The sequence below is a fragment of the Nocardia transvalensis NBRC 15921 genome, from assembly GCF_000308875.1.
In the GTDB taxonomy this organism is placed as follows: domain Bacteria; phylum Actinomycetota; class Actinomycetes; order Mycobacteriales; family Mycobacteriaceae; genus Nocardia; species Nocardia transvalensis.
On record NZ_BAGL01000052.1, the window covers coordinates 1 to 56,013 of the forward strand.

The 56,013-nt window shown below is 69.2% G+C and carries 58 protein-coding genes, 2 tRNA genes and 2 pseudogenes (1 of these 62 only partly in view); 17 read left to right on the forward strand and 45 right to left on the reverse strand.

The window, feature by feature from the left end; genetic code table 11:
- The 23 genes from ON41_RS15210 to ON41_RS15320 form a co-directional block, all read right to left on the reverse strand.
- Positions 1 to 685: hypothetical protein (locus ON41_RS15210; RefSeq protein WP_157185474.1), on the reverse strand; the 685-nt coding region annotated here is incomplete at its 3' end.
- The gene (locus ON41_RS15215) at positions 682 to 1,785 is read right to left on the reverse strand and encodes a hypothetical protein (protein ID WP_040748292.1); all 1,104 of its coding nucleotides are present in this window, start codon (positions 1,783 to 1,785) and stop codon (positions 682 to 684) included. The genes ON41_RS15215 and ON41_RS15210, both read right to left, overlap by 4 nt.
- Positions 1,782 to 2,324: a hypothetical protein gene (locus ON41_RS15220; protein ID WP_040748293.1), complete on the reverse strand. Its 543-nt coding sequence runs from the start codon at positions 2,322 to 2,324 to the stop codon at positions 1,782 to 1,784. The genes ON41_RS15215 and ON41_RS15220 overlap by 4 nt, the downstream gene beginning before the upstream one ends.
- Positions 2,321 to 2,866 carry a hypothetical protein gene (locus tag ON41_RS41600; protein ID WP_157185475.1) on the reverse strand — a complete coding sequence of 182 codons (546 nt, stop codon included), beginning with the start codon at positions 2,864 to 2,866 and terminating at the stop codon, positions 2,321 to 2,323. Before ON41_RS41600 ends, ON41_RS15220 begins: the two co-directional genes overlap by 4 nt.
- 110 nt (positions 2,867 to 2,976) lie before the next feature.
- Complete coding sequence (locus ON41_RS15230; protein ID WP_157185476.1) at positions 2,977 to 3,852, reverse strand: hypothetical protein; 876 nt, start codon at positions 3,850 to 3,852, stop codon at positions 2,977 to 2,979.
- A gap of 79 nt (positions 3,853 to 3,931) precedes the next feature.
- The gene (locus ON41_RS15235; protein ID WP_246829534.1) at positions 3,932 to 5,020 is read right to left on the reverse strand and encodes a C40 family peptidase; all 1,089 of its coding nucleotides are present in this window, start codon (positions 5,018 to 5,020) and stop codon (positions 3,932 to 3,934) included.
- Between the two features lie 66 nt (positions 5,021 to 5,086).
- Complete coding sequence (locus ON41_RS15240) at positions 5,087 to 5,407, reverse strand: hypothetical protein (RefSeq protein WP_040748297.1); 321 nt, start codon at positions 5,405 to 5,407, stop codon at positions 5,087 to 5,089.
- Positions 5,408 to 5,457: 50 nt separating this feature from the next.
- Positions 5,458 to 6,135 (reverse strand): hypothetical protein, encoded by a 678-nt coding sequence (locus tag ON41_RS15245; RefSeq protein WP_051161542.1) that lies wholly within the window; start codon positions 6,133 to 6,135, stop codon positions 5,458 to 5,460.
- A gap of 199 nt (positions 6,136 to 6,334) precedes the next feature.
- Positions 6,335 to 7,438, reverse strand: a complete 1,104-nt coding sequence (locus ON41_RS15250) for a hypothetical protein (RefSeq protein WP_040748298.1) — start codon at positions 7,436 to 7,438, stop codon at positions 6,335 to 6,337.
- Between the two features lie 214 nt (positions 7,439 to 7,652).
- A complete protein-coding gene (locus tag ON41_RS15255; RefSeq protein WP_051161544.1) occupies positions 7,653 to 9,389 on the reverse strand; it encodes a putative type IV secretion/conjugal transfer ATPase in 1,737 nt (578 codons plus the stop codon).
- A complete protein-coding gene (locus ON41_RS15260; protein ID WP_040748299.1) occupies positions 9,386 to 10,861 on the reverse strand; it encodes an SCO6880 family protein in 1,476 nt (491 codons plus the stop codon). The genes ON41_RS15255 and ON41_RS15260 overlap by 4 nt, the downstream gene beginning before the upstream one ends.
- Positions 10,858 to 12,306, reverse strand: coding sequence for a TrbL/VirB6 family protein (locus ON41_RS39015; RefSeq protein WP_157185477.1), 1,449 nt, complete (start codon positions 12,304 to 12,306; stop codon positions 10,858 to 10,860). Before ON41_RS39015 ends, ON41_RS15260 begins: the two co-directional genes overlap by 4 nt.
- The gene (locus tag ON41_RS39020) at positions 12,303 to 13,097 is read right to left on the reverse strand and encodes a DUF8175 domain-containg protein (protein ID WP_157185478.1); all 795 of its coding nucleotides are present in this window, start codon (positions 13,095 to 13,097) and stop codon (positions 12,303 to 12,305) included. The genes ON41_RS39015 and ON41_RS39020 overlap by 4 nt, the downstream gene beginning before the upstream one ends.
- 17 nt (positions 13,098 to 13,114) lie before the next feature.
- Positions 13,115 to 13,747, reverse strand: a complete 633-nt coding sequence (locus ON41_RS15275) for a DUF8175 domain-containg protein (RefSeq protein WP_051161550.1) — start codon at positions 13,745 to 13,747, stop codon at positions 13,115 to 13,117.
- 27 nt (positions 13,748 to 13,774) lie between these two features.
- Positions 13,775 to 14,008 (reverse strand): hypothetical protein, encoded by a 234-nt coding sequence (locus tag ON41_RS15280; protein WP_040748300.1) that lies wholly within the window; start codon positions 14,006 to 14,008, stop codon positions 13,775 to 13,777.
- Entirely contained in the window at positions 14,005 to 14,934 is a 930-nt protein-coding gene (locus ON41_RS15285; protein WP_040748301.1) for an alpha/beta fold hydrolase, read from the reverse strand. The genes ON41_RS15280 and ON41_RS15285 overlap by 4 nt, the downstream gene beginning before the upstream one ends.
- Before the next feature lie 142 nt (positions 14,935 to 15,076).
- Positions 15,077 to 15,361, reverse strand: a complete 285-nt coding sequence (locus tag ON41_RS15290; RefSeq protein WP_040748302.1) for a hypothetical protein — start codon at positions 15,359 to 15,361, stop codon at positions 15,077 to 15,079.
- The gene (locus ON41_RS39025) at positions 15,358 to 16,020 is read right to left on the reverse strand and encodes a hypothetical protein (protein WP_051161551.1); all 663 of its coding nucleotides are present in this window, start codon (positions 16,018 to 16,020) and stop codon (positions 15,358 to 15,360) included. Before ON41_RS39025 ends, ON41_RS15290 begins: the two co-directional genes overlap by 4 nt.
- A 5-nt stretch (positions 16,021 to 16,025) precedes the next feature.
- Positions 16,026 to 16,751 carry a DUF8176 domain-containing protein gene (locus tag ON41_RS39030; RefSeq protein ID WP_051161553.1) on the reverse strand — a complete coding sequence of 242 codons (726 nt, stop codon included), beginning with the start codon at positions 16,749 to 16,751 and terminating at the stop codon, positions 16,026 to 16,028.
- Between the two features lie 118 nt (positions 16,752 to 16,869).
- On the reverse strand, positions 16,870 to 18,399 hold the full coding sequence (locus tag ON41_RS41065) for a cutinase family protein (RefSeq protein WP_157185479.1): 1,530 nt from the start codon (positions 18,397 to 18,399) through the stop codon (positions 16,870 to 16,872).
- Between the two features lie 6 nt (positions 18,400 to 18,405).
- Complete coding sequence (locus ON41_RS39035) at positions 18,406 to 19,545, reverse strand: lipase family protein (protein ID WP_051161557.1); 1,140 nt, start codon at positions 19,543 to 19,545, stop codon at positions 18,406 to 18,408.
- Complete coding sequence (locus ON41_RS15315; RefSeq protein WP_246461649.1) at positions 19,542 to 20,798, reverse strand: cutinase family protein; 1,257 nt, start codon at positions 20,796 to 20,798, stop codon at positions 19,542 to 19,544. Before ON41_RS15315 ends, ON41_RS39035 begins: the two co-directional genes overlap by 4 nt.
- Positions 20,795 to 21,364, reverse strand: coding sequence for a hypothetical protein (locus ON41_RS15320; RefSeq protein WP_040748304.1), 570 nt, complete (start codon positions 21,362 to 21,364; stop codon positions 20,795 to 20,797). Before ON41_RS15320 ends, ON41_RS15315 begins: the two co-directional genes overlap by 4 nt.
- Before the next feature lie 760 nt (positions 21,365 to 22,124).
- Here ON41_RS15320 and ON41_RS15325 point away from each other — a divergent pair.
- The 4 genes from ON41_RS15325 (at position 22,125) to ON41_RS15340 (ending at position 26,115) form a co-directional block, all read left to right on the forward strand.
- Positions 22,125 to 22,970 (forward strand): MmyB family transcriptional regulator, encoded by an 846-nt coding sequence (locus ON41_RS15325; protein WP_157185480.1) that lies wholly within the window; start codon positions 22,125 to 22,127, stop codon positions 22,968 to 22,970.
- Positions 22,971 to 23,350: 380 nt separating this feature from the next.
- Positions 23,351 to 23,827 (forward strand): hypothetical protein, encoded by a 477-nt coding sequence (locus tag ON41_RS15330; RefSeq protein ID WP_040748306.1) that lies wholly within the window; start codon positions 23,351 to 23,353, stop codon positions 23,825 to 23,827.
- Between the two features lie 408 nt (positions 23,828 to 24,235).
- Positions 24,236 to 24,778: a tyrosine-type recombinase/integrase gene (locus ON41_RS43780; RefSeq protein ID WP_218003465.1), complete on the forward strand. Its 543-nt coding sequence runs from the start codon at positions 24,236 to 24,238 to the stop codon at positions 24,776 to 24,778.
- 563 nt (positions 24,779 to 25,341) lie between these two features.
- Positions 25,342 to 26,115 (forward strand): hypothetical protein, encoded by a 774-nt coding sequence (locus ON41_RS15340; RefSeq protein WP_040748307.1) that lies wholly within the window; start codon positions 25,342 to 25,344, stop codon positions 26,113 to 26,115.
- A 44-nt stretch (positions 26,116 to 26,159) separates the two neighbouring features.
- On the opposite strand, the gene ON41_RS15345 is transcribed toward ON41_RS15340, so the two are convergent.
- Complete coding sequence (locus ON41_RS15345) at positions 26,160 to 27,629, reverse strand: ISL3 family transposase (protein WP_246829535.1); 1,470 nt, start codon at positions 27,627 to 27,629, stop codon at positions 26,160 to 26,162.
- 277 nt (positions 27,630 to 27,906) lie between these two features.
- Between ON41_RS15345 and ON41_RS40270 the strand changes: the two genes are divergently transcribed.
- A complete protein-coding gene (locus ON41_RS40270) occupies positions 27,907 to 28,113 on the forward strand; it encodes a hypothetical protein (RefSeq protein WP_083905374.1) in 207 nt (68 codons plus the stop codon).
- A 366-nt stretch (positions 28,114 to 28,479) separates the two neighbouring features.
- On the opposite strand, the gene ON41_RS15350 is transcribed toward ON41_RS40270, so the two are convergent.
- Together ON41_RS15350 and ON41_RS15355 are read right to left on the reverse strand one after the other, a co-directional pair.
- Positions 28,480 to 29,645, reverse strand: a protein-coding gene (locus ON41_RS15350) for an IS3 family transposase (RefSeq protein ID WP_085995690.1) whose coding sequence is annotated in 2 segments (ribosomal slippage) — positions 28,480 to 29,358 and positions 29,361 to 29,645 — 1,164 coding nt in all. Because the reading frame shifts where the segments join, the coding sequence is not laid out codon by codon here.
- Between the two features lie 201 nt (positions 29,646 to 29,846).
- Positions 29,847 to 30,713, reverse strand: a complete 867-nt coding sequence (locus ON41_RS15355) for a hypothetical protein (protein ID WP_157185481.1) — start codon at positions 30,711 to 30,713, stop codon at positions 29,847 to 29,849.
- A gap of 2,422 nt (positions 30,714 to 33,135) precedes the next feature.
- Between ON41_RS15355 and ON41_RS43065 the strand changes: the two are divergent.
- A pseudogene (locus tag ON41_RS43065) lies at positions 33,136 to 34,038 on the forward strand (recombinase family protein); the annotation flags it as partial.
- Here the strand turns inward: ON41_RS43065 and ON41_RS43070 are convergent.
- From ON41_RS43070 to ON41_RS43790, 4 genes and pseudogenes are all read right to left on the reverse strand, one after another.
- Positions 33,946 to 34,656: a hypothetical protein gene (locus ON41_RS43070; protein WP_246461652.1), complete on the reverse strand. Its 711-nt coding sequence runs from the start codon at positions 34,654 to 34,656 to the stop codon at positions 33,946 to 33,948. The pseudogene ON41_RS43065 and the gene ON41_RS43070 overlap by 93 nt on opposite strands.
- A gap of 121 nt (positions 34,657 to 34,777) precedes the next feature.
- Positions 34,778 to 34,861, reverse strand: a tRNA-Leu gene (locus tag ON41_RS15370).
- 83 nt (positions 34,862 to 34,944) lie between these two features.
- The gene (locus ON41_RS43785) at positions 34,945 to 35,124 is read right to left on the reverse strand and encodes an SbtR family transcriptional regulator (RefSeq protein WP_373281347.1); all 180 of its coding nucleotides are present in this window, start codon (positions 35,122 to 35,124) and stop codon (positions 34,945 to 34,947) included.
- A gap of 203 nt (positions 35,125 to 35,327) precedes the next feature.
- Positions 35,328 to 35,516 (reverse strand): annotated as a pseudogene (locus tag ON41_RS43790) (helix-turn-helix domain-containing protein); the annotation flags it as partial.
- Here ON41_RS43790 and ON41_RS41605 point away from each other — a divergent pair.
- On the forward strand, positions 35,491 to 35,745 hold the full coding sequence (locus ON41_RS41605) for a nuclear transport factor 2 family protein (protein WP_157185482.1): 255 nt from the start codon (positions 35,491 to 35,493) through the stop codon (positions 35,743 to 35,745). The pseudogene ON41_RS43790 and the gene ON41_RS41605 overlap by 26 nt on opposite strands.
- Before the next feature lie 118 nt (positions 35,746 to 35,863).
- Here the strand turns inward: ON41_RS41605 and ON41_RS15385 are convergent, their stop codons facing one another.
- Positions 35,864 to 36,223 (reverse strand): ArsR/SmtB family transcription factor, encoded by a 360-nt coding sequence (locus ON41_RS15385; RefSeq protein WP_040748312.1) that lies wholly within the window; start codon positions 36,221 to 36,223, stop codon positions 35,864 to 35,866.
- A gap of 75 nt (positions 36,224 to 36,298) precedes the next feature.
- Between ON41_RS15385 and ON41_RS15390 the strand changes: the two genes are divergently transcribed.
- Positions 36,299 to 38,446, forward strand: a complete 2,148-nt coding sequence (locus ON41_RS15390; RefSeq protein ID WP_083905375.1) for a heavy metal translocating P-type ATPase — start codon at positions 36,299 to 36,301, stop codon at positions 38,444 to 38,446.
- Positions 38,447 to 38,461: 15 nt separating this feature from the next.
- Here the strand turns inward: ON41_RS15390 and ON41_RS15395 are convergent, their stop codons facing one another.
- Complete coding sequence (locus ON41_RS15395) at positions 38,462 to 39,898, reverse strand: MFS transporter (protein WP_051161562.1); 1,437 nt, start codon at positions 39,896 to 39,898, stop codon at positions 38,462 to 38,464.
- 56 nt (positions 39,899 to 39,954) lie between these two features.
- Here ON41_RS15395 and ON41_RS15400 point away from each other — a divergent pair, with 56 nt between their 5' ends.
- Positions 39,955 to 40,611 carry a TetR/AcrR family transcriptional regulator gene (locus ON41_RS15400; protein WP_040748469.1) on the forward strand — a complete coding sequence of 219 codons (657 nt, stop codon included), beginning with the start codon at positions 39,955 to 39,957 and terminating at the stop codon, positions 40,609 to 40,611.
- An 85-nt stretch (positions 40,612 to 40,696) separates the two neighbouring features.
- Here ON41_RS15400 and ON41_RS15405 read toward each other — a convergent pair whose 3' ends face one another.
- Entirely contained in the window at positions 40,697 to 41,083 is a 387-nt protein-coding gene (locus ON41_RS15405; protein WP_040748313.1) for an avidin/streptavidin family protein, read from the reverse strand.
- A 74-nt stretch (positions 41,084 to 41,157) separates the two neighbouring features.
- Here ON41_RS15405 and ON41_RS15410 point away from each other — a divergent pair, with 74 nt between their 5' ends.
- Complete coding sequence (locus ON41_RS15410; RefSeq protein WP_040748314.1) at positions 41,158 to 42,132, forward strand: GlxA family transcriptional regulator; 975 nt, start codon at positions 41,158 to 41,160, stop codon at positions 42,130 to 42,132.
- Here ON41_RS15410 and ON41_RS41610 read toward each other — a convergent pair whose 3' ends face one another.
- The 4 genes from ON41_RS41610 to ON41_RS15425 all read right to left on the reverse strand — a co-directional run bounded on the left by ON41_RS41610 (position 42,133) and on the right by ON41_RS15425 (position 44,901).
- Complete coding sequence (locus ON41_RS41610) at positions 42,133 to 42,285, reverse strand: hypothetical protein (RefSeq protein WP_157185483.1); 153 nt, start codon at positions 42,283 to 42,285, stop codon at positions 42,133 to 42,135. It abuts the gene before it with no gap.
- A gap of 107 nt (positions 42,286 to 42,392) precedes the next feature.
- Entirely contained in the window at positions 42,393 to 43,019 is a 627-nt protein-coding gene (locus ON41_RS15415) for an HNH endonuclease family protein (RefSeq protein WP_246461653.1), read from the reverse strand.
- 119 nt (positions 43,020 to 43,138) lie between these two features.
- A complete protein-coding gene (locus ON41_RS15420) occupies positions 43,139 to 44,008 on the reverse strand; it encodes an SGNH/GDSL hydrolase family protein (protein ID WP_051161565.1) in 870 nt (289 codons plus the stop codon).
- A gap of 236 nt (positions 44,009 to 44,244) precedes the next feature.
- On the reverse strand, positions 44,245 to 44,901 hold the full coding sequence (locus tag ON41_RS15425; protein WP_051161567.1) for a maleylpyruvate isomerase family mycothiol-dependent enzyme: 657 nt from the start codon (positions 44,899 to 44,901) through the stop codon (positions 44,245 to 44,247).
- 68 nt (positions 44,902 to 44,969) lie between these two features.
- Here ON41_RS15425 and ON41_RS15430 point away from each other — a divergent pair, with 68 nt between their 5' ends.
- From ON41_RS15430 to ON41_RS15440, 3 genes are all read left to right on the forward strand, one after another.
- Complete coding sequence (locus tag ON41_RS15430; RefSeq protein WP_040748471.1) at positions 44,970 to 45,896, forward strand: MerR family transcriptional regulator; 927 nt, start codon at positions 44,970 to 44,972, stop codon at positions 45,894 to 45,896.
- A gap of 121 nt (positions 45,897 to 46,017) precedes the next feature.
- Positions 46,018 to 46,200 (forward strand): YegP family protein, encoded by a 183-nt coding sequence (locus tag ON41_RS15435; RefSeq protein ID WP_040748472.1) that lies wholly within the window; start codon positions 46,018 to 46,020, stop codon positions 46,198 to 46,200.
- Between the two features lie 134 nt (positions 46,201 to 46,334).
- Positions 46,335 to 46,598, forward strand: coding sequence for a hypothetical protein (locus ON41_RS15440; RefSeq protein WP_157185484.1), 264 nt, complete (start codon positions 46,335 to 46,337; stop codon positions 46,596 to 46,598).
- Between the two features lie 62 nt (positions 46,599 to 46,660).
- Here the strand turns inward: ON41_RS15440 and ON41_RS15445 are convergent, their stop codons facing one another.
- From ON41_RS15445 to mihF, 4 genes are all read right to left on the reverse strand, one after another.
- On the reverse strand, positions 46,661 to 47,299 hold the full coding sequence (locus tag ON41_RS15445; RefSeq protein ID WP_040748318.1) for a nuclease-related domain-containing protein: 639 nt from the start codon (positions 47,297 to 47,299) through the stop codon (positions 46,661 to 46,663).
- Positions 47,300 to 47,396: 97 nt separating this feature from the next.
- Positions 47,397 to 48,197, reverse strand: coding sequence for an SAM-dependent methyltransferase (locus ON41_RS15450; RefSeq protein WP_085995691.1), 801 nt, complete (start codon positions 48,195 to 48,197; stop codon positions 47,397 to 47,399).
- Positions 48,198 to 48,376: 179 nt separating this feature from the next.
- Positions 48,377 to 48,462: transfer RNA gene (locus ON41_RS15455), tRNA-Leu, on the reverse strand.
- 103 nt (positions 48,463 to 48,565) lie between these two features.
- Positions 48,566 to 48,880: an integration host factor, actinobacterial type gene (gene mihF, locus ON41_RS15460; RefSeq protein ID WP_040748319.1), complete on the reverse strand. Its 315-nt coding sequence runs from the start codon at positions 48,878 to 48,880 to the stop codon at positions 48,566 to 48,568.
- Between the two features lie 258 nt (positions 48,881 to 49,138).
- On the opposite strand from mihF, the gene ON41_RS15465 reads away from it, so the two are divergent.
- Both ON41_RS15465 and ON41_RS15470 read left to right on the forward strand, forming a co-directional pair.
- Positions 49,139 to 50,131, forward strand: a complete 993-nt coding sequence (locus ON41_RS15465; protein ID WP_040748474.1) for an LLM class F420-dependent oxidoreductase — start codon at positions 49,139 to 49,141, stop codon at positions 50,129 to 50,131.
- 18 nt (positions 50,132 to 50,149) lie between these two features.
- Complete coding sequence (locus tag ON41_RS15470) at positions 50,150 to 50,344, forward strand: hypothetical protein (RefSeq protein WP_040748320.1); 195 nt, start codon at positions 50,150 to 50,152, stop codon at positions 50,342 to 50,344.
- 24 nt (positions 50,345 to 50,368) lie between these two features.
- Here the strand turns inward: ON41_RS15470 and ON41_RS15475 are convergent, their stop codons facing one another.
- A complete protein-coding gene (locus ON41_RS15475) occupies positions 50,369 to 51,868 on the reverse strand; it encodes an FAD-dependent monooxygenase (RefSeq protein ID WP_085995686.1) in 1,500 nt (499 codons plus the stop codon).
- A 234-nt stretch (positions 51,869 to 52,102) separates the two neighbouring features.
- Between ON41_RS15475 and ON41_RS15480 the strand changes: the two genes are divergently transcribed.
- The gene (locus ON41_RS15480) at positions 52,103 to 52,924 is read left to right on the forward strand and encodes a tetratricopeptide repeat protein (RefSeq protein WP_157185485.1); all 822 of its coding nucleotides are present in this window, start codon (positions 52,103 to 52,105) and stop codon (positions 52,922 to 52,924) included.
- On the opposite strand, the gene ON41_RS15485 is transcribed toward ON41_RS15480, so the two are convergent.
- The gene (locus ON41_RS15485; protein ID WP_306307782.1) at positions 52,925 to 53,665 is read right to left on the reverse strand and encodes a M50 family metallopeptidase; all 741 of its coding nucleotides are present in this window, start codon (positions 53,663 to 53,665) and stop codon (positions 52,925 to 52,927) included.
- 147 nt (positions 53,666 to 53,812) lie between these two features.
- A complete protein-coding gene (locus tag ON41_RS15490) occupies positions 53,813 to 54,844 on the reverse strand; it encodes an aldo/keto reductase (RefSeq protein WP_040748323.1) in 1,032 nt (343 codons plus the stop codon).
- Positions 54,845 to 55,048: 204 nt separating this feature from the next.
- Between ON41_RS15490 and ON41_RS15495 the strand changes: the two genes are divergently transcribed.
- Positions 55,049 to 55,369 carry a hypothetical protein gene (locus ON41_RS15495; RefSeq protein WP_040748324.1) on the forward strand — a complete coding sequence of 107 codons (321 nt, stop codon included), beginning with the start codon at positions 55,049 to 55,051 and terminating at the stop codon, positions 55,367 to 55,369.
- 7 nt (positions 55,370 to 55,376) lie between these two features.
- Here ON41_RS15495 and ON41_RS15500 read toward each other — a convergent pair whose 3' ends face one another.
- Positions 55,377 to 56,013: the 3' portion of a TIGR03621 family F420-dependent LLM class oxidoreductase gene (locus tag ON41_RS15500; protein ID WP_040748325.1), read on the reverse strand. It continues 239 nt past the right edge of the window; 637 of the gene's 876 nt are visible here — the last part of the coding sequence; its start codon lies beyond the right edge, outside the window; its stop codon occupies positions 55,377 to 55,379.

The window sequence follows — 56,013 nt, forward strand, 5'->3', positions numbered from 1 at the left end:
GCGCGGCGGCTTGGCGGGCGTAGCCTTTGGTGTCCAGGCGCGCCGCCTGCCGCCACCGCGACTCGAGAGTCGCCTCCCGGGCCGCGCTGTCGGCGGCGGCGCGGATCCAGGAATCGGTGGTGCCCCAGAGCTTGTCGGTTTCCGCGTCGGTCAGGTCCAGCAGGTGCGAGACGGCGGCGCTGCGGCGCCACAACGCCTTCAGGTTGCGGGTGAACAGCGACGCGGTCCCCGGCTCCGCGGTCGCGCCCCAGTCGCCATATGTAGCAGCGACGGCGGTCATCTCGCGGGTGCGCAGCACGTCGGCGCGGACCGCCGCGAGCAGCCGCCCCCGGCCCACGGGCTCCGGTTCCCGCAGGTACAGATCACGCCGCCAGCGCACCCCGCGCCGTCCGCGTTCGGTGACGTGATCGACCCACGCTCGGGGGACACCGCCGGCGACGGCCGCGGCGGTGAGGGCGTCGCGGTGTTGCAGGCGGATGTCGAGGCGGGTGTGCCAGTCCACCGTCAGCATCCGGCCACCGGCTTCCTCCTGCCGCCCGTATTGCTGGAGCTGTTCGGCGACGACGGTCTGGTTCTGGATCGCGCGCAGCACCCGAACGTGGTTGCGCGCCACCACGACCGGCTCCCGCTGGGCGTCGTCGACGGCCAGCTCCACCCCTCCGCGTCCCGGCCGTGGCCGGGTCACGGCCCGACCTCCCGATCAGCGGCCGCGGCCGGCGTCACCGGCGTCGGCTGAACGTCGAGGTCGACCTCGCCAGGTCCGTTGATCGGGAGGTCGAGGGCGTCGATCGCGTCGGCGAGGCTGCTTCCCTCGGTGAGGTCGAGACCGGGGTCGTCGGTGGCGGCCAGGTGCTCGAGGTAGGTCTCGGCGGTGAGTTCCTCGGCCAGCCCCCGCACCGCGTCGACGCTCACCGCCGACGGTGCGCCACCGCTGTCCAGGTCCGGGCCGAGGTCGACGTCCGGGGCGAGGTCGACGAGTTCGGCGTCGAGGATCGTGTCCGGGTCGGTGCCGGTGTCCTCGGTGTATCGCTCGGCGTAGGCGGCGTCGGCCGCGGCGTGGGCGTCGGACAGCCCCGCGGTGCTGTGGGCGGCGGCGTACTCGGCGGCGGCCCGCATCGTGGCCGCCTCCTGCGGCGACGCGGTTGTGGTGAGGGTGTCGGTGAATCCGGCGGCGCGGCGGCGGATCTCGATCAGCAGTTGTTTGAACTCCACATCCAGGTCGTGGCGTTGCTTCTCCTGCTCGGCGCGCTCGGCCAGGCTCTGGATCCGCCGCCGGTGAAACTCCCGGTTGTCGCTGCGGGCGGCGGCGGCATCGTCGGTGCGGCGTTGCAGGTCGGTGTCGCCGCGCTCGATCTGCCGCTGTTTGACGTTCTTCTCCAGCTCGTGCAGTTCCTCGGTGCGCTCGTCGCGTCGCTCGTGCCAGCCTTTCTGCAGGCCGTGGAGTTCGGCCTTGTTGGCGCGCTCGAACGCGCTGTCGGCGTCGCGGCGCGCGAGATCGGCGTCGCCGCGCTCGATCTGGCGTTGCTTGACCTGCATCTCGAGCAGATGCTGCTGGCGTTCGTGGCGCTGGCGGTCCTCGTAGCCGGTGACTTTCAGGTCGTGGATCTCGGTGTCCTGGTGGCGTTGCCGTTCGGCGTCGGCTTCGCGGCGCGCGAACTCCGCGACCGAGCGGGACTCCGATGCGCGGCGTTGCAGGACGTTCATCGTCATCGCCGCGCTCTGCATGCCCTGGAAGAAGCCCTGCCGGAGGGCCTGGCCGCTCTCCTCGACCGGATCGCCGTTCATGCGCTCACCTCCAGCGCCGACAGCCGCCACCCCGCACCGGGGGTCGCGCGGACGGCGCGGGCACGGACGACGAGCCGGATCGGCGCACCGAGATCACCCGGCTCCAGGGTCACGGTGAGCACGCGGGCGGCGTGGGTGCCGGTATCGGGCGGGTGGTCCTCGTCGGTGACCTCGACAGCCGTGGCGACGGTGACCCCGGCGGCGGCCCACTGCTGCCACACCTCAGCGGTGACCGGCGCGAGCACCGTCGCGGCGGGTTCCCCCAGGCGCGCGTAGTCCGGGTCCAGCAGCGGTGTTGCGCGCCGGAACGCGGCCCGTTGGTCGGGATCATCGACGGGCCGGTATCCGAAGATCGTTGCCGTGGCCGCGGCCAGCACCGCGTCGGGTGAGCATCCGTCCACGTGGTCGAAGGGGGCCGCGAAACCGCCTGTGGCGCAACCGGGGACCGCGGCGTGGTCCGGGTCCGGTGTGTGCGCACACCCGGACGCGGCGGCCGCGATCAGGAGCGTCAGCGCCAGTGTTGCTGTGGCCGGTCTCATCTCGGGCTCCTCGGGCGGATCACTGGGAGGGGGCGGCTGGCGGGCAGGCCGATGAGCGGGCCGGCGCGGTGGCAGTCGGCGGCGGGGTTGAACACCGCGTCCACGCCGAGGTCCAGCAGCACCGACGACGCGGTCGCCGCGAGGTACAGGTGGTCGACGTTCACCGCGTCGAGGTGGGTGACGACCAGCCGCAGCACGGCGGTGTGCGCGTGCAGCAGCGTGCGGGCCTGCCCGGCGAGCGCGATCGCATGCTGGGCCGCGGTCTGCGACGCGATCGCCTCCGACGCGAACTCCACGCCGCGACCGAGGACGGTCCGCCAGACCGGTACGCCGTCACCGCGGCACACGACGAAACCCCGTCGAGTCGCCGCAGTCCACATCAGCAGGGACACACTGGCTTTCCCACCCCTCGGCCGCGCCGCCCAGTGCGGACGTGCTGCTCGCGGCCGCCTGGTTGCGGTCGCGGTGTGGTCCGGGGGTGCGGTGAGCCCGGCGAGCAGTGCGGCGCCGTCGCCGAGGACATGTGCGGTAGCTGGCGTCATGGTGGAAGTCCTTTCGAGGGGTGTGCGGCCGGTGCGACGAGAAGCAGTGCAGGCGAGGCGGTCTCGAACGTCCGGCAGGGAGTGCGCCTGGCTGGGGCGCGTCGTGGCGGTCATGGTTCGGGCCCGCGGTCAACTGCACGCCCTGGTGCCGCGGCGGGGGTGGCTGTGGGTGTGGTGGTGTCGAATTCGGTACCGGTGGTGAGCGCGGCCGCGTCGACCGCGGTCGTGATCCGGTGACCGGTATCCAGCGAAGCCGGGGTGGGTTCGCGGGCGAGCAGGTCGCGGATCCGATCCACCATCTGGCCTGATGCCGGTGTCGGGTCCGTGCTGAGGTCGCCGCTGAGCCCGGCCGCGGCGAGGGCGACGGTTTGGTGTGTGCGCTCGCTGGTGTCGGCGCGGACGTGCGCGCGCCAGCGTTCGGCGAGCGTGGCAGGGTCGGCGTCGCGGACGCTGTCTGCTGCGGCGGTCCAGGTGTGTTCGCCCCACAGCTGCTCGGCTTCGGTGTCGGAAGGTTCGAAGATCGCGGTCAGCGCGGCGACGCGGTCACTGGAGCGCCGCAGTTCGCGGTCGAACAGGCTCGCGGTGCCCGGTTCGGCCTGCGCGCCGCGCTCGCCGTAGGCGGCGGCGACCGCGGCCAGGTCCTGCACTCGCGCGATCTCCGCGCGCAGCCGCCGGGCCAGCACTTCGCGGTCGACCGGTGCCGGTGTGCGCCAATGCAGTTTGGCGCGCCACGCCATTCGCAGCTCGCCGCGTTCGCGGACCTGATCGACCCACTCCTGCGGCACGCCCGCCGCCACCGCCGCGGTTTCGAGCGCCTGCTGCACTCGCACCCGCTTCTCCAGCTCCCGATACCAGTCCGGAGAGGGTCGCGCAGAGGTGCGAGCGGACTCGCGCTCGGCGCGATCCACGATGCCGTTGATCTCCGCAGCTTGGTGATGAATCGCCTTGAGTACCTTGGCCTGCACTCGCGTCGGACGGCCCGTCATCGCCGCCACCCCACTGCCGCGACCGCCGGTGCCAAGTCGTGCGGTGCCGCGAGGCCCCTACGGTCGCCACCGTCGGTGGTCAGGCTCGGCCGGCAGCCTCGTACGCGGGGTCGTAACGCCGGATGTCCATCCGTTCGCCCTGCCACGCCGACAGGGGTGTGATGGTGACGGTCTGGCCGGTTTGCGGGGCCTGGAGCACGAGGTCCTCGCCGCGGTCGGTGCGGCCGTAGAGGATGCCGACGTGATGGGACGCCCGGTCGCCCGGTTCGGTGAAGAAGATCAGATCCCCCGGCGCGCGGTCGGCGAACGGCACCACCCGCGCCGAGGGGTGGTCCTGTTGGGCTTGGGTGTAGTGCGGCAGCTTGATTCGGCCGCCGGAGGCTTGATAGACCGCGTACAAGGTCAGTCCGGAGCAGTCGAACCCACCCATGGTCGGGCCGCCGATATCGCCGCCGCCCCACACGTAGTCGGTGCCGATCCATCCCTCGGCGGCGCGGATCACCGCCGCACCGAACTCCCCCGCCGGCGCAGGCGGTGGTGTCTGTGTCCCGTCCGGTCCGCATCCCGCGGGGGGCTGTCCGGCCCCGGGGGCGGGCATCGAGGCCACGTCGATGCCGGCGAACTCGGCGTACAGTCGCCGCGCCAGTTCCAGCTGCCCCGCGTAGGCTGCGGGGGCGGATCGTTCGATCTCCTGTGCCAGGGCTGCCGGGGACATCGCCTGCGCCCCAGGTAGTTTCATCGCCTTGTCGTAGAACCAGTTGATCTGCTCGAGCGGGGTCATCAGTTCGGCGATCGAGTACCGCGGTCCGGAGCCGGGCGCGTCCGGGCCGTAGACGCTGGCGCGCATCTGGTGCACGCCGAGCGAGTCGTGATCGTGGCCCTCGCCGTCGTTGCTGTAGCGCAGCGACTCCGGGATCGCCGGGTTCGCCAGATTCCGGAACGTGGACTCGGTCGCCTGCGCCGCCAGCTCGGCCACGATCACCGATTCGGGCTGGCGGCGCTGCTTGCCGATCGCCACCCCTTGGCGAGCCAGCAGTAGTTGCCGCTCGGACAGTCCCGCTACCGATGCTCCGGTCGGGCCGTCCACCGCTCCACTCGAGGGCAGCGCAGCCGCGCAGGTCTGGGCCGGGTCGGCGCCGAGGATCACCACCAACAGCAACACGGTCACTGGTAGCGAGAGGGTGAGCGCTGCAATCGATTTCGCGCCGTTCATCGCCTACCTGCCTGGAGCTGTTCATCGGACCGGCCCGCCGCTGCGACCCAGCCCGTGCCGGTGGCCGATCCGGTCGGCGCCGAGGGCTGTGGCGACCTCGTCCAACAGCGACGCCACCGCAGCGGCCTCTTCGGGGTCGTGGCCGTCGCCGGTGACCACCGTCGCCACCGCGTGGTCGTCGAGGCACAGCAGCAGGCGCGTCCGTGGTGCGGCAGCGATCGCGCGGTGGCGCGCGGCGGTGAGCAGGGCGGTGGCAGCCGTAGCCGCTGTTCCGGCGGAACCGCGTTGCACGTGTAGGGCATCGCGGGTGGGCCCGACGGTGAGTTTCCAGGTGACCGTCATCGGAGTTCTCCTTTCTCGCAGGCGTTTTGGGGTTGTCGGGCACCCGCTGGTCAGTCGGGGCCGACTCCTGCGCCCGGGTCTCCGGGATCCGTGGCGGAGGCAGCGGGGGCGCTGCCGTCCCACTGCATGGCGGTGTGCGGGAGGTAGTTCTCGGCGGCGAGGTGGTTGCGGTAGTCGTCGAGGATCGGGTCGGGGGCGTGGTAGTTGTCGGCGGTGGGGTCGTGGCGGTACCAGTGGCCGTCCGGGCAGACCTCGACCGCGGTGCGGTGGGTTCGGGTGAGGATGTCGATCGCGCTGTCGTAGCCCTGCCGGTCGAGGATCTGCCAGGTCACCGGTCCCATGTGCAGGTCGACCCAGTGCAGGTCGCGGCGTTGACTGTCGCTGTAGGCGTGCCGGTGGACCGCGGCGTAGGGGGTGCGGCGCGCCCAGGTGAGCTGGAGGCCGGCCAGGGCGTAGTCACCGGTGCCGGCCGGGGCCGGTGGCGCGATCCGGTCGACGCCGAGCAGGTGGCCGCGGGCGGCGGCGAATCCTTCCAGCACTCCCTGGGCGGCGTTGGCCGAGGTGAAGCGCAACAGGATCCCGCCCCAGGTCAGGGTGACCGTCGCGTCCGGGGTGTGGGCCCATCGCACATCGATGCGGGAATCCGCGACGCCCTGGACGCGGGCGCTGGTGCGGGTGACGATCGCGCTCAATCGTGTCGCGGGATGCGGGTGCTGGTCGGGGCTCATCGGGCACTCCGTCCTCGGCCCGCCGCTGCGGTAGGTTCTCTCGTGTCGTTCGCGGCTTCTCCGCATGCCGTGCTCGAATCACCGCTGGTCCCAACGGTTGTGCGTCGGTGGCGGCTCCTCGGCAGGTCGCGTGGTGCAGGCTTCGGCCGATCGTGCGGGCAGGATCGATGCGTGCCTGGATCCGAGACATTCCCGCCGGTCACAGTTCGGCCCCCGGATCGCTGGCCTGTACGGGTGGTGCAGCCGAGTGCGGTGGGGTGCCGGCTGTGCCGGATTCCCAGGCCATGCCGGGGTCGGCGGGTAACGCCGCATCAGCGGCGCCCGCAGCGGACCGTGGGGGATCGAATCCGCTGTCGCCGGCTGCCGAGTGTCTTTCGCTGCCGTTCTCGGGGATTTCCGGCGAGATCTCCGCGGGCGTAGTCCGGTGGTGGTCGATGTCGGCGGGCCGCACACCATCGGGTGAGGTGGCCTGGTCAGGGCGTGTGGCGGTGGCGTGGATGTGTTCGGTGGCCAGTGCGAGCAGCGTGTGGGGTGTCGGGAATCCGTGGCCGAGGGGTTGGCCGGGGTCGTTGGCCGGGTCGGGTTCGAGTGCGTCGAACAGTTCCGTGCTGACCGCGGCGAACGGCGGCGAGGCATATGCCCGCCACCGCTTGTCGAGCACACGCTGAGGTTGTGCATGGATGAGTGCGGTGCGACGCGGCCGGTCGGCGGTGACCGTCGCCCACAGCTGTTCGCGTTCGGCGTCGGTCGCGGTGATCGCGTCGGCATAGACGGAGGCCAGCAGCCAGCGCAGCGCGATGTTGCGGCGGAACGTTCGATCCAGATAGGAGTCGGGGTCACCGGGATAGGGATCGGTCGCCGTGGCCGGGTCGTGGGCGTGGCGGTAGCGTCGCTCGGCGTCGATAACGGCCATGTCCTCGACCACGACCACCTGCCGGTACAGGGCCCGCAGTTGCTCGTCGCGTCCCTGGCCGGCATCGGGTAGCCGGGTGTCGGCGGTCCACTCGTTCCCTTGTTCGCCCCGCTCGAACGCGGTGATAATCCACCGGGCGGGCACTTCCAGCGTCTTCGCCCGGTCGATGAGGGCGCTCACCTTGCGGTTGAGGACGTGGAGGTTGGATTCCCAGACGCCGCTGTCGCCCCAGCGGCCGGGTCCTTCGTCGGCGACGGCGGAGTGCGCGGCGGCGGCGTTCTGGATGTCGGCCAGTAATCGTCGCTGCCACAACGGTATCCGGGTCGCCGGGATCCCGGTGGCACCGACAGGGGGCTCCTCATTCCACACGTACGACCAGGGGTCGGTCATGGTGTCCTCCCGACGTGGTCGGGCCGGGACATGGGGGCTCGGGCTCGCACTCGGCGCCGCGGCGCGGCGTGCATCGGCAACCGCCGCACCGTCGTGTCGAGGAACTCGCCGGCCGCGCCGCGGCACACGGCCGGACCGCCGCCACATCGCCCCCGAGATCTCGCCGATACTTCGCAGACGAGCGCTGGGCGAATGCACTCTGCGACAGGTGAGCTCAGTCATCGGGGCCTCCTGCGATCGTTGTGGCGGTGTGGCGGGTGAGGTGATCGAAACGTTTGTTGGTGTTGTGGATGTCGGCGTCGCGTTCTGCGGGGGTGAAGGTCATGCGCACGGGGATGCCGGGTTCACCGGCTTCCCCGGTCTTGATCAAGAAGCAGCCGGTCCCGGGCGGTAGCTCGCGTTCACCGGTGTCGTCGTCGCTGTCGTCGGTGGGTGGCCGGGGTGCGGCCCAGGAAGTGAGCAACAGCTTCTCGGTCTCGGTAATCGACACCGCGCCGCGGATGCGGTCGACTTCGTCCGGCCCGACAGGGCCGAGGATCTTCGCGCGGGCGCGTTCGAAGAACCCGAGCGCCTTCGCCTGGCTGGCCGCGCTGTCGAAAGCGGCCAGGTCTTTGATGGTGTGGCTGCACATGATCAGCTCGGTCGCCAGGCCACGTTGCAGCCGGGTCAGAGCATCGGTGCGGTCGACCATGAACGCGCCCGCGCCAAGAACGCGCCAGATCTCGTCCATCACGACCTGGAAGGTGCGTTTCGGGCCCAGCCCGGCGTCGGACAGCGCGTGGGCGGCGGCGACGGCGCCGAATCCTTCGCTCCAGCACACCATCAGCGCCGCTGCCAGCAGTTTCGTGTCGCCTTCGGGGATGCGGGACACGTCGATGCACACCGCAGGGCTGTCGACGTCGAGCGGTGTGCTGGTGGGGCGGTCGAAGATCGCGCCCCACGGGCCCTCGACCAGCGCCCGCAGCGAGCGGCGCAGGTTCTTGGTGCTCGCCCGATAGGAGACCTCGTCGTCTTCCTCGGCGAACTGCCGCAGCCGGGCCCCGCCGGTGGAGATCACCGCGAGCAGATCCGACAACAGCGGTGGCCGCTCGGCAGCGAATCCGCCTGTCGGGCTGTAGAGTTCGCGCAGTCCGGCGGTGATGAGGGTTTCCTCGTAGTCCGCGACACGCGACCCGCGGACGAGTTCGATGAGCCCGGCGGTGATGTTGACCTGCCCGGCTTCCACACGGGCGGCGACCTGGCGGCGCTGGTCGGGGTCGGTGAACCGGTCGAGCACCGAACCGAGCGCGCCGACGGCGAGGGGGTTGATGGTGCCGTGCCCGTAGCCCAGGTCGACGACTTGCCCGCCGAGGGTGAGCACGAGGTCGCGGTAGTCGGGCTTGGTGTCGCCCATGCACAGCACGGTCTGGCCCTTGGCGACCGCGCCGATCGCCAGCCGCCGGATCAGCGAGCTTTTGCCGAATCCGTTGAGCGCCAGCACGAACGCGATCGGCGCGGGCAGGTATCCGCGCAGAAACCACGACATCGGGTCGAAATGCACCGGGACGCCGGTGACGTAGTGGGTACCGATCGGCGTGCCGGCCGTGGGCGCGGTCGCGCCGACCGCGAACGGCCACAGCCCGGCGACCTGGACCGTGGTGGCGCGCCATTCCGGCATCGACGCCACCACCGCGGCCCGGCCGCCACCTGCACCGGCGTAGCCGCGGTCGGTCAGCCGCGCCCGGGGCCGGTCGAACCCGTCGCGGCGCTGGTCTTCGAGGCGTCGTGCGGCGGTGACGTGGCGGTGGTCGTCGGCCGACAGCCGCGACCGGGCCCGCACGCCGCGCCAGCCCTTGGCGGCGGCCGCGGCTTCGAGTTCGGCGCGGGCGTGGGGAGTCAGCAGCCGGATGCCCGCGACCTGCCGGGTTTTGCGGGTCGTGGCGCGCGCGGCGCGCTGCCGGTCGGTACTCATGGTGTCCCCCAGCGAGGGAGGGAGGAGTGTTCGGGCAGGATCACGCCGATACCGAGGGAGGCGGCGAAGGTTGCGGCCTGGGTGCCGTAGCAGCGGCGCAGGCTCAACCGCGACGCCGCGGCCATCGTCTTGGCCGAGTTGTCGATGCCCGGCAGGTCGGCGTCGAGGGTGTCGGTGATGGTGACCAGGGCACCGACGCGGGTCAGGCCCGCCCCGCTGGCTTGCTCGTGCCGCGAGGCGCGAGTGTTGTCGGTGCGGATCGACGCCGCCGCGGAAGCCATGCCGCGTTCGGTCTGCTCGGCGGCCAGGGCGTCGCGATAGTCGGCGTCGACGATATCGGCGGCCTCGGCCGCCGAATGCAGCCGGTACACGATCGCGACCCGTTTACGGGGCACGTCCGCGCGGGGCCGCAGCAGTTCTTCGAGGACGGTCTCGATCACCGCCCCGCGCGGGGCGGCGTCCATTTCCCAGGTGATCGACCGGCCACCGTCGTGCAGGTAGTGGTCCCAACGGTCGTCGTGGGCGACCGGGCCGACGCTGTCCCAGGTCTGGGTGTCGGTGAGCTTGCGGCCCGCGGCCTCGATGTCGCGTTGCGCGGCCAGGTCGTAGCGAGACCGCACCAGCCCCAGCACTTCCCAGCCTTCCAGCGGTGTCGCCGGCAGCCCGGCCCGCGCCAGCTGCGACAACACCGCCTGCAACCGCTGCCCGATCTCCCGCGCCTGCTCCGCGGCATCGCGCCGGACCCGGCCCTTGCCGATCGCGCGGTAGGTGATCGCGATCCGAGCCTCCAGCCGCACCCCCACCCCGCCGATATCGGCGGCGGCCTGGTTCATCACCGTCCGGGCAAATTCCGGTGCGTCCGCACGGACCAGCCGGGCGACCTCGCGATGCTGTTTGAGATGCGTTTCGACGACCGACTCGGTGACCGCGGTCACCGCCGCCACCTCTCCGCCGCGGGACTGCGCGGCGAGGAACTGCCCGAATTCGGCGACCCAGGAGTCGATCTGGGTCTGGTCGACCAGTTCCTTCCCGCGTGGCAGCACCCGCACGATCACCGTGAAGTGGTCGGTCCGCCGCACATGCACCAGCGCGAACCGCCGCCCGCCCGGGGTCTCGTACTCCGACAGCCGCGAATCCGCCAGCAGCCCCGGCAATCTCGCCGCGCCCGGGATCCGCGCGAACCGGCCCGCCCGATACAACGGCTCACCCCGGCCACGCGCCCATACATACTGGCCCCGCAACGCCAGGTACTCCCAGCCGGTGCGGCCCCCGATCGGCACCGCCAGCGGCACGAACACCACCGCCGCCGCCGCGAGCACCGTGCCGGTCGAGGTCAGCGAACGAGTCGCCATGAACGTGACCATCACCGCGATCACCAGCGCCAGCCCCAGCATCGAGGTGGCCCAGGTCAACCCGAAGAACCCGGCACTGCGAGGGCGCTCCCAGCGCCCGTACATCCGTGGCGCGGTCATCGCCGCACCTCCCGCGGCCCCAGCGCGTCCGGATCCCAGCCCGCCTCGGTGGCTTCGCGGGTCTGCGACTCGACCACCGACCCGGTCTGCTGGACTGCGTGTTTCGCGGCCACAGCGCCACCGATCAGAGCGCCACCAGCACCTCCCGCGCCTACCTTCCCCGCCTGCTTCGCCCCGGCCGAACCGCCGCCCGACGGCGTGCGCGCGGCCTGACCACCAGTCGAGCCACTGGTCCCGGAAGCACCACCACCGCCGGGAGCGCTACCACCGCCGGATGCGCCACCGGAGGTCGCGCGGCCACCGCCACCACCACCGGACGGACCGGGGGGCGCCGCGCCTGCGGGTGGTGCCGAGCCGCCGCCGGGAGCACCGTCGCCTTCGGTGACCTTGCGCGCCTCGGAGCGATCACCGCCGGCCCGGCCCATCGCGACACCGATCGCGCCGCCGGCCAGGGTCGCCGCCGCACCGCCACCACCGCCCAGGGTCGCCACGGCGGGCGCGATCAGGCGCATCAACCCGGGCAGTACCACCGCGACCATCAGCAGCAACAGCAGCCCGAGCAGCACCAGCTGCGGATCCTGCTGCCCCGCTGCGCTGTTAGTTCCCGCGGCGGTGAACGCGATCGCGTAGCACAACGCGCCCACCGGTTTCCACAGCACGAACGCCAGCGCCCACCCCAGCATCCGTTTGTAGGCTTGTGACCCCGGGCCGGTGCCCGAGGCGGCCGCGGCGATCGGCAGGGCGGCGACCACCAGAATGAGCAGGGCTTGGCGGACCACGAGCATCACCAGCTGCACGAGCATGCTGATGACGCCGAGCAGTCCGACGACCAGGAGGACTCCGGATCCGAGTCCGGAGTCGGTGCGCAGCTCGAATTCCGCCAGGCGGGCGACAACGTTTTTCGCGTCTCCCCCGGCGGCGTCGAAGATCACCCAGTCGGAGAAGGCGTCACCGGCGCGGGTGCCGGTGGTGATGACGGCGGCGAACATGGTGGCGGCCATGACGGCGCGCGCGAACATCAGGAACGTCTCCTGTGCTTCCCCGGCGGCACCTCCGCGTTTGGCCATGGCCAGCCGGGCGGCGGCGAACAGGATGCCCGCGATCATCAACAGCACCTGTAGCCCGGTGGTGTATCCGCGGACTGTCGCCAGCACCGAGCCGTTCTGCGTCGTCAGTTGAGGGGACGGCAGGTCTATCCACCAGGTCAGGGACAGCTGCAGGAGCTTGGTGACCCCGTTCAGGAGGGCATCGACCAGCGCGTCGAGACCCGAATTCGCCACGGTCCCAGCAGCGGTTCCGCCGAACTCACCGAATTGGCGGTATTGGCAGACCGACGCGGCGGCACCGGGCAGATCGCACACGCTGTCGGGCAATTGCGTACGCGGTGACGCAGCGAGTGTGCTGCCGAACTCTGTGGCGGCGAGAGCTGTTGGGGTGGTGGTCATGTGGTGGTCCTCCACTGTCCGAAGCCGTCGAGGGTGGCGAGGGGTGTGGCGAGTTGCCAGAGGGTGTCGATGTCGTCGGGGACGCGGACGCGCCAGTCGCCGTCGATCCAGGCCATGGGCCAGGTGCTGGCGGCGTAGCCGTCGCGGGCGCGGACCGCGATCTCGACGACGGCGAAGTCGGGCCGGTATCCGGGCTGGACGCGCAGACCGTCGGGGACGGTGACGTAGCGGGCGGCGGCCGGGGTGGCGGTGCGGCTGCGGGCGAAGCGGTCCAGCAGCGCTTGTCCCCCGCCGAGATACCGTGTGCGGACGACGTTCTGCCACGTTCCTTCCGGTGCCGACAGTGCGCGGGCGAGGGAGTCGCAGGCGGCCAGCGCTGCGCCTTGCGGGGTCTGGGCGAAGCCGTGGGCGATGCCGTCGTCGATGCGGGCGGGCCCGTCGCTGCCCGACATCGGCAGCGCGGCACCTTGCCAGCCTCGCTGCCACTGCAACGGCACAGGCGCAGCCGCCAGGTAGTCGGGCAAGGCAGGGTCGGGTCTGTGGCCCGGGTCTTGGGGTAGCGCGGTGCCGGCGTCGTCGGCGGGGACGTCGAGCCGGTTGCCGAACAAGTCGGTCGTCGGTGGGCGCGTCGCGGTGGCGGACGACGGCAGGCTGGTGACGGCGGTGGTCGCGGGCTCGGTGGCCTGTGGTGTGTCGTCGTTACCGCCGGTCAGGGCGACCGCCGCGGCAGCTGCGGTGACGGCGGCGATGCTGGCCGCCAGGATGATGACGGCACGGCGGCGGGTCGGCACGGTGTGTCCCCTTTCCATTACGGCTGTGGCAGGGCCACGGCGTCGGCGGGCAGGGTGATGACGGCGGTGACGGCGGCGGGGTGGGACGGGTCGTCGGGAAGCTGCAGGCGCCAGTCCCCGTCGCGCCAGACGACGGTGGCGGTGTTGCGTGTGAGTGAGGCGTCGGGCTGGCGGGTGTAGATCGCGGTCTGGGCGAGATCCGGTGTGTAGCGAGTGATCTGGTAGCCGAGCAGGCGCGGTGGGGTGGTCGGCGGTGTGGTGAGCGAGATCTGGGCACGGGCCACTGCCCAGCTGTCGCGGCCGGGCCCTGGTGCGGTCATCTGCTGCACGAGCAGTGGCCATTGGCTGTCGGTGGCGACCGAGATGCGGACGGTGGCGTGGATCGCGGCGAGCGCGGCGCCGACCGGTGAGCGGTCGAACCCGGCGGCGACGGGTCCGGCGTAGTCGCGGGGGCCTTGCTCGGCCACCGGGAGCGCGATGCCTTGAAAGGTGATCCAGGCGAGGCGTGCCGGCAGTTCGTGCAGGCGGGCCGTGGGTGGTGGCGGCGGCGTGGGATCGTCGGTGCTGGTGCAGGCCCCCAGGACGGTGGCGACGCCCAGCAGCCAGGCGGCGACCGCTGCCGGTCCGGTGGGTGGCGGTGGTGTCTTCACGTGGTGTCTCCCCAGGGGTTTCGGTGGTCAGTGGTTCGGGAGGAGAGCGGCGGCGAGGCCGCTGGCAGCGCCGACCAGCACGGCGGCGAACAGGGAGGCGCCGAGTCCTTCGATCGCTTCCTCGCGGTAGAGGCGGGTGGCCAGTTGCCCGCCGACGACGATCACGCGGGCGATACAGACCAGCAGCACCGTCCAGGCCAGCCAGCTCAGCAGTTGGGTGAGCGGTTCGAGCACGGTGGCGGGCAGCGGTTTGGCGATCACGCTGTGCCCCTGCCGGTCTCGTCATCGAGGTGGAGGGCGCGGGTGGGGCCGGTGGTGGCGCGGTAGGCGATCTCGAGGGCGCGGGTGATGGTGTCGGCCACGATCTCCGGCTGGGTGTGGGGCAGGGAATGCCCTGCACGGGGGACGGTTTCGTAGTCGGCCCAGAGTTTGTCGGCCAGCCGGGCGGATTGGGTGGGTGGCACGATGCGGTCGCGGTCGCCCGCGACGACGAACGACGGGGTGCCGCGTAACCGCGCCGCGGCACCGGCGGTGAGGACGTAGCCGCGGTAGGCGGCCAGCACGTCGGTGACCACCCGGGGGTCGGCGGCGCGGTCGGCGGTGACGAGGTGGGCTTTCGCGCCGAGGCGCTGGCTGTGGCGGCGGAACCGGCGTTCGGTCGCTGCGGCGGCGGTCGCGGCGACAGCGTCCAGCAGCGCGGTGTTGCGGCATCGGTGCAGCCATCGTGGCACGTGCCTGAAATGCGTGGGGAGCGTGGGGAATTCGGGGAATTCGCCGGGGCTGTTGAAGAACACCATGCCGGCGAGGGTGGCGGCGTGGCCCGGGTAGCGTTCGGCCCAGGCGTGCACCACGAGCGCTCCGGCGGAGTGCGCGGCGAGCACGACCGCGCCGGTGGCGCGGGCCAGCACGGTGTCGAGGTCGTCGACCAGGTGGTCCATGGTGGTGCGGGCGCGGCGGTCCGGGCGGCCGGAGTTGCCGTGGCCGCGCTGGTCGTAGGTGATCTGGGCGATGCCGCCGTGCATGCGCTCGTGCAGGCATGCGGTGGCGGGATGCCAATAGCTCGAGTCGGTGAGCAGGCCGTGGACGTAGACGACGGTGGCCGCTGCCGCGTGCCATCCCAGCCGCGTCGCGGCCAGGCGGACGCCGTCGGCCGACGCGATCGTCATCGAGTGGTGGTCATCGTTCATGATCAGATGGATGTCCTTGTCACAGAATGGATTTCGGGACGCGCAGCAGCATCGCGATGCCGTCGTGGTCTGGCGGCGACGGCCGCCGGTACGGAAAGACGTTGGGTGGCTGTCGATGTCGTCATGCCGGTAGGTGTCACGGCTAATGGGTGATGACCTGGCTCATGATCGAGCCCGCGCTGGTGGCGATGACGCCGCCGATCAGGGCGCCGAGCACGATCTTGGGGCTCTCGAGCGCGCCTCCATGCCAGCGTTCCCAGCCGAATCGCCCGCCCGCGTAGATCAGGGCACCGATGCCGGCGAGCATGACCATCCACGACAGCCAGTTCACGATGTTGATCAGCAGATCCGAGCCTGGCGGTGGCTTCGGGGATATCGGGATCGGGTCTGCGGCAACGACTGTCGCGTAGGCAAGGAGGCGAGTCATAAAGTTCTCCCGGGTGCAGGGCCGGTGGGGCGGGCCGCGGCGATCAGGGATGTGATGGCGGCCGCGGCGTGGTGGACGTCGGCGGGCACGGCGTCGGTGAGCGGTGCGCGCCGGGGCGGGGACGGATCGGCGGGGGTGTAGCGGGCGAGGTCGGTGAGGTCGTGCACGAGCAGGGCGTCGTGCCAGCCGATCGCCCAGACCGCGTCGTCGACGAGGTCGGCGACGGTGCGCCGGTAGCGGCGTACCGTGGCCGGAACGCGGCCGGGGCGCACGGCGGTGAGGACGAGGCCGAGGACGGTGACGCCGTCGGGGGCGAGTCCGGCGTGCCACTCGCGCAGCCGGTCCGCGGCGGCGGTGAGGCCGGGCAGGCAGTCGCGGGCGGCGATGACGACCCGCTGGGTGGTGGCGGGGTTGGCGGGCCAGGCCGGTCCGGTGTCGGCGGCGTGGGCCCACCACTGCGCGAGGGTGGAGGTGCCCGCGCCGCCGTGGGCGCCGAGGACGGCGAACAGCGGCGGGTAGGGGCCGGTGGTCGGCAGCGGCTGCGTGCGTACCGGTGCTCGGCGCTGCGGCGCGGGTGCGGCAATGGTGTCCGGTTCCCACCGGTGAGGCGGGTCGCTGGGGGTGTCGATCGCGTGCAGCGCGGAGGTGTGGGAGGTCATCGGTGTCATCGCTGGGCCTGGATGTTGGTGATGAGCACCCCGCCGCCGTCGGCCGGTCGGGTGTTGACCAGTTGCAGGTAGTCGACGCGTTGCCGGTCGGGGTGGACCTCGGCCACGTGGACCGCCGCGGTGGCGGGGTCGATCGGGGTGACCGCGACGCAGTGGGTGGTCCCGGCGGGGATCGACGCGATTCCGGCGGCGAGAGCGTCCGGCGCCATGGCGGCTTCGGGGGCGACCAGTCGCAGCGCTGCCTCGGCGGAGCGGAGCCGGTAGTACGCGTAGTCGAACGCGGCGACGATCGTGGTGACGCTGCTGGTGTCCCCCGCGCCGTCGGTGACCACCGTGCCCGCCAGGCCAGCGCACGCACCGCCCGCCGCTGCGGCGCTGGTGGTGGGTGGTGTCGCGGTCCGGGCCGGGATGGCGGTGCGGGATTCGGGGTGGTGGGCGGCGAGGGCACCGCCGGCCACCAGGACGGTCGTCGCGGTGGCGGTGGCGGCCAGGACGATCCATCCTCGTCGCGGCAGCAGCGCGCGCCGGGACGGGCGGTCGGGTGCGGACGGGCGGTCAGTGGGGTGGTCTGCGGGGATGGTCAGCCATTGCCATTCGCCGCCGTGGTCGGTGCTGGTGGCGGGGGTGGGTGGCTGGGCGGTGGGGTGCGTGCGCACGGTGGTGGTGTTCAGCCAGCCCCAGCCGTGGTCGGGTTCGGTGTCGGTGATCGTGTTGTGGGGCACGGGAGTTCACCTCCTCGTGGTCGGGTGGTTGTGGTGGGTGGGGCCCTTCGGGGAGACCCCCGCGAGGGACCTGTGTGTCCCGGGGCGCCCGGGACGGGTCTCCGCCGAAGGGCCCTTTTCAGGAACCCGGCACCGCGGTGGAAGGGGAAGTGCCGGGTTCGGTCCGGGTGGTCGTCGGCGGGGCCGACGACCGGGGTGAGGTTGCGGGGGGCGCGGGTGTGGCGCGGGTGGTGTTCGGGTGGGTGGTGGCGAGGTCGCGGGCGGCGGCGGTGAACCAGTCAGCGATCGCGGTGAGCGGGGCGGTGCCGGTGGGGGTGGACGCGGCGGTGGTGTAGGCGCCGTGGCGGCCGCTGACCGAGGAGTACTGGGTGCGGGTGGCCAGCTCGTACAGGTCGCTGTCGTCGGTGACGGTCGAGGAGATGGCGTCGAAGGCTTGGTTGATCCAGCCGAACGCGGTCTGCGGCGGGACCAGCTCGGCGACGGCTCCGGCGAGCTTGGTGCCCAGCACGCCGAGGGCGGCGGCCGGGTTCGACAATCCGACGGTGGCCAGTTCGGCGATCGTGGCCGGGGTGAACACCTTCTGCGCGACGGTGAACGCGGTGTTCAGCCCGATGGTGCCCAGCCGGAACAACACGCCCAGCGCCTGGTCCGGTCCCGGCAGCGGGGTGGCAGGATCGGCGGCCTCGGCCAGCCGCTGCCCGAGCGACTTCTCGGGTTGATACGACAGCTGGTCGAGACTCGTGCCGGACAAGTCCTCGGTGACCACCCCCGCGGCGGTCTTCCACGCGGTCGCGGCCAGGGCCTGCGCGGTGGTGGAGATGGCGGCGATGGGGTCGCGCAGATCCGTCTGCGCGGCAATGCGATTCACCGTTTGCGCCAGCGGCGACCCCGGCGGGGTGTCGCAGGCCATGTCGCCGGCCGCGCACAGGTCCGCGACCCGGCCGGTCAGTGTCCCGTAGTCCGGGCCAGGTGCGGCCGAGGCGGCGATGCCTGCGCCGGTGGCGGCCTGATCGGTGAAGCGGATCGCCGTCACCTGGGAGCCCGTCGCGCCGGGGACGGCGGCCGGGGACGTCTGGCCGGGTCGGCCGGGGAAGGTCGGTGTGTTCGCCGCCCGTTGCGGGTTGCCGAGCAAGGCGATCCCGGCGACGGCATCGGCGGGCACACTGCCGTGGCCGGTGCCGGTGCGCTGGGCGAAGTCAGCGACCGCAGCGGCGCCTTGCCCGTAACCGGCCGCGGCGATCTTGGTGTCCGGGCACCGGCGGGTGACATCGGTGGCCATCGCGTCCAGGTGTGCGGACGCGGCGGGCACGGCCTGCTCGAAGGGTTGCTCGGTGCCCTCGCCGGTGGATCCGTAGCGGACGTAGGCGCGTTGCACCAGGTCCCCGGCCGCCGAGGTGAGTGGCGCGAACAGTTGGCCGAGCGCGCCGGTGTCGACCGTCGGCGCGGTATCGGCCGACGATTCCTCCGGGCCCTGCACTCCCAGCACGTACAGGGCCGGGCAGGCTCCGCTCAGCGGCGCTGTCGTATCGCCCGGCGCCTGTGCGGACGCGGGGACCGCGGTGGCCAGGAGTGCGGCGCCCAGCAGTCCTGTGAGGGCGGCGGTGACCGGCCGACTGTTCCGGTGATTGCGGATCATGGTGTGTCGCAACGGGTCTCACCTCCCCGTGTCGCCGGGGTGCGCGGTCGCTGGGTGTCCGAGTGCGGCGCTGAGGAAGTCCAGGGCGTCGACCGTCCCGGCGGAGGCGGCGGCGAAGTGCCCGGTGGGATAGTCGCGCCAGTGCACGTCGGCGCCGAGAGCCCGGTAGTCCTCGTACAGTCGGCGGCCCTGGTCGACGGGCACGAGGCCGTCGCGGGTGCCGTGGTACAGGTGCACCGGCACGGTGGGGCCACCGAGCCCGCCGCGTTCGCGGGCGAAGACCAGGCGCCACAGCGGGTCGTTCCAGGGGTCGTCGCGCTCGCACCAGTGCCCCACCGCCCGCCGGTACTGCTCGTAGAGTTGCGAGGCGGTGGCGGATTCGGCGGCGCCGATGGTGCGGAGGCCGTCGACGGTGAGCACGTGGTGCACCGGGATATGCCCGTGGGCACACCGCAGACCGATCAGCCCGGCGAACACCAGCCCCGACCATGGACCGCCGTCCAGTCGCGGCGCCAGCTCCCCCGGGTCGCTGACGACCGCCCCGGCCGCGACGGCCCGCAGGTCCAGCTCCGGCGCGTATTCCGCGCACAGTTCCCCGGCCGCGATCGCCGCGCGGCCGCCGTCGGCATAGCCCCAGACCCCGATCGGGGAGTCGCTGGCGTCGAGGTCGGGCAGCCGCCGGGTCGCGCGGGCCATATCGAGTGCGACGTGCCCGGCCGCACGGGAGGCGAGGAACGTGTGCGGCCCGGTGCCGAAAATTCCGAGCCCTTCGCCATCGGGCACCGCGACCGTCCACCCCCGCGCCAGCGCGGCACCCAGACGAGCGGCCTCCGGTTCGTCGCCCGCCATGAGCAGCTGCGACGGCGCGCACGGACCGCCCAGGCCGTGAAAGGACGGGCAGTACACCAGCATCGGTGCCGCACCCGCGGTCGCGGCGGCTGGAGCGAGAACTGTTCCGGACACCGCGATCGGCCGGTCGTAGGAGTTGGTGGAAACGTAGGCGATATGCCAGGCATAGACAGCCTGGGGAAGTTGCGGGAGACCGACCTTGTGCAGTGCCAGCAGATCTCCGGGGCGGCGAGCGTCGTCGAGGTACAGGGGTGGGAACATGCCGCGCGGCAGGACGGAACCCGGTGTGGCGGGGGTGGTGTCGGTCATGGACGGCTCCCGGTGAGGTCGTGGGCGGTGGCGACGAGCCAGGCGATGCCGGAGGCGAGTTGCCCGGTGGCGGCGTAGCCGTTGTGCAGGCCGACGGTGTCGGCGAACCGCGCCCACACCGCCGGATCCACCAGGTCGGCGTTGTCGGTGCCCAGCTGGCCGACGGCCGCGGACAGCTGGCCCGCCAGCGCGGGCAGCAGACGCAGCGGATCAGCCGCCACGACCGCGGTGAGCTGGCCCCACCGGGCGTCAGCAGCGGCGCGGTCGTCCGGTGTCGGTGCGGGAGTGCGGGGGTCGGCGGCGTCGATCAGGCGTTGCGCGAGGCTTTCCTGCGGCGCATATCCGGCGGTGGCGCCGTCGATCGTGAAGTCGTGGAGGCGGATGGTGGTCCAGGCGTCGCCGAGTGCGCCCGCCAGCAGCGCGTTCACCGAGCCGACGGCGGCGATCGGGTCGCGCAGATCCGCGCGGGCGGCGAGTTCGGCGGCGAACCGCAGCAGCGCGGCGTGGTCGGGCGCCGAGCAGGCCAGGTCACCGGCCACACAGATCTCGGCCACCCGGCCCGCCAGCGCGCCGAAATCCGCGCCGTCCGCGGCGATTCCGCTGCCCGGCGCCGGTCCCCCCGCGACCACAACACCCGACACCGCCGCCCCGTCGGTTCCCGGTGCCGCGTCGGGCACGGTCTGTCCCGGACGGCCGGGAAAGACACCGGCCTCCGCGGGCCGATCCGGATCGGAATACAGGGCGACGGCCGCGACCTTCTCCGGGGCGACCGGTCCCTCCCCCGCGCCGACGCGTTGCGCGAATGCCGAGACGGCTTGTGCGCCCTGGGAATAGCCGACGGTGGCCTGCATCGTGTCGGGGCATGCGGCGACGACGTCGGCCGAGGCGGTGGTCAGCCGGTCGACGGCGTCGGCGACCGACGTGGCGTAGGGGGCAGTGCCGCCGCCGGGCACCGCGCCGCCGAAGCCGGCGTCGTAGCCGATGTAGGCGCGCTGGACCAAGCCGGGCACGGTGGCGACGACCGGCCCGAGGACCGCGCCCAACACGCCGGTGTCGGCGGTCGGGTCGGCATCCGGCGCGGACTGGCCGGTCCCCTGCACCGCCAGCACGAACAATGCCGGGCAGCCGGGCCCAATCGGAACAGCCTGTGCCGCAGCCGGTCCGGCGATCCCGGTCATGCCGGTGATCGCGGTCGCGCAAGAGGCGGTCAGTGCGGCGATCATCGCTCGCGCCGAGGATGTCGTCGGGCTCATTGGCCCACCCCGACACCCGCGCCGAATCCGGCACCGACGGTTCCGGCCGCGATCGCGGCCCCGGCCAGGGCCGCCCCGGACACGCGGTCCGAGCGCCCGGCCGGGAGCCCGACCGAATCCAGCGCGGTCGCGAGCGCGGCCTCGGCGTCCGCCGCGGTGGTATTGACGCAGTCGCGGACCTCGGGCGGCAGCCACGGCGACGACGGTGTTTCCCATTGACCGAGGCGAATCGTGTTGTCCGGGGCCTGGATAGGCGCTACCGGCGGCACCGGCTCGGGCAGGTGCAGATCCTCCAGCTGCACCGGTGCCACCGGCTCCGGCGACGGCTCCGGCCGCGGTCGTGGTTGCGGCCCGTTGCGCACCTGCGGCGGCTGCTCGGCGTAGGCGGGCGCCGGTGCGGGTTCCGGCTCGACCACCGCGGGCGGCGGAGGCGGTGGTGGCGGTGGTGGCGGAGTGCTGGTGCCCGGTTGCGCGGGTGTCGTCACGCCGGGCTGGTCGGCGACGGTGTCCGGAACGGACGCAGCCACGGCTACCGCGCAGCACGCGGCCATCAGCGTGACCGGCATCACCGCAGCGACTCCGATTTGGGCTGTCCGCCGGGTTCCGGAGACCGTTCGCGGGCACCGGACAATGGCGGGTCCGGACGTTTTCCGCGACCGCTCCGGGATATTCACCAGAATAGCCGATCCGGCAATGAGTAAGGTGACTTTTCCGTGTGCAGGCATGACGAGATAACCCTTTGTCGTGAGGGTGAGGAATGGGGGTTCGGGAAACTCTGCGGGTTTCCCTGCCGCCTCCCGGCTACGGCCTCGGAGCCGGGAGGCGGGTCATCGGAGTTGTGTCCGTCAGAGGAACGACAGCACCAGCGACAAGGCTTGCGATGCCACCGCCAGCCCGTTCGACACCAGGGCCAGGCCGGCGTTCGCCCACGTCACGATCGTGTATGGATCCACAGTGAAACTTCCCTCCTGAGTGGTTCGGTCTACCGCGACCCACACAACACCGGTGTCCAGCAGAAATCCAGGATTCGATGTGTTCTAATCCGTACTAGTAGTTTTTTACACACATCGAAAACACCCCAGAAGCTGCGACGACGCGCGAATGTGTCATTCTTTTACACACATCGGCAATGTTCGAAAGTGTCTGTAACTACGGGTGCATTCGCACGTGCACGATCACGCGCTAATGCGTGGCTACCGGAATGGGTTAACTACCGTTGCCAGACGGAATGATGTCTGGTAGGCATGGACTGTTCGGGGGAACCTTTCAGACTACCCAGCGGACCCTCATGTCCGGAAGCCCCAAATGCGAAGGGGGGAACTTGTTATGAAACGCACTCCGCAGAAGGGCCATCGGCGGACGCGTCGTCATCCGGCCGGGCCCGACACCGGAGTCCTGGATCTCGGGAGGTACCTAACTCAGCTCCGCGAGACCACGCAGCCGAAGTTGTCCCGCCGGCTCGTCGAAGACATCACAAATTTCAGCCAAGCCACCATCCGCCAGCTGGAGGCGAACCGTCTCAAGCACCCGAGACTGGAGATGCTCGACGTCTTCGCCAGGCTGTACCGGGCCGATTCCGCGCAGACCCAGCACATCCGCGACCTCGCGTCACCCCCGCTCCCGCTCGCGGGACCCGAGCCACTGCGCGACTGCCTGCTGGCCAGGCCCGAACACATGCAGCACCTCGACGACCTCGAGCGCCGGGGGGTGCTCGCGGGATACTTCGATCCGATGCTGACCGTGCTAGCCATGAACACCCTGATGCGCACCGCGTTCGTCGGCCTCGCCGAGATCGGCAGCCTCGCCCGCTGGTGGTTCTCCCCCGCCGGACTCGCAGTCGTCGTCGACCACCCCACCGAGACCGAGTTCCTGGTCGCCTTCCTCAAAGGCCAGATGGGCCGATACCGCACCGCACCGCGGACCCTCGAAACACTCGCCGAGCTACTGCCGCACCCACAGTTCCACAAGCCCTACACCACCAGCACGCGCATCGCCTTCGAACGCTCCACCTCCGATCCCATCCACTTCCGCAACTCCGACACCGGCGAAATCGCCACCGCCAGTGTCCATATCCAGCGCGTCTCCAACACCACACCGACGCTGCTGTTCAGCGTGTTCCCCCACGAGCACGTCGCCATCCCCAACCCCGGGCGGGACGTAACTCCCGACTAATTCGTCAGCGCATCGTTCCCGTCCCAGCCGAAGCCACTCCGACAGGCGGCCCCCGGACGACACGTCCACACCACACCAGCAGCGCACGCCCAGCCCCTCCCTCACAGACGAGCCAGCTGTCCGCGGACACGACACCCCCGCCGCACCAGGGGGCGCCACCGGCCAACACACACCCCATCGGCCAGGCCCGGCTCCATGCGAAACGGCCTAGTCGCCCCGAAAGCCCTCCGCCCGTGAACGTTCGAGGCCCCCATGAACGATCAACCCCTCCACCGCCCGCAAACCTGTCACCAGTCGCCAGCAACACGAACCGGCCATCGATCGGGAACCGATCAACGAGCCAGCAGCGTCACACATCGAACCGCACCGCACCACAGGGAATGCGGCAACTGGACTACCTCTGCCGTTTCTGGCGGGCCAGCCCGAGCCTCATCACCGACCGCCCCCTCCTGCCCACCACGAGCCCCTCCCCCCTGCCAGCCGATCTCACCGGTGCGCCCTTCACAACGCCAGAGTTTCGATTCGCCATCTCCGTCCTGACCGATAACGGCAGACTGGCATCATCGGCGATGATCGTCGACCACCTGGAATGGGAATCGCACCAACCGATCTCGTTCGCGATGCTCGATCACATCATCATCGTCACTCCGTCGAACCGAGAGGACGACAGCCGTCGGCTCGACCACAGACGACATCTGCGACTACCCGCAGCGATCCGCGCTCGCGCCCGGCTTCGGCCAGGCGACACCACCCTGCTCGTCGCCGTCACCGACAAATCAGTACTCGCCATCTACCCTCCACCCACCGTCTACGAGGCCCTGCACACCCTCGAATCCCGAATATGGGAGCTGGAGTGAGCAGCTCGGAGATCGAGGCCGCTCATCTCCTGCTGACGAAGCTCGGCATCCGACCCCAAGACCTCCTCGACCGCACACCACGCAGCAGACCCATCCCGACCTTCGGCGAATACATCCCCCATATCGAAGCCGCCACCCCGGCCGGAACGGCCCGCACCTACCGCCCGTACTGGCGAAGGCTCCAAAAGACCTGGCACGACCGACGACTCGACGAACCTACAACCCTCGAGCTGCGTCAAATGGTAGAAGACGCCCGCCAGCAAGCCGTTACACGCCGCAACTCCCGCGGCGGCCGATCAGCCGCAGAACACATGGCCGGCGCGATCCGCTCTCTCTACCGACACGCTCGCAACGACGGACACATACCCGACACTGCAAACCCCGCCGAACACGTCGACAAACCACGACGTGCTCCCAGCCCCCGGACCGCACTATCCAATCACCAACTCGCACAGATCAACAACGCCGCATCCACCACCGGCAACGACCCCGAGTTGGACACCATCATCGTGCGGGCTCCACATCGAAACCGCTTGCCGCACCAGAGGAGCACTGGCTCTGCGGCCCGAGGACCCCGACCCCGAGAACTACCTCATCTGGCTGCGCGAGAAAGACCAATCCGACCATTGGCAACCCATCTCACCAACACTCATGCGCGCCCTCATCGCACACAGCGACCGCGGCAACGACCCCCACGGACAACTCCTTCGCTACCGAAACGGACGCCCAATCACCCGAAGCCGCTACAGCCATCTCTGGCAACGGATCGGCCGACACCACCCATGGGTCGCAACACTTGGCGTCACCGCACACTGGCTGCGACACACCACCCTCAAATGGGTCGAACGCAACCTCGGCTACGCCGTCGCCCGCGCCTACGCCGGCCACGCCGAACCCACCGGACACGACGGCCCACCCTCACCTACGTGCGCGCCTCCCTACCCGAAGTAGCTCTCGCGCTGTCCGCACTGGTCGGCGAACCGCACCCCCTCGCAACACCACTCGGCACCACGCCTCACGACTGAGTGCCATCGTCTGACGAATCAGCGGAGCAGGGCCCGGGCGCCGGCGGCGGAAGCGAGCGCCACACTGGCCCGGCCGTGTCTCCGCCGGTGCAGCGCCGAGAGTCTCCGGCCCCGCTGATTTGACCGGGCCGGGGGCAGGGTCGATCGTCGTCCCAGTGCCCGACGGAGGTTTCCGATTCCTCGCGACCGTGTGTCAACTCCGGCCGAACCGTGGCTCAGGCACAATTTTCGTGATCGGATTGGGGCCGCCTCGTTCCGTGCCTGTAGCTCGCCGACACACTCGTGGCGTCAGGGCTGTGAGCCGGAGGACCGTGCTGTCCAACCGATGGAGGCCATAGTGGCCCCCTCGGTGAACCACCGCTGGTCGGTGAATCTCGGGTGTCGGCTCGGAAGTTGTTGATATCGCGGAATATTGACCTCGCCGGGCGGGTCTGGGTGGCAGGATCGCTCTGTCATCACCGTGCGACGACTCGCTGGAGACCAACACTCATGCTCATCACGATGGACGGCTCCCATCGCCGGAAACCCGACCCTGTCGGGGTGCGATCGCTGCTGGCCCTGCCTGCCGGTTCTCTCGGCACCGTGGCCGGGCACCCTTTCGGGGACCCTGATATCGGCAGTCGCAAGACTGTCGCGTTCTGGCGCATCGACCAGTCGGGTGGCGAGCCGGCCGCGCTGGTGGCCTACGAGATCGGCGACGTGGCCAGCGTGCTGTCCCCGTTGCGGCACGAGGGCGCGGTGCTGGGGCGGGTGACCGCCACAGGTGTGGTCGACATGCTCGGCGGCGTCGCGCGCGATGACACGGAGACACTGACCGCGCGTCTGGCGGCGTTGCCGGTGGGGGCGATGGTGTTGTCGGACGCTTCGGGTTCCTTCACCTCCGGGACGGAGACCGCCAGTCTGGCGTTCAAGTCGAGGCGGGGCTGGCGGATCTCCGACGGCCTCGACGGAGCCGACACATTGGACGGTTTCCTGGCTCTCACTCCCGTCGACCCCGAGGCCGCCGAGCGGAACATGGTCTACCTTCACGGTGCTGTGCTGCTGATGCCCATCCTGGTGACCGTGGCGTGCCCGCGGTGCGGCGAACCGTGGGGCGCGGATCCGCCCGGGAGGTCTCGAATGACCGTCGAACGCGAGCTGCAGATCTGCTCGCGATGTGGGACGGACGAAGCCGCGCGCGACGCGGCACGGCTCCCGCCGATCGAGCCTTCAGCGTGGCCGGTTGCGGGTGGGATGGACTGGGGCAGTGTCGCTTCCGGTTGAAGACTGGGCCTGGCACGAATTTCGTGATTCTGCGATCGAATTGCTCAGTCGCTCAACAGAATCCGCTTGCGGAGTAGCTCCGGTTTGGCCCTGCCGAACATTTGGCGCTTGATTGTTTTGATGCGGTTGACGTGTCCTTCGACGGGACCGCTGTTCCAGCGAAGGGTGAATCCGGCGGTGACTGCGTCGAAGTCACGGCGCAGGCCACGCACGAACGAGTGCAGGGCCGGTAGGTCGTCTGTCTCGACGGCGCTCATCCATCGCTCCAGCTCACGGCCGCGGAGCTGGGTCATCATGGTCGCGAACGCGCGGACATGCGCGGACAGGCAAGCGAGTTGAGAGTCTGCGGCCAGTATGGCATCCAGTCGCCGGCGATCGTCGGATTCGAGGCCGGCGGGGTCGCTCATGATCCAGCGGACCACACGACGGACCGAGGGCGGCTTGGGGGTCGTGCGGGGAGTGTGGCCGGTGGTGCGGAATGCGTGTAGGTAGTGGAGCACGATCTTCGCGCCGCCGCGGTAGCCGAGGCCCTGGATCTCGTGGAACAGCTGAGTTGCGTTGGTGCAGCCTTCATTCCATCGCCGGTGCAGGTGTGGCTTGAATTCATCCAGCAGGCTCGGTCGGCGGCCGGTGCCGGTGTTGACCAGCAGCTCGTCGACGGTGGCGGCGCGGGCGTAGCGCCGGACAGTTCCGCGGGCGTGGCCGAGCTGGGTGCCGATTGTTCGGATGCTCACGCCGTCGTCGAGCAATGCGTGGACCGCGGTGTAGCGTTCGCGGGTGCGCACGGCCCACTTGTCGGTCCGGTTCGCCGGTGTCGCGACCGATTCAGTTAGGACCGGAATCTTGTTCTCGTACACGGTTTCCGGGTCGGTATCGCCGTCCGCGGCGACCGCTGCGTCCAAGTGGTTTCGGTGCCGAGCCACGACGCGTTCGACCGCTTCGCCCAGGTTGTGCCAGACATGCCACCGGTCCGCGACCTGCAGTGCATGAGGCGCTCCGGCCGCGACGCCCTCGGCATACGCGCCGGCGCGGTCCCGGCATACGACCTCCACGCCCGGATGCGCCCGCAGCCAGGCGGCCAGGGTATCGGCGGCGCGGTCACCGAGGACATCGACCGGGCGCCGGGTCTCAATATCGATCAGGATCGTGCCGTAATGATGTCCACGCCGCAGCGCGAAATCGTCGACGCCAAGGACCCGCGGAGTGGGGTGATCTGGCTCCGGCAGGGCGCGAATCTGACGCAGCAGCGTCATCCGCGACACCGACGCCGCCAGATGTGCGGTCAGCCGGGCACCGGCCCGGCCACCCAGCGTCAGCCCGACCGTGCACAGCAGACGCTGCAGTATCGTCGTGCGCCGGGCGTGCGGGACCGCTACACCAGTCCCCTGCTCTACGAAAGTTCTTCTCGCGCAATTGTTGTTATCACAGAGCAACCGGCGCACCCGCAGACGGAACAGCACCTCGCGGCCCGCAACAGAGGCGTCGGACAGCCGCCGTTCATAACGGCTATGCACCCGTCGGGAGATGGCTCCGCATCCGGGACAGGCTCGCCGCGGGTGCTGGCCTGAATGGTCAACACCCGACCGGAGGCGTGGACGCGCTCGATCGACAACTGGGCGAGATGCGGGAACAGGACCGCCACCGGTTCAAGATCAGAGCACTCGTAATATACTCAACTACCAAGTGCCCGTTAGCAATTCATGATGGGTCAATAACGCAAACCGCACTGGATCCCCAACCGTGACCCGTTAGTTCAGGTCCAATCGGGGTCACCCGGCCTATGCTCATGGGGTGATCAAGTCGCGATGCCCGCGCTGCGGGGACCTGATGGGCGAGCTGCCGCCAGCCAGGTCTCGGATGAAGGTCGACCGCGACCTGTTCGTGTGTTCGGCCTGCGGCACCGACGAAGCCCTGCGTGACGGGGCGGGACTCCCGCCGATCGAGCCCTCGGCCTGGCCGGTAACAGAGCGCCTGAACCTGAACGACTACATCACCTGAACAGCCGGATCACGTTCTAGCCGTTGGTTTGGCGGCAGCCTCATATAGCCGTGTTGTCCCGGATAACACTGTGCCGGGCGTGGATAGGTGTTCGATCAACGGCCGGCACAGTGCGGGAACACGATCGTCATAGGTCAGAGGGCCCGCAACATCTTCAATGATTGAGCGCCCGAGCGCATCCCGAATCGGGTCAATCACACAAACCGTGCCAGATCCAGTATTGGGCCGGAATCGACACCGTGGCGGCTGGCGGTGGCGTAGGGCGGTGGCGTAGGCTCCCTAATCCGCTTGTCAAGCCGCTGTGCACGTTTCCGAGTGGGCACCAGTCTTAAGTAGGGGGGCTGCTGCAGGATCGGGTGACAGTTGTTAGGCAGCGTGTAGTGCTGCTGGGGTCATGATGGTTTCGAATTCGATGGGGGTCAACCGGCCGAGGCGGGCTTGTCTGCGTCGACGGTGGTAGGTGCGTTCGATCCAGGACACGATCGCGATTCTGAGTTGCTCGCGAGTGTCCCAACGCCGCCGGTCCAATATGTTGTGCTGCAGCAAGCTGAAGAAGCTTTCCATCGCCGCGTTGTCACCGGCCGCGCCGACCCGGCCCATCGATCCCACGATTTCGTGAAAAGACAACGCGCGTAAGAACTTCCGGCTCCGAAATTGACTGCCTCGGTCAGTATGAAGCACGCAGCCGGCCACATCGCGACGACGGGCCACGGCGTTGTTGACCGCTGTGACCGCTAATCGCGATTTCATGCGCGAGTCGATCGAGTAGCCGACGATCCGGCCGGAGAAGACATCCTTGATCGCGCAGAGGTAAAGTTTCCCTTCGCTGGTGCGATGCTCGGTAATATCGCTGAGCCACAACATATTTGGTCGGTCAGCAGTGAAGTTCCGTTTGACGAGATCGTCGTGGACCGCCGGTCCCGGCCGGGTGGACTTTCCGCGGGATCGTTTGCCGAACACACTCCACCAGCGTTGTGACGAGCAAATCCGCCACGCGGTCCGCTCGGACATCGCCTCACCGGCGTCGCGGGCCTCATCGGCAAGGAATCGGTACCCGAACTCGGGATCGTCGCGGTGCGCGTCGAACAAGGCATTGGCCCGATACGCCTCCGTGGCCTCGGCTGAGGCCACGGGAGCATTCAGCCAGCGATAGTAGGGTTGGCGAGCGAGCTGTAATACCCGGCACGTCACCGATACGGGAATCCCGTCGGCGGCAAGCTCTTTCACGAGCGGGTAGAGCCTTTTCCCGGTAGATGAGCCTGAGACAGATACGCCGCAGCGCGGCGCAATACTTCGTTCTCTTGTTCCAGCAGACGATTGCGGCGACGTAGTTCCCGCAGCTCAGCAGACTCACCGGTGGGGACACCAGGCCGGTTTCCGTCGTCGATCTCGGCTTGACGCATCCATTTCGTCAACGTCACCGGATGAACACCGAAATCAGCGGCGACCTGCTCGAGAGTCACCCCGTCCTCGCGGTTACGGGCGACCCGGACCACATCGTCACGGAACTCCTGCGGATACGGCTTGGGCACGTGAACATCCTTCCAGGCCCGCCTATGGGCAAGCCAGATCGATGTCACCTATCCGTGCAGCAGCCCCCTACGTAGCCATCCAGGCAGCGAATGTGAAAAGCCATACCCGTCCCGCCCGCACACCCCGATCCTTCCGGACGACCGGGGGTACACCGAAGACGGTAGGGCGATGTGACTCGCCTCTGGTTGTCCTGCGCCGTTTCAGGTGCGGAGTTGTCGGTGGGGTGGCCGAACAGGACGTTTGACCTTCTCCGGCTCGTAGTCGTCAGACACTAACCACATTCGCCCCTTCGCATCCATCACCGTCATCTGGTACCGCACGACGGAGCGATTGCTGTGCCGGGTTTGGTCAGCGTCCATCGCCCATTGGAACTCCTCGGTCGCGCCTGCTTTGACCTGCGGCGCCACTGGCCGATCGCCCGTGACGAGGGTCTGAGTGCCCAGCGGAGTGAATTTAATAGGACGCAGCCAAACGGGGCTACCGTCGTCCTCGACCACGGCTCTTACTGCCATGACATGTACGTCGTAAACGCTTTCGTCGCTACGGTTCTCGACCATCATCCACCAGGTAAGCCTGCCCTCGTGCCTTGGTCCGGGCATGAACCAGGTTCGCAACAAGCGCACCTGACACGCTTGGTCCTCAAGCTGGGACCGCCGTTGTGACCGGAAGGTGAACACTGCTACCGCAACGCCGATGCAGGTTGCGAAAGAGCCTGTTGCGGAGATCCACGGGGGCACGGTCTCTGGTCTGACGTGCTTGATCAACAGCACCCATGCCAGTACGGCAGCAAAGGCCACGACGATCACAACAATGGTTAGCGGCACCCGCCACCGACGGAACATCATCCGGCCCAACGCAATCCACCGGTGAACCACTGTCCACACTGCGGCGTCCGGGCACTTCCACATTGCCCCGACCAGGCCCGCGCACGCTGCCACTCCAACGCTGACGAACGTCGACCCGGCCCATCCGAGTCCGAGAATCACTGCTGCCACGCAGAAACCGATCGCAGCAAGGATGCGGGCGCCGGCCGCAATCCACCGTCCCCGCCCGCGTAGCCAGTTCACCCGGTCGCCGTGGGCTCGTTGCCTCGGCGGCCCGATCTGAGGCTCGGAGGCAGGCGCGGCGGCTGTAGGCGCTGGATCGTCCGCGGGTACAGAGTCAGAGTCTCCAATCGGTATAGGGTCGGTACTCGAATCCGTCACCGCGCATGACCTCTCGCCTCGAAACAAGCATCCCGCTACGGGGTGCCGCAATGCCTCCGTTGCTGGAACGTGTATCGCCGTCCCCTCACCGATGTTTCGGGGTCACCTGGCCTCTTCTTCAGATACCTCGCTGAAGTGTTGCCGATCGGGCTCAGGACCTTGTTGCGTCATCGTGGACTGCCCCCCGGGCTAATATTCGGGTACCTGACGTCTGCCCTTTTGGAATTCGCGTCGCTGAGACTCGGGGAGGCTTGCACGGCGAAAAAGGGCCGCCAAAGCGTGAATGATTTCGGCTCGTTTATCGGGCGGTGCGCCCCACAGGGCAACGATGCTCACGATCTCGAGTGCGATCGCGAACGAAACAGCACCACAAGCCGAGATGAGCGCAACCATTGTACCGGCGTCCATCCGGATAAGATCCCTCTCCCTGGTCGAGAGGGGCACAGGCCAGCCTCAGCTCGACCAGATCGCAATCTGGTTGAACCAAGGTCCAGCCGACGGCTTCGGATTGGGTCCTAACCTCCCAATCGACAACGGGATCTTGAAAGGTTGTGCGTTCTGCCCAGCAGCGCCACCTCGACACTGCTGGGCAGTGCGCCAACGTCTGCAGCCTCGTGCTGAGATTCTCGCCGAGCGCGGACGCCCGGCGCTGCTTGCGGCACCCCTGCCCACTGGCGTCTCCCGGCCGTTGTTGAGATTCTCGCCGAGCGCGGACGCTCGGCGCTGCCCTGGATAACCTGCAGTTTTACTCTCAACCGCAGGGAGATCCAGTGCCATTGTCGTTATTTCGGCGCCATCTGTCCTGATGACTGGTTGGGAACCTTCCAGGAACATCCGCCGCACCCGGGGTTCCGAACCAACGTTCTCCGCCGAGGCGCTCGCGTACCGATGGAGGCGTCGCCGTCTGGTCCTCTGCTCGAATGGCAATAGCACGACGGCGACCGGCATGGTCTAGCGACGTTCTCTGGCATAGCAGCCTTCGTGCCGCGAAGTTTCCGGCCCAGCGAGCACCTCGCACCCGCACAACCTCTGCTAGTCTTCCCGTTGGAAGGATCTGCGAAAGATCCACTCACACACCCCAATACGTCACCGGTGTCCCGAGGGCGCAATAGAGTCCCCCCTCGCACACGAAAGCCGGTCGCCGACTCCGCGCAACCTTCGCAACCCGTCACAGCGGCGACCGAAATGACCGGCTTCGCTTCCACGCTGTCGAAACGTGTCGCGCGATGTACTTGCGCGGGGATACCTCGTGTCCGAGGTCGGCCAGAAACCCTCTGCGCGTCAGCATATCGGCTTCGGCTATGCAGGTGGCGAGGGTCAGGAAGCCCGTCGGAGACCTCCAGACGGCCATGCATTTCTGCCGACACGGCGACGCCATCAGCTTCCGAATGAAGAAGATGAAGGACCCTCTCGACCTAGCGCAACTGATCATCGCCTAGATTGCAACCACGTACGACGATTGGGGCTGATGGTCGGGCACATGACCGCCCTCCACGCCCTCAGCGGGACCGAAAAACCGGATCCAAGTGCCCATTGTGACCGATCCAGCGAAGTGGGCTGCCCAGGACCGGACGTACTCAGGGTTGGGTCGACGCCCCCTTGGAGGCCATCATCGACCGCCAACAGCCGTTCCACGAAATGAACACACAGCTCCACGGGCTTCACATCCTCAACGACCTCGTGCCGAGCCCGAAGTGCCCGTTGTGCCCCTGACAGTGGCATGATCTGGCCATTTCGACTGTTCGCACCCCGGTCTCCGAGGTGCTTCTTATTCCACTAGTACTAATTCGACTAGTACTAATTGAAGCACTTTTTAGTCTAGAAATCTGTTGCGAGAACCGGTTCTCATGGACTTAGGAGAGTTCACCCTCGGCTCAGATTCACGTCGTTCCGCCGGTGGCCACACGCAACTGACAGTTCGAGGCAACCCGATGCAACCCAGCCCAGACCACTCGCTAATTCGCAACCCGAAGCTGCTGCGCTCCGAGAGGCGACGGTGAGCGATTCAAGCCAGAGAGGCGAGCCATCCGGCGCCAGGGATCACCTGCACGTCGTGGTCCCTGATAACCTTCCGCAAGTCAATGACGCAGCAGCTAGAGTGCTGATCCGGCTCATCCTCCGGCTGGCCCGGTCGAATGCCGATCAGGTGGACGGCGACGACCACATCGAACTCGCCACCCCTGCATTCGTCACCGAGTTCCCTAGACCGACCGCCGGTACGGCACATGCAGCTCCTCCGTCCGGTTCCGTATGTGGAGAACAACTTCGAGGAGGCTCGGTACCGATGACCCGATTCGCGTTCGCCGGCAGAGTGTCAACGGAGGATCAGCAGGATCCCGAGACCTCCCGCAACTGGCAGCTTGCCCGTGCACAAGCGTTGATCGCCCAGCAGGGCCAGATCGTGGCCGAGTTCTTCGATGTTGGTCAGTCGCGGTCGATTCCGTGGAAACGACGCCCGCAGGCATCTCAGTTGCTCGACACGCTGAAGGACCCTGGACGCGGGTTCGACGCGGTGGTGATCGGGGAACCGCAACGCGCCTTCTACGGCAACCAGTTCGGGCTGACCTTCCCGGTCTTCGTGCATTACGGAGTCCAGCTGTGGGTACCCGAGGTCGGCGGACCGATCGATCCGGAATCCGAAGCCCACGACCTGATCATGTCCGTGTTCGGCGGAATGTCCAAGGGCGAACGCAGCCGCATCAAAATTCGGGTCCGCGCGGCCATGTCCGCACAGGCCCGCATCGAAGGACGCTACCTCGGTGGACGGCCGCCTTACGGATACCGGCTCGCCGACGCGGGGCCACACCCGAATCCAGGGAAAGCCGCCGACGGCAAGCGATTACACGTCTTGGAGGCCGACCCGGCGACTGCCCCAGTGGTCGCTCGAATCTACCGGGAGTATCTGGCGGGATTCGGGGTGTTCGCGATCGCGCAACGACTCACCGCCGATGGAGTGCTGTGCCCGTCAGCGCACGACCGCGCCCGGAACCCGCACCGCAGCGGGGCGGCGTGGTCGAAGAGCGCGGTGCGCTCGATCCTCACCAACCCTCGGTACACCGGCTACGAGGTATGGAACAAGCAGCGCAAACAGGAATCACTGATCGACGTGGACGATGTCGCCCTGGGCCACCAGACACAGATGACCTGGAACCCCAAGTCCGACTGGGTATTCTCTGACAAACCCGCACACCCCGCCCTCGTCAGCCGCGAAATCTTCGACCAGGTACGCCTCCGGCTCACCTCTCGCGGACCCACCTCGACCGGCCGCATCCTGAACCGCAAACAACACCCGTACGCCTACCGCGGCCTGATCATCCACGAAGCCTGCGGACGACGAATGCAAGGCAACTGGAACAACGGGCGCGCCCACTACCGCTGCCGCTACCCCGCCGAGTACGTACTCGCCAACGACATCGACCACCCCGGCGCCGTCTACATCCGCGAAGACCAACTCAGCGGCCCCCTCGACGACTGGCTCGCCGGCGTCTTCGCCCCCGACCGCATCCACGACACCCTCCACAAGCTCGAGCAAGCCCAACCCGACCACACCCCCGCCCTCGGCGACGCACGACGGGCACTCGCCGCGCACGATCGCAAGCTCGCCCAATACCGGGCCGCACTCGAAGCCGGAACCGACCCCGCCCTGATCGCCACCTGGACCGCCGAAGTGCAACACCAGCGCGACCTCACCACCGCACAGATCGCAGCATTGGAAGCCAGTCGAACAGCACAGCCACAGCTGACGGCCGACGAAATCGAGCAACTCGTCGAAACACTCGGGGGCATGGTGACGGTCCTCAACCACGCCGACCCAGAGGACAAGCTGGAGGTCTACCGCGAACTCGGACTCACGCTGACCTATGACCACACAAAAAGGACGGTCCAGGCGGAAACCCGCCCGAAACCGTCCATGTGCGTAGTGGTCGTGTCCGGAGGGGGACTTGAACCCCCACGCCCTTGTCGGGCACTAGCACCTCAAGCTAGCGCGTCTGCCATTCCGCCACCCGGACCGGTGATGGGATGAGCGTAGTCGATAGGGGGTTGTGGGATGAAATCGGTTGGTGGTTGGGGGGTTCGGGGTGGGTGGTGGGGGTCAGTGTGGGTGCAGTCCGGCGAAGATGATCGATAGGACGCGCTGTTGGCGGTGCGGGTTCCAGCCACCCTGCACTGCGCCCTGGGTTGTGCTCGTCGGTAACGCGGCGAGGTCGTCGGTCGTGACATCGTCTCGCACGGCGGACGCGGCCTGTGCCCGCGCAAGCAATTTCGCCAGCACATCGGTGAAGCCGTGATCGTGGTGTCGACCGGGACCTCGGTGCCCACACCGGCGAGCAATTCCACGATCGTCTTCTTCTCGGCCGACTCGGCCACGAGGTAGGAGAAGAACGTGAACAGCGCCGTGGCGGGGTCTCCGTCCCGGACGAGCCGGTGCGCCTCGGCCTCCAGACGCCCCCGCAGCTCTTTGACGATCGCGGCCAGCAGGTCCCGCTTGGCCGGGAAATGCCGGAAGAGCGTGCCGATGGCTACGCCGGCGCGCCGGGCGATCTCCTCGGTCGATCGCCCAGCGCCGAATTCGCTGAAAACCTCCTCGGCCGCAGCGAGGATGCGGGTGTTGTTGCGTCGTGCGTCGGCGCGGCGCGGTGTGGCACTTTCCGATTCGTTCGGCACTGTCCGTCGTCATCGAGGTGCCGTTCGCAATGTCGTCGTCCACCAGAGCGTCGACCCGAACGTCGTCGTCGGCGAGTACGAATTGGCCGGACCCATCACCACGACGGATCAGCCCGCCTCCGCGCGGTTCATCAGCGTGCTCACCGCCGAGAACGGGCAGATCGTGCATTGGCGGGAGTATCAGGACACCCTTGCCATGCTCACAGCCCTCGGCCCGCAATCCCCGTAATCGCGCCACTGCGAACACACCCGCGCCGAACTCGAAACCCTCTGCACCCGAGCGGGTTTCACCGCCCCCCACGAGCACGTCACTCCCCGCCACCTTCCCGCCGATCGAGGCCGCACGGTTAGGCCGTGCCTTCCTCGTCCGGCATGCCCAGGCCCAGGTGCTCGATGTGGTAGACGGCCTCGTCGAGGAGCATGGCGACGTGGTTGTCGTAGAGGCTGTAGATCATGCTGCGGCCCTGCCGGGTCGCCGTGACCAGGCCCATGGCGCGCAGCAGGCGGAGTTGGTGGGAGACGGCGGACTGTTCCATCTCGACCGCTTCGACCAGGTCGCCGACGGAGCTGGGACCGTGGCGTAGGCGCGTGAGAATACGCAGGCGGCTGGGGGTGGCCAGCGCCTGCAGGGTGGCCGCGACCGTGGCGGCCGAGTCGGCATCCAGTTGTGCCGGGGGCGTCGTTCTGCCCTGGACTCCGTGTCCCACAGCCGCTACTGTACCGTGCGGTGATTACATGAAGACGTCTTCATGTGTTCCTGTAAGGTGGACGGAGTGTCGGAGATGACCACAGCGCTTTCGGCCGGCTCACGCACCGGCCGTACGCGAATATCGACGCTGCCCGAGGTGCGGTGGGCCGCGCTGGCGACCGCGCTGTTCGTGGCCGGGCTGTCGGCGCAGTGGCTGGGCGCGCCCGCGTGGCTGTGGTGGGCGCTGTACCTGGCGTGCTATGCCTGCGGCGGGTGGGAGCCGCTGGGCGCGGGCCTGAATGCCCTGCGGGACAAGACACTCGACGTCGATCTGCTGATGATCGTCGCCGCGCTCGGCGCCGCGGCGATCGGGCAGATCTTCGACGGCGCGCTGCTGATCGTCATCTTCGCGACCTCGGGCGCGCTGGAGGCGGTCCTGACCCAGCGCACCGCCGATTCGGTGCGCAGCCTGCTGCACCTCGCGCCCGACCGCGCGACCGTCGTCGACGACAGCGGGCGGGAGCGGGTTGTCGATGCCGCCGATCTGGCTCCCGGCGCGGTAATCGTGGTCCGGCCCGGGGAGCGCATCGGCGCGGACGGCACGGTCGTGGCCGGGGACAGCGACGTCGACCAGGCGTCCATCACCGGCGAGCCGCTCCCGGCTCCGAAGCGGGCGGGCGACGAGGTCTTCGCGGGAACGGTCAACGGCACCGGCATGTTGCGGGTGCGGGTGGAACGGGATGCCTCGGACTTCGTCGTGGCCCGGATCGTCGCGATGGTCGAGCGGGCCTCGGCGACGAAGGCGAAGGCGCAGTTGTTCGTCGAGCGGGTCGAGCAGTGGTATTCGACCGGGGTGATCGCGGCGACCGTCGCGATTCTGTTGATCCCCTTGGCATTCGGTGCACCTTTGCAGTCAGCGCTGCTGCGGGCGATGACGTTCATGATCGTGGCGTCGCCGTGTGCCGTGGTACTGGCGACCATGCCGCCGCTGCTGGCGGCGATGGCCACCGCGGGACGGCACGGCGTGCTGGTGAAGTCCGCGATCGTGATGGAGCGCCTGGGCGGCGTCACGACGGTGGCGTTCGACAAGACCGGCACCTTGACACGTGGCGAGCCGCGCCTGGCCGATATCGTCTGCGGCGATACCGCTCTCGGCAGCGATCGCCTCCTTGCACTCGCTGCCGCGGCCGAGCATTCCAGCGAACATCCGATCGCGCGGGCTATCGTCACGGCCGCCCGGAAACGCGGGCTCGAACTCCCGCACGCCACGAATTTCGAGTCGCTGCCCGGGCAGGGTGTGCGGGCCACCGTCGGCGGGCTGGACATCCGCATCGGCAGTCCGGCGCGCCTGTTCTCCGAAATAGCATTGGCCGGAGTGACAGGTGGCGAACCGGGTCGGAGCGGAAACGTCGAAGGCGAATCGGCGTGGACCGCAGAGGCCGAGGCCGGAAACGCTGCGGCCGAACGCCTTCCGGCACCGGCCCGCGAGGCGATCATCGATGCGGAATCGGCGGGTAAGACCGCGGTCGTCGTGATGATCGAGGGCGCGGTCGCCGGAGTGCTGGCGGTTGCTGATCAGCCGCGACCCGAGGCAGCGGACGCGGTACGGGCGCTGACCCGGCTGACAGCGTCGCCGCCGGTCCTGCTCACCGGCGACAACCCGCGCGCCGCGGCGACCCTCGCCGGGCAGGTGGGCATCTCCGACGTCCGGGCCCGCCTGCTCCCCCAGGACAAGGTGGCCGCCGTCACCGCGCTGGAGAACGACGGTCACCGCGTCGCTGTGGTCGGCGACGGCGTCAACGACGCCCCCGCCCTCGCCGCCGCACATACCGGAATCGCCATGGGCCGCAACGGATCCGACCTCGCGCTCGACACCGCCGATGTGGTGCTGGTCCGCGACGATCTCACGGCGGTCCCGGCGGTCATCGCCCTCTCCCGCCGCGCGAAACGCATTGTCGTCGCGAATCTCGCCCTCGCCGCGACCTTCATCGCGGTCCTGGTCGTCTGGGATCTCGCCGGGCACCTGCCGCTGCCGCTGGGTGTGGCCGGTCACGAGGGATCCACCGTCCTGGTCGGCCTCAACGGCATGCGCCTGCTCGCCTCCCGCGCCTGGACCGGTGGCCGCGGACCGTCGTCCCGCACCCGAAACCAGAGCACCGCCGACAGCCAACCGCCATCCCACGAGCGGAGCCGGCACAGCGCCGCCGGTCGAGAGAGGTTGCCTGTCCACACCGGAAGGTAGATTCGCCGGTGGTCGTCATTCCCCTGCCGAGACCAGGTCACGAGCGACAGGGGCAGCCGCGGACGTGTTGCGGGGCAGCACGATCAGGGCGATGAGTACCGCGCCGACGAGGAGTCCGGCGCTGAGGGTGAGGCCGAGTGCGTAGCCGTCGTTCAGGGCGGCCGGCGTGACGGCAGAGCCGGTGCGGTGGCCGGCCGCGGTGCCGAGGGCGGCGAGTCCGAGGGACGCGCCGAGCTGGCGTGAACTGTTGAGCAGCGCGGAGGCCGTCCCGGTCTCGTGAGCGGCGACGCCGGAGGTGGCGACGGACACCACGGGCGCGAGGCAGAGACCGAAGCCGACGCTGGCGACGATCGACGGTCCGAGGACGTTCACGAGGAAGGAACCGCCGGGTTCGATCAACCCGAACCACGCGAATCCGGTCGCGGTCAGCAACCCGCCGCCCACCATCAGCGCCCGGGGAGCCACGCGGTAACCCAGTTTCACGGCGAGCACCGACCCGGCGATCACCCCCAGCGCGAACGGCAGGAATTCGACCCCCGCCAGCGCGGGCCCGGCCCCGAGCACCCGCTGCACGTAGAGCGAGACGAAGTAGAAGGCCGCGGCCATGGCGGCGCCGAGCAACAGGTTGTAGCCGTTGGCCCCAGCCACAGAACGATTCGCGAAAAGGCCGAGCCGGACGAGAGGTTCACGCCGAGTGGTCCGCTCGACGTGTACGAACGCGGCCAGCAGCGCGACGGCGGCCACCAGCGTCGTCACGGTCACCGGCGACGTCCACGAGTACTGATCGGTGCGGACCACGCCGAACACCAGCAGCGTCATCCCCGCCGTCGCCAGCACCGCGCCGAGCACATCCGGCCGCCCGCCCCGAACCGGCGCATCGGCCGACACGCTGCGCCAGGCCAGCACCAGCGCACCCGCGGCCATCGGCACATTCACGAACATCACCCAGCGCCAGCCCGCGTACTCGGTGAGCAGCCCGCCGAGCAGTACGCCGAAGGCTCCCCCGGCGGCATTCATCGCACTCCACACCCCGAACGCCCGCACCCGCTCCCGGCCCGTGGGAAATGTGGCCGTGAGCAGTGCCAGCGCCGCCGGAGCCAGGGCCGCCGCGCCGATGCCCTGCACCGCCCGCGCCGCGACCAGATGGCCCGGCTCCTGTGCGAACCCACCGAGCAGCGAGGCCAGCCCGAACAGTCCCAGTCCCAGCAGCAGTATCCGCTTGCGGCCGTACCGGTCGGCGGCCTTGCCGCCCAGCAGGAGCAGACCGCCGAAGGTGAGCGCGTAGGCGTGGATCACCCACGTCAACCCCGCCGCCCCGAAACCGAGACCGGCCCCGATCTGCGGAAGTCCGACGTTCACGACCGACAGGTCCAGCGACACCATGAATTGCACGACGGCCACCGCGGCGAGGATCAGCCCCGGTCGCGCGCCCGTTCTCGACTTTTCGAACATGTTCCGAAAGTAGCACCGGCGAATCGGGCTGTCGAGTGGGCAAGCATGATGGGACGGTGCCCCGAACACACGCATCGCAGGGCCGTACCGGGCGGCCGCCGCTGACCTCGCGCCCGCAGATCCTCGTGGCGGCGCGGCGGCTCATCGATCGAGACGGCTGGGAGAAGCTGACGATCCGGCGGCTGGCCGCCGAACTCGGCATCGGCGCGACGACCCTCTACCACCACGTGCGCGACAAGGAGGATCTGCTGGTCCAGCTGCTCGACGACTACGTCGACCAGACCGAGCGGCCCGACCTCCCCGACGACCCGCGCGAGCGAATCGTGGTGGCCGCCACCGCGATGCACGACGCGCTGGCGGCTTGGCCGTGGGCCGCCGAGGTGCTCACGGTCGACGGCTTCGTCGGCCTGCTCAGCGAATCCGCGCTGTGGATGGTCGAATCCGTCGTGGCCGCGGCCCTCGACGCCGGATGCGACACCGAGCGGGCCGTCGACGTCTTCCGCGGCATCTGGTACTACACCGTCGGCGAGATTCTCGTCCGCGCGAACTCGACCCGGCGTCCGGCCTTGCGCGACATCGACTTCGGCGGTTTCGACGCCGACCGGCTGCCGCGCCTGGCCGCCATCGCCGGCCGCTGGCCCGAACTCGCGGCGCGCGACACCTACTCGCAGGGACTACGCGCCTTCGTCGACGGGCTGCTCCCGGCGACCTAGTTGTATGAGGCCATGGCCTTGGTGACGCCGGGCTGGAGCGCGGGAAGCGGGGCTGTCCCCTATGGCTCCCCGGCGTCGGCGTGGGTCACGCGTCGCGGTGGAACGAGTCCGTGTTGGACAGCACGGCGTGCGCCCAGGGCAGCTCGATTTCGGTGGGTTCCGCATCCGGCTGCGGTCGTTTGACAGCCCGGTCGGAAACGACGTGCCAGGCCATATGCAGCGTGCCCCCGCGAACAAGCCCGGTGAACGACGCGATCGAGGTGGGGTCGTTCGTGGTGGCAAACGCGAAATGAAGCGCGTTTTCCCTGCTCAGGCCAATGATAGGCACCGTCGCGCCGGCGAACGAACTGTCCCCGAGCGCCGTCGTGAACGTTCCTTCGATGCGGCCGTCCCTGTCATCGGTGATGTGCAGGCGAGAGCCGTACTCGTTGATCCATGTGCCGGTCCAGGTTCCTGGCGTGTTGTTGTTCATGCCCTCAGGGTGCGCGGGCGGGGCTGCCGAGTGTGAGTGGCTTGTTTGCCTCCCTTCGTGGTTATCATGCCACCATGCTTCAGGTCGTCGCACTGGTGGCGGAACCACAGGCATCGTTCGAACTCGCCTGTGTCGCCGACGTTTTCGGTATCGAACGTGATGGGGTGCCACCCTGGGCCGACTTCCGGGTAGCCGCTGAACAACCAGGGCCGGTACGGGCCAAGGCGGGCTACCACATCGTTGTCGAGCACGGCTTGGACTCGGTCACCGACGCCGAGATAGTGTTCGTGACCGGATGGCCGACACCTGACGAGCCGCCCTCCCGCTCGCTCACGGACGCGCTGGTACGCGCGCACGCCCACGGCGCGACCGTCGTCGGCTTGTGCTCGGGAACCTACGTGCTGGCGGCCGTGGGCCTGCTCGACGGCCGTACGGCGACAACGCACTGGTCACAGACCGACGACCTGGCCCGCCGATACCCATCCGTTCAGGTCACGCCCGATGTGCTCTTTGTCGATCACGGCGACGTCGCCACCAGCGGCGGCGCCGGTGCCGCCGCCGACCTCGCACTGCACATCGTCCGTCGCCGCTGCGGAGCCAGCCTCGCCGATACCATCGCTCGGCACATGGTGTTACCGCCGCACCGCGTCGGCGGGCAACGGCAATATGCGATCCAACCCCAGCGACGCCACACCCCCGGGGCGATGGGCGGACTACTGGACTGGTGCGTAGACCACCTCGCCCAGGACCTGAGCCTGAGGGCGCTGGCGAAACGGTCCGGTCTCTCCGCGCGGACCCTGCACCGTCGATTCGAGACACAACTCGGCACGACACCGGCAGCATGGGTCCAACAGCAACGCATGATGCGCGCCGCCACGCTCCTGCAAACCACCGACCTTCCAGTCGCTGCCATCGCTGCATCCGTGGGGCTCAGCGACCCGGCCAACTTCCGCAAGCAATTCCGTTCGGCAACCGGAATCAACCCCAACCGCTACCGCGACACCTTCACCTCGGCCACCATGAACAACGTCCTGACCCGCAACACCTAGTCAGACGGCCCGCGCCGTCCCGGGCGCGTCGTCGTCCTCGCCCCGCATGGCGTAGACGCGCTCGAGGAAGTCGCGGTGCGCGCGCAGCGTCGAATCCAGCAGTTCCCGCCAGGTGCGGCGATCGACCCGGGTATCGCTCGCCCTCCGCCACAATGCCGCAGTTGCGCGCGTCTACCCGCCAGTCCGGGCGTTCTATGCCGAACCGACCGGCCAGCTGCCGATTCAGTTTGATGCCTGATTCCGACTTGCGCCGGGTGGGATCAGCAGCCCGCGAGGATGTTTCGGAGGGTGTCCTGCTCGTCCTGCTGGATGGTCAACTGCCATGCCGATTTCGACGCCACCCACATCTCCGCGTAGGTGCAGCGGTAGGAGGCGTTCGGCGGCATCCACTGGGTCGGGTCCTGATCGCCCTTGGCGCGGTTCGACGCCGCCGACACCGCGATGAGCTGCGGATGTTCCAGATCGTTGGCGAACTTCTCGCGCTGGTCGGTGCTCCATTCGTCGGCGCCGGACCGCCACGCCTCGGCCAGCGGGACGATGTGATCGATATCGATCTCGGAGGGTTTGGTGATGGTCTTGCCGTCGTAGGGCGACTCCCATGTCCCGGCGGTCGGGCGGCAGGAGCCGTCGACCTCCACACCGGTTCCGTCCCGTCGCAACACCTCTTCCCGTGTCGTGCACTCGCCGGACACCGTGCTCCAGTGCGGGAACTTCTCGCGTGAGTATCCGCTCATGGATCCCTCGTCGGCGACCCGGAGCGACCCGAGCATGTCACGGGCGGCGCCGGCGTCCGGAATTCCGGGCGGTTCGGCCCCCGCCGTGCCGGGCAGGCAGGCCACCGCGGCCGCCGATATCGCTACGCAGACAACCATGGTGAGGCCTCGCATACATCGTCCATCCATTCGGAGGGTTCGGATGTATGCCGAAACTAGTTAGCCGCAATAAAAACCACATGGACGTCCGGTATCCATTGGCGAAACCTTGTGGAACAGCGCCGTTTTGATCCTCAGTCTCGCAGGCGCCCGACGATCTTCTCGGCGATCCTGCTCGTACCGGCCGGATTCGGGTGATACATCCCGGCCGCGGCGGTCGGGTCGGCGGGCCGCGGCGGGTGCTGGAAGTCGAAGACCCACGGGTCGGCGGTGCAGGCGGTGTGGTTCTCGGCGTCGGCGACGGAGACGATCTGCGCGCCGCTCTCGCGTGCGGCCCGCGCCGTGGCGGCGATCAGACCGTCGTACGTGGCGCGGGCCGCGGCGGCCTGGGTGGGCGTCATCGGCGCGGCGGCGCAGGTGGAGCCGTCGGACGGCAGGACGGGCAGGTACTGGACGAGCAGGACCGTCGCCTCCGGTGCGCGATCCCGTACCGCCGCAACGATATCGGCCAGCGCGCGGGTGACCGTGTCGAAATCGTCCGGCGTCGCCGGTTGGGTGCGCGTCACGCCGTCGCAGAGACCGGCGACGGCCCCGGCGACGATCTCGCAGCCGCTGCCGGTGAGCATGGAGCCGATCAGATTCAGGTCGTTGCCGCCGACGCTGACGGTCACGAGCCTGGTGTAGGAGGTGACGGCGCCGATCTGGGGTGGCATCACCGTGCCGGCCACGGTCTGCGGGCGGTACAGGATGTCGTCGGTGGTCGCGCCCGAACAGCTCACGTCGACCAGATCGAGGTTCGCGGCCTCGGCGACGCGGTGCGGGTAGTTGCGGGCCGAGCGCGCGCACGGGCCGTCGGCCACCGGTTCCAGCCCCGGACCCGCGGCATAGGAACTTCCCAGTGCGACATAGCGAGCCCCGGCGGGCACAGGCGCGGCGTGTGCGTCGGCACACGGCAGCCCCACCGCGAGGATCGCCGCCAGAGCCCCCAGCAGTCGTGACGTCATCGTCGACCGAACCTCCCATCCGGCGCAAAGATCGTCTCGAGATCCGATGAGGATACCGCACGAAAAATCCCCCAGCCGGGGCCGGAGGATTTATATGTAACTCTGAGTTACAGATACTGTCGGGGAGGGTCGATTCTGCCGCTACACCCCCGTCCAGCACAACACCATGAATCTAGCACGACCCGTGCCGTCCCGCTCGCCGGGGGCAGCGGGACGAATCGGCGGCGAACGAGGTCCTAGACCGGTCGCGCGTGTCCCCCTCTCGCGGACGACAACTGCGCCGCCCCGTCACCGGTGAGTTCGGCGAAGACCTCGCGGCCGCTGGCGAGCATCAGCAGAGCGCCGACCGGACCTTCGACCCTCGGCCCCGAGCCGACGGCCCAGTCGGCGTCGGTGGCGACGAGACGGAAGCCGCCCAGCCGCTGCTTCGCGTGGAAGAGCCAATTCGTATCCCAGACCCGCTCCAAGGCGAGTATGCCTGCGGCGGTGGGTATCTCGCAGCGGCGGCCCAGTGGGATCGCGATGTCCCCGGTGTGTACGAGGACGTCCATCAGGCGATCGGCGGGTGTGGTGCCCAGCGGGGTCTTCCGCAGCGGGACGCACGCGCGCATTTCGGCGAGCAGTTGCGCGGGGGTCGCGCCGTCCGTGTGGCGCAGCGCCATGTCGAAATTGAGGCGCGCGATGCTGCCGCGGGCCTTCGCGAGTTCGGCCAGCAGCCGCAGCGTGTTCGGATCGCTGCTGATGACGACGTGCGCGACGACCTCGCGGATCCGCCATCCCGCGCACAACGAGGGCTGGTCCCAGTCCGCGTCGGCGAGGTCGTCGAGTAGGTCGATCATGCCGGTGCGCGCGGCCGACACCGCGGTCCAGATCTCGTCGGGCGTCATTGTCATCGGAGGATTCCTTCCGTATCGGGCCCTTGTACGCTAGAAACTCCACCCGGGTGGAGGTGCAAGAGAGTGTGACGAGCGACACTGCGCGTAGCGGCCTGATCGGAATCGGGGACCTGTCGAAGCGGACCGGCGTTCCGGTGCGCACGATCCGGTTCTATTGCGACAACGGCATTCTGGACGCGGCCCGTAGCTCCGGCGGGCACCGCATGTTCGAGCGGGGCCCGGCGGTAGAGCGGTTGCTGCTGGTGCGCCGGCTGCGCGCGCTGGGGCTGGGTTTGACCGCGATCGCCGCGGTCCTGACGGGCGAACAGCCGATCGAGCAGGCGGTGGCCGCCGAACGCGCGGCGGTCGACGCCGAGCTGGGCGCGCTGGCGTGGCGTCGCGCGTCGCTGGCCGCGGTCGAGCACGCGGACCCCGCCGAACGGGCGGCCAGGCTGGAATTGCTGGCGGCGGTGCAGGACGGCACGGCGGCGCGCGACACGCTCGTCGCATTCTGGCGGCGGATCCTGACACCCGTGCCGGCGGAGACGTTCGACGATTTCGTCGACATGATCGTGCCGGCGCCGCTGGCTGATCCCAGCCCGGAGCTGGTGGTCGGTTTTGCCGAACTCGTCGCCCTGGCCGCGGATCGCCAGTTCACCGGCATTGTCGCACAACAACTCTGGCGTGCGGATCGCGAGCTGATACGGGACCGCGTCGGTTTGCTCGCCGGCGTCGCGGAAGCCTGCGGTATGGCGGAACCGCTGATCGCCGCCGACCAACCTCCCCGTCCGGGCCGCGCGCTCGATCGTTTCGTGTACGCGCACGCGGCGGCGCGCGGCGTCCGCGATACGCCCGGCTTCCGCGCCCGCCTACGGCACGGCGGTCACGACCACGATCGCCGCCTCTACCGGTACTGGCATCTGACGGGCGAACTCACCGGCGCCTCGACCACCGCGGGCGCGGCACAGCGCTGGCTGTTCGACGCACTCGCTACGGAGGGCGCGGGGGTCTGATCCGCGGAGGCCCGGACCAGGCGGGTCGTTGCCGGAAATGCGCCAGGGGTGTGCTGCCGCGAGAAACGGGTACGCCTTTCGTAGAACAGACGTTGTCCGCTTCCAACCCGAGGAGGTCATGATGGCGGCAAAGTTCGAGATGTTCACCGACGCGTCGAAGAAGGTCCGGTGGCGGCTCAAGGCCGGCAACGGCGAGATCATCGCCCAAAGCCAGGCCTACGAATCGAAGGGGTCGGCCGAGACGGGCATCCAATCGGTCAAGGCCAACGCCGCGGCTGCCAACGTCGTCGATCTCACCGAATAGTCCGGCGCAGCTGCGTAAGGGGCTTTCTGCCCTAGACCGACCCAGACACCGCGAGCGATCGTGGGGACGTGGGCGAGAACAACCAACCGCCGAGAGGTCCGGAAGGACCGACGGCGGACGTCGAAGCAGTGGCCGTGACCAAGGTCCGTCTCGGCGATGTGATCCGCGGCCCGCACGGCGAGGACAGCTGGCGCCGGGTGCGCGAGACCGGTTTCGACATTCTCCGGAAAGGCGACGACTCGGGCGAGTTCTGGGATCTGTTCGTCTTCTTCGGCCCGCTGGTCGAGCCGTCCGTCGAGCCAGGTACCCGCCCCGGTTTCGGCCGCTTCATCTTCCGCGAGGACGAACCCGTGATCCGCAGGACCACACCGGATCCGCACGAGGCCCAGGTGTCATAACCCGCGATTCGAATTGCCATCCACTGATATGGACTCTGCCCGCCTCACGACACACTGGTGGGTCAGGCGTAGTCGTGGGCGGGTTCTTCGAGTGCGGTGGCGATGATGTCGCGGCGGCCGCCGTATAGGTGTGCGAGGCCGAGGCGGGTGATGAGGGTGTCGACCTGTGCGGCGGTCCACTGGACGCTGTGGTCAGCGAGGCGGTGCAGGTAGTAGCGGAACACGTCGAAGTCCTCGACCACGATGTCGATTTTCTCGGGGCGGACTTGGGCGTCCAGAGAGGGGACGTCCTGGTCGGGGCGCAGCATCACCAGGACGAGGCCGTAGACGAATCGCCTGCGGCGGGTGATCTGGGTGGCCCAGTTCTTCATGGCGAGGGCGTTGGCCCGGACCTGGGTGATGGGGTTGTGGTCGTAGGTGTTGCCGTAGATGTCAGCGACCCGCCCGTCGCTCATCTGCCACGGACCGTTGGGCGGGACCACCAGCGTGCCGTCCTGCCGGCTGCGGAAACCCTTGACCTCGACCACGATGCATCGCTGCCGCGTCCAGATCAGCGCATCGATCTGGCGAGTGAACCCCCGGTTCGGGACGTCGACGTTGAGCAGCACGACACCGGGCTGAGCGGGGCTCCACTCCACCCATTCGGCGAAGCGCTGCTCCGCCGGAGACAGCTCCGCCCCCTCGTTGATCAGCAACAGCACGACGGCCCCCTACCCTCGCCCGGCACGGGCGACTATTCCACCGTAACGAATCCCGCTCCGTCACAACGGCATAACCGAAATTCCCGGGAGGCGGGTGTCAGTTCTTGCGGGCGGCGGCGGCGTAGAACTGGACTCGGCTGTCCATGGACTCCGGGGGTTCGATGGCCGGGTTCCATCGGTGGGGTGTGGTGATGCCGGGGGCAATGAGGTCCAGGCCGGTGAAGAAGCGGGCGAATTCGTCGCGGCTGCGGACCTGGGCGGGCATTCCGGACTCGCGGTACACGCGGGCCACTTCCGCCATCTCCGGCCCGAAATCCGCTGTCGCGTGCGACATCACCAGATACGAGCCGGCCGGGACGGCGTCGATCAACCGGGCGACGATCTCGAAGGGGTTCTGGGCGTCGTCGAGAAAATGCGCGATCGCGATGAGCGACACCGCGACCGGACGGGACAGGTCGAGGGTTTCCAGGAGTTCGGGCGCGGTCAGGATCGTCTCGGGCTTCCGGACGTCGGCGTGGACATAGGTGGTGCGGCCCTCGTCGGTGCCGGTCATCAGGGCACGGGCGTGGGTGAGGACCATGCGGTCGTTGTCCACGTACACCACCCGGGCGGTCGGCTGTACCTCTTGAACGGCTTGGTGGAGGTTGGGCTCGGTCGGGATGCCGGTGCCGATATCGAGGAACTGGGTCACGCCCTGCCCGGCCAGGTAAGCCGCCGCACGCAACATGAACCTGCGGTTCTCGAGGGCGGAGGTCCGGACATGCGGGTGCACCAGTTCGGCGCGTTCGCCCGCGGCGCGGTCGGCCTCGAAATGATCTTTGCCGCCGAGATAGTAGTCGTAGACACGGGCGGTATGAGCGGTATCGAAGTCGATCACGGGATCGTTGTCGGTCGGCACGATTGCGCACAGTAGTGGGCGGATACGCACGCCCGCTACGGCATTCACCCCTCCGCTATCGAACAGTGACACACTCGCGACCCACTTCGGGCCGAAACCCGGCACGCCCGCGATACACACGAAAAAGTCCCCCAGCCTAAACTGGGGGACTTATGTGTAACTCTGAGTTACATACACTGTGTCCGGAGGGGGACTTGAACCCCCACGTCCATTAGTAGGACACTAGCACCTCAAGCTAGCGCGTCTGCCATTCCGCCACCCGGACCGGTGGTGCTCAGCAAGGTTATCGGATCAGTCCGCAAGGTCCAAATCACGGGGGGACCGTGGTGGTTCGTCGCGAACCGGTTGCTGAGCGCCGCCGGGAGTCCTTAGTTCTTGATCGCCTCGAGCAGCGCGGCGCGCTGACGCGAACCCAGGCCGCCGATGCGGCGGTCGGCGGGGATCTCCGCCTCGTCCATCAGCTTGGCCGCCTTCACCGGGCCGATGCCGGGCAGCGCCTTGATCACCGCGGCGACCTTGGTCTTCTTGACCAGGTCTTCCTTGTCGGCGCGCTCGAGCACCTTGGACAGCGAGATCTTGCCCTTGCGGACCTCCTCGATCAGCTCCGACCGGGCCTTGCGGACCGCGGCCGCCTTGGCCAGCGCAGCGTTACGTTGCTCGGCGGTCATGGTGGGAAGTGCCATGTCTACTACCTTTCGCTTGTTCGCTGGAACCTCAACGGCACCGATTGAACATCACGAAAGCCCCGGTGGCGTTCCGACACACCGCGAGGAAAAACAAGGTCGCAAGGGTTTCGACGCTGCGGACGGCGAAGGATGCGGGCGATTTGCCAGGCTCGGCGTGCGCACAACGGTTGCCGTGACGGCGCGCAGTGGCGAGAGTGGACAGCGGTGTCGCGGCCGGATGCGCCGCCACCCGATCGACATGTGAAGGAGACGTTCGTGCGCTTCGGCATCTTCATTCCGCAGGGCTGGCGGCTGGATCTGGTCGGAATCGACCCCGCGGCGCAGTGGGGGGTGATGCGGGATCTGGCGCAGCGCTTCGACGCGGGAGACGCCTGGGAGTCGCTGTGGGTGTACGACCATTTCCACACCGTTCCGGTGCCCACCGAGGAGGCCACGCACGAGGCGTGGTCGCTGATGTCGGCGTTCGCGGCGGTCACCTCGCGGATCCGGCTGGGCCAGATGTGTACCGCGATGAGCTACCGCAATCCGGCGTATCTGGCGAAGGTGGCGGCCACGGTGGACCTGATCTCCGGCGGCCGGCTCGAGATGGGCATCGGCGGCGGCTGGTACGAGCACGAGTGGCGCGCCTACGGGTACGGCTTCCCGTCCGCCGGTGAGCGCCTGGGCCGCCTGGACGAGGGCGTGCAGATCTTCAAGCAGGCGTGGAGCACCGGTTCGGCCACCCTGGCCGGGAAGCACTATCAGGTCGACAGGGCGATCGTGCGGCCGCTTCCGGCGCAGGAGGGCGGCATCCCGCTGTGGATCGCGGGCGGCGGCGAGCAGAAGACGCTGCGCATCGCCGCCAAGTACGCCGCCTACACCAATTTCGCCGGCGATCCCGAGGGTTTCGCCCACAAGTCGGAGATCCTGCGCAAGCACTGCGCCGAGGTCGGCACGGATTTCGACGCGATCACGCGGACGGCGAACTTCAATGTCGCGATCGGCCGCACCGAGTCCGAGGTCGAGGAGCGGCTGTCGGCCGCGGTCGCGCGCATGGCCCCGCTCACCGGTTCCGAGGCGGCCGAGACGATGGTGGACAACCAGTTCCGGGGTTCGGCGGCGGCGGGGACACCGGAGCAGATCGTCGAAAAGCTCTCTCGCGTCAGGGATCTCGGGCTCGGCTACGCGATCTTCAACTTCCCGGAGGCGGCCTACGACACCTCCGGGATCGAGCTGTTCGAGCGCGAAGTGATCCCCGCGCTGCGCTGACCGCCGAGGAGAACCATCATGGCCGACGACCCCGTCGCGATCCTCGAGCGCTGGGCCGCCTCCGGCGCGATCTGGCGCGTCCTCGGGCGGGGCGGCGGACGGGTGGTCGTCGGCCTCTACGACTGCGCCGGGGGCACCGAGGTCGACCGGATCGTCTCCACCGATCCGGCCGTCCTGCGATATCTCGGTGAACGGTCGAGCAGCGAGGACTGAGATCGGCCCGCGCCTGTCGCCTCGCTATCCGACCTGACCGAACCAACGGATCAGGGCCGCCTCCAGACCGTCGATCCCGCCGTCCGACGCCCAGGCGACGAACCCGTCCGGACGCACGAGCAACGCCGAGAGTTCGCGCGGCTGAGCGGGTTTCGCGGTCACCACCCGGACCCGCGACGACCAGGGCGCGGCGATCGCCCGCAGCGCCGGCGAGTCGGCGAGGTCCAGCAGCACCGCCCGGCCGTCGGCGCAGTGCTCCCCCAGCCGGGTGCCGTCGGACAGCTCGATATCGGGGGCCTGCGCGCCCACGAGGTCGTGCCCGCCACCGAGGTCGTACCGGTGCAGCACCCCGGAGATCTTCTGGTAGATCCGCGTCGCGCCGTCCCGCGTCGCCAGGAGGTCCACCAGCACGTCCCGCATCGCGCGGCTGCGGGCGTCGCCGCGCATGACCGCGATCTGGGCCCGGGTCCACTCCAGCACCCACTCCCCGACCGGATGCCGTTCCGCGGTGTAGGTATCGAGCAGTCCGGGCCGCGCCCAGCCCGCGACGACCGCCGCCAGCTTCCAGCCGAGATTCACCGCGTCGCCGACGCCGAGGTTCAGGCCCTGTCCGCCGAAGGGCGAATGCACATGGGCCGCGTCGCCCGCCAGCAGCACCCGGCCGCGGCGATACTCGGTGACCTGACGCGTGTTGTCGGTGAACCGGGTCGCCGACCGGACGCCCGTGATCTCGACCGGGACGCCCGAGACCGCGCGCAGGGCGGCTTGGAGTTCCGCGGCGGTGACGGGCGCGGTGCGATCGGCGGGCGGGCCGTCGACCTGCACGGTGAGGATGCGGCCGGGGCCGGGGTTGTGGACGTAGATGCCGGTGGCGGTGAAGTTCCAGCCCGGGCGCAGGCCCTCGGCGCCGGTCATCTCGACCACCGCCTGGTGACCGGTGATCAGCGGGTCCAGGCCCGGGAAGTCGAAGCCCGCGAGCTTGCGGACCAAGCTGTGGCCGCCGTCGCAGCCGACGAGCCATCCGGCCCGGATCGCGGTGTCGCCCAGCCAGATCGTGACGCAGTCGCTGTCGTCGGTGAATCCGGTGAGTTCGACGCCGCGCCGGATCTCGACGCCGAGTTCGGCGGCCCGTGCGCCGAGGATGCGCTCGATCTCCTGCTGCCCGACGAACCACGCCTCACTCACCGGGCCCGTCTCGCCGAAGGCCGGATCGTCGAAGTCGACCAGTGACGAGTCGAGGGTGATACCGGCGAAGTGGCCGACGAAGAAGCGCTGCGGGCCGGGCTGCCCGCCGGTGAAGGCGGCGACCTTCGCGGCATGGTCGTCGAGCAACTGCGGCAGCAGGCCGCGGCGGTAGAAGGCCTCGGCGGTCGGGACATTGATCGCGCCCGCCTTCACCGTCGGATCGATGTCCGGCAGCCGCTCCACCACCAGTACGTGCACTCCGGCCAGCCGCAGTTCGCACGCCGTCATCAGGCCCACGGGCCCCGCCCCGGCCACCACCACATCGAATGTCTCGGTCATGCGGACGAGCGTGCCGACGCGGGGTTTCGCCGGGCTTGCACGCGCCTTGCACGATGCGCACGCGAGCAGTGGACGCAGGCGTGCATTCGACGCAAACCGGTCGGCCGCATACGATCTCGTTTGTTTGCGGGTGGAATTTTCTGGCACACTCCCGACGGTTCACCGATTTTTCCCGGCAGCCGGTACTACCGTATGCCCGACTCCACCCGAGCAGTTCTGCGAAAGGCGGACACGATGAGCGGGCCGTCTTTCCGCCATACGAACGGGCGGGAGCTGCCACTGGCCGAGCGCTACGCCGGCGCCGAGCCGATCTCCGTCGACGGCACGACCGTCCATCCGATGTACTCCGAACCGCTGGGCGCGGACCCCGCGGTGGTCACGCTGACGCTGCACGCCGCCGCGCCTCCGGCCGGGCTGCTGGGGCTGGGGATCGGGCTGTCGGTGCTGAGCGGGCACGTCGCGCTGCGCGGCCGCCGATTACGCGGCGTCGACGTCTGGACCGACGCCATGAGCGGGGGCGTCGACCTGGAGGTGTGCGCCGCCGGTCCGGACGCCTCCTTCACCCTCACCCCCGTCTGGATGGATGCCGCCGGCGTCACCGAATCGTGGACGGGCAACTACGGCGTGCGCATCGAGCGCACCGCGTCGGGGCAGCCGCTGCTGTATTGCAGTTCGGGCATCGGGCCCGCCGATTTCACGGAGTTGGTCGTGGAGGTCGGCACGGCCCCCGCCCCGACCGATCAGAGCCGCTACCGCAGCGCGCTCTACGATCTCGGCGTCGCCATGCACGGCCGCGGCGAGGTCGACGAGGCCTGCGCCCTGTGGACCCAGGCCGCCGGATTCGGCCACGCCGGCGCCGCCTACGACCTCGGCGTCGTGCGCTACCGCCGTGGCGAATTCACCGAGGCCGAACGCTGGTGGCGTGCGGCCGCCGACCACGGCGACATCCGCGCCATGGCCGGTCTCGCCGAAATCCTGGACCGGCGCGGAGATTCGACCGAGGCCCAGATGTGGCGCGCCTACGCCAGCGGCCGCGCCCAGCCCGTACCGAAATAGTCAGGCGCCGCCCACCGAGGGCAGCGGGCCGATCAGCAGGCTGCCGCCGGCGACGAGTGCCGCGAGGGTGACGGCGGCGAAGAACAGCACCCACAGCAGGGACGGGAGGCGGGTGAGGCGGGAGAGCTGGTCGGCGTCGGAGCCGTCGCCGCGCACTCGCACTCGCTGCAATTCCACCACCGCGCGCAATCCGCCCAGCAGCAGGAACCACGCGACGGCGTAGCCGAAGACGCCCTGCCACGTCGCGGTTCCGTACCAGGAGACCGCGAAGGTGACCGCGCCCGTCACCACGACCGCGAGCAGGCCGAACAGATTGCGGATCACCAGCAGCAGCACCGCCAGCGCGGCGACCACCAGCCACAGCATCAGCGTCAGCCGCCCGGTCGCCAGCAGCGCCGCGCACCCGAGCCCGACCAGCGACGGCGAGGGATATCCGGCGAGGGTCGTGAGAATCATCCCGAGCCCGTAGGGCTTTCCACGCGACACCGTCACGCCCGAGGTATCCGAATGCAACCGGATCCCGCTCAGCGTCCGCCCGGTCACCACCGCCACCACCGCATGCCCGACCTCGTGCGCGATCGTCACCACCGTCCGCAGCACCCGCCACACCGGCGGATACATCACCAGCGCCAACGCACCCACGCCGGTCGAGACGACCACCCACAGCGGCGGCAACGGCGACACCTCACCGAGCCGATCCGTCACCGACGACACCGAACTGTTCATTTCCGACAGATCCACCGACGCAGACTAGCGGCGCACCCGCGCCCCCGCACTACTCCCGGCGGGAAGCGGACACTCCCGCACCCGGTGCGTCTTCCCGCACGAGTTCCGGTGCACCGGAACGGGTGCACGAAGACGCAGAGGGTGCGGGAAACGGGATCGGGGTCAAGGGCGGGTGAGGGCCTCGGTGGCGGGCTGGTCCTGGAGGTTCTCGATGAACCAGTTGGGGTAGACGGGGGCGGGGGGCATGGCTTCGGCGAGTTCGGTGATCTCGTCGGCGGTCAGGTGGACGTCGAGGGCGCCGAGGTTGTCGTCGAGCTGATGCCGCTTGGTCGCGCCGAGCAGGATGCTCGTGACCGCAGGCTGGGCCAGCAGCCAGGCCAGCGCGACCTGGGCGACGCTCGCCTCGTGCTTGCCGGCGATCACCCGCATGCGCTCCACCAGATCGAAGGCCGCGTCGCGGTCGTAGGGCAGGATGTCGAATCCGGCCAGCCGGTTGTCCGGGTCCGACAGCGACTCGCGGGTGTACTTGCCGCTCAGGAATCCGGAGGCCAGCGGGCTCCACACCGTCATCCCCTGGCCGTAGCGGCGCATCATCGGGATCACGTCGCGCTCCACGTCGCGGCCGACGAGCGAGTAGTTCATCTGCCCGTGTGTGAAGGGCGCGAAACCGTTGGCGCGCTGGATCTCCGCGGCCGCCGCCACCTTCCACGCCGACCAGTTGGAGTAACCGAGGTAGCGCGCCTTACCCGACCGCACCACGTCGTCCAGCGCGGCCAAGGTCTCCTCGAGCGGCGTGAACGGATCCTCCTTGTGCACGATGTAGACGTCGACATGGTCGGTGCCCAGCCGCCGCAGGCTCTGGTCGATCGACCACTGGATGTGCCGGCGGGACAGCCCCGCCTGCGTCACGGGCGTCCCGGTCCGGAAGCCGACCTTGGTCGCGATCACGACGTCGTCGCGGTGTGCGCGCAGCGCCTGCCCGAGCAGGACCTCCGACTCCCCGCCCGCGTAGCCGTCGGCGGTGTCGAAGAAGTTGATGCCCGCCTCGAGCGCGCGGCCGACCAGCTCGTCCGCCAGCTCCGCCCCCACCTTCGCGACCGCGGCCATCTCGCTGTTGCCCGCGGTGAAGGTCATGGCGCCGAAGGCCAGGCGGGAAACGATCAAACCGGTATTACCGAGCGTGCTGAACTCCATGGGAGCCGACAGTAATCGGGCGTCCCCCGGCCCGGCCAGCCCCGGTGCGATCGCCTACAGCGGAATTTCGGCCCCGGCCGGTTTGACGCTCGCCGTGGCGGGCATGGCGAAAGACACCCCGCGCGAGGCCCACCCTCTAGGCTGAGCGGCGATCGCGTATTCGACCGCCGGGCAACCCGGCACGACCCTTCGAGGAGAAGCCAGATGAAATCGCCGCGATGGCCCGCCGCAGGTGCCGCCGGATTGGCTGTCGCCACAGTGCTTCTCGCCGGCTGCAGCGATGTCGAGAAGGCCCTCAACAAGGGCGGCGACACCCCGTGCAGCGAGTACGTGAAACAGGACCAGGACGGCAAGCGCACCACGGTCACGAAGTTCGTCAAGCAGCAGACCGGCGACGACCACGAGCCGGCGGGCACCCAGGTCGACCTGACGATGACCGCGGTGGAATTCCTGTGCGGCAATCAGCGCAACGCCGACACCCCGATCAAGAACGCCGACGTGGCCGGGATCTTCTTCAACAAGTAGCCGCCGCTCAGCGCAGCTGCTCGAGGACGGGCGCGAACTTCTCCATATTCGGTTCGAGCACCGTGAAGTAGCTGATTCCGTAGCGTTTACGACGCTCCCGAAGCTGATCCGCCATCTCCGCCGGAGAACCGATCACCACCACCGGAATATCCTCGAGATCGTCTCCGGTGCCCTCCGGAAGATTGGCGGCGTACCGCTCGAGGATCCGCGCGCGCTCGGCGGCCGGGGCGACCACCTGCAGCAGGATATTGAATTCGACGCGGCCGGCGCGCTCTCCGAGCAGCCCGCGGGCGTAGTCGAGGCGCTGAGCGGTCGCCTCGGGCCCGGCGAGCGCGATATGGCCGCTGTCGGCCGCGGTGCCGCCGGTGACACCGATGATGTCGGCGTGCTCGGCCGCCACCCGCAGCAGCCGGTCGCCCCAGCCCGCGATGAGCAGGGGCGGGCCGCCCGGCCGTGCGGGGCGCGGCTGGTACTCCGGATCGGCGTAGAGCCGCCGCAGTGTCGCCGCCGCCTCGGCCACCTGGTCGACACGCTGTCCGGCACCGGGGAACGGGATACCGGCCGCCTCGAATTCGGCCCGCACGTAACCCGCGCCGAGACCGAGTTCGACGCGGCCGTCGGTGAGCAGGTCGACGGTCGCGACC

Coding starts and splice junctions, on each gene's coding strand:
- ON41_RS15340 (WP_040748307.1), top strand. CDS start 25,342: ATGCTCATCACGATGGACGGCTCCCATCGCCGGAAACCCGACCCTGTC.
- ON41_RS15260 (WP_040748299.1), bottom strand. CDS start 10,861: ATGACCGCGCCACGGATGTACGGGCGCTGGGAGCGCCCTCGCAGTGCC.
- ON41_RS15390 (WP_083905375.1), top strand. CDS start 36,299: ATGACCACAGCGCTTTCGGCCGGCTCACGCACCGGCCGTACGCGAATA.
- ON41_RS15240 (WP_040748297.1), bottom strand. CDS start 5,407: ATGACGGTCACCTGGAAACTCACCGTCGGGCCCACCCGCGATGCCCTA.
- ON41_RS39015 (WP_157185477.1), bottom strand. CDS start 12,306: ATGACCACCACCCCAACAGCTCTCGCCGCCACAGAGTTCGGCAGCACA.
- ON41_RS39035 (WP_051161557.1), bottom strand. CDS start 19,545: ATGACCGACACCACCCCCGCCACACCGGGTTCCGTCCTGCCGCGCGGC.
- ON41_RS15415 (WP_246461653.1), bottom strand. CDS start 43,019: ATGCGAGGCCTCACCATGGTTGTCTGCGTAGCGATATCGGCGGCCGCG.
- ON41_RS15435 (WP_040748472.1), top strand. CDS start 46,018: ATGGCGGCAAAGTTCGAGATGTTCACCGACGCGTCGAAGAAGGTCCGG.
- ON41_RS15420 (WP_051161565.1), bottom strand. CDS start 44,008: ATGACGTCACGACTGCTGGGGGCTCTGGCGGCGATCCTCGCGGTGGGG.
- ON41_RS15255 (WP_051161544.1), bottom strand. CDS start 9,389: ATGAGTACCGACCGGCAGCGCGCCGCGCGCGCCACGACCCGCAAAACC.
- ON41_RS15315 (WP_246461649.1), bottom strand. CDS start 20,798: ATGAGCCCGACGACATCCTCGGCGCGAGCGATGATCGCCGCACTGACC.
- ON41_RS15410 (WP_040748314.1), top strand. CDS start 41,158: ATGCTTCAGGTCGTCGCACTGGTGGCGGAACCACAGGCATCGTTCGAA.
- ON41_RS15220 (WP_040748293.1), bottom strand. CDS start 2,324: ATGAGACCGGCCACAGCAACACTGGCGCTGACGCTCCTGATCGCGGCC.
- ON41_RS15490 (WP_040748323.1), bottom strand. CDS start 54,844: ATGGAGTTCAGCACGCTCGGTAATACCGGTTTGATCGTTTCCCGCCTG.
- ON41_RS15470 (WP_040748320.1), top strand. CDS start 50,150: ATGGCCGACGACCCCGTCGCGATCCTCGAGCGCTGGGCCGCCTCCGGC.
- ON41_RS15325 (WP_157185480.1), top strand. CDS start 22,125: ATGAAACGCACTCCGCAGAAGGGCCATCGGCGGACGCGTCGTCATCCG.
- ON41_RS15250 (WP_040748298.1), bottom strand. CDS start 7,438: ATGACCGACCCCTGGTCGTACGTGTGGAATGAGGAGCCCCCTGTCGGT.
- ON41_RS15245 (WP_051161542.1), bottom strand. CDS start 6,135: ATGAGCCCCGACCAGCACCCGCATCCCGCGACACGATTGAGCGCGATC.
- ON41_RS15395 (WP_051161562.1), bottom strand. CDS start 39,898: ATGTTCGAAAAGTCGAGAACGGGCGCGCGACCGGGGCTGATCCTCGCC.
- ON41_RS15405 (WP_040748313.1), bottom strand. CDS start 41,083: ATGAACAACAACACGCCAGGAACCTGGACCGGCACATGGATCAACGAG.
- ON41_RS15285 (WP_040748301.1), bottom strand. CDS start 14,934: ATGAACGATGACCACCACTCGATGACGATCGCGTCGGCCGACGGCGTC.
- ON41_RS15230 (WP_157185476.1), bottom strand. CDS start 3,852: ATGACGGGCCGTCCGACGCGAGTGCAGGCCAAGGTACTCAAGGCGATT.
- ON41_RS15425 (WP_051161567.1), bottom strand. CDS start 44,901: ATGACAATGACGCCCGACGAGATCTGGACCGCGGTGTCGGCCGCGCGC.
- ON41_RS15330 (WP_040748306.1), top strand. CDS start 23,351: ATGCGGCAACTGGACTACCTCTGCCGTTTCTGGCGGGCCAGCCCGAGC.
- ON41_RS15215 (WP_040748292.1), bottom strand. CDS start 1,785: ATGAACGGCGATCCGGTCGAGGAGAGCGGCCAGGCCCTCCGGCAGGGC.
- ON41_RS15320 (WP_040748304.1), bottom strand. CDS start 21,364: ATGCCGGTCACGCTGATGGCCGCGTGCTGCGCGGTAGCCGTGGCTGCG.
- ON41_RS15480 (WP_157185485.1), top strand. CDS start 52,103: ATGAGCGGGCCGTCTTTCCGCCATACGAACGGGCGGGAGCTGCCACTG.
- ON41_RS15495 (WP_040748324.1), top strand. CDS start 55,049: ATGAAATCGCCGCGATGGCCCGCCGCAGGTGCCGCCGGATTGGCTGTC.
- mihF (WP_040748319.1), bottom strand. CDS start 48,880: ATGGCACTTCCCACCATGACCGCCGAGCAACGTAACGCTGCGCTGGCC.
- ON41_RS15475 (WP_085995686.1), bottom strand. CDS start 51,868: ATGACCGAGACATTCGATGTGGTGGTGGCCGGGGCGGGGCCCGTGGGC.
- ON41_RS41600 (WP_157185475.1), bottom strand. CDS start 2,866: ATGACGCCAGCTACCGCACATGTCCTCGGCGACGGCGCCGCACTGCTC.
- ON41_RS15290 (WP_040748302.1), bottom strand. CDS start 15,361: ATGACTCGCCTCCTTGCCTACGCGACAGTCGTTGCCGCAGACCCGATC.
- ON41_RS39025 (WP_051161551.1), bottom strand. CDS start 16,020: ATGACCTCCCACACCTCCGCGCTGCACGCGATCGACACCCCCAGCGAC.